Here is a 57,671-nt window from a genome sequence, read left to right as displayed (position 1 = left end):
GCAGCAGATACAGCAGGCCCAGGCCGATCAACGCCCAGATCCTGCCGCGGGCCAGCGACCACATCAAGGCGAATCCGGTCTTCTGGTTCACCGCCGCCCGGGCGGTCGGAATGGCGACGACGCCCTGCAGCAGCAGGACACCTACTCCGGAGAGCAGTCCCAAAACAGCCGAGGACACCAGCAGCGACGCGCCGAGCGAGACCAGCGACTCGTCCGGGAGTTCCTCGCTGGCCAGCACCTGCGCCCCACCCAGGACGGACAGCAGCAGGCCGCCGGCCAGCCACGACAGCAGGCTGACGGCCACCTGGAACAGCACAGCCGTGCCGAAGACCGCCGCCGCGTTCTTGCGGGCAGCCTGGAAGGCGCCGTCCAGGATTTCCCCCACGCCCAGCGGCCGCAGCGGAATGACCCCCGGCTTGGGCGGGGCCGTGTAGCCCGGGTAGCCCTGGTACCCGGGATACCCCGAGGGGGAGGGCCCGGCAGGCTGGGACCAGCCGGGGGCCTGGCCCCACTGCGGCTGCTGGCCCCATTGGGGCTGTTGTCCCCACTGCGGTTGCTGGCCGTCCGGAACTGGGCCGTGGCTCAAGAAAATCCCCCTGTTTTGGTCAAAGTGTTAGCCTTCGAACAGCCTATAGTTTCCGCCGGACAGTTCATAGAACGCGCGCCGGTGGACAATGCCGGGCACAATCGGAGGTATCCGGGAGAATATGGAGTTATGAAGGCACGAATTCTGGTCGTAGACGATGATGAGGCGCTGGCGGAGATGATCGGCATCGTCCTGCGCAATGACGGGTTCGACCCGGTCTTCTGCGCGGACGGCGCCAAGGCCCTCGACGTATACCGCAGTTCGAAGCCGGATCTTGTGCTCCTTGACCTGATGCTGCCGGGCATGGATGGAATCGAAGTCTGCCGCCAGATCCGCGGCGAATCGGATGTGCCGATCGTGATGCTGACCGCGAAGTCGGATACCTCCGACGTCGTGCGCGGCCTGGAATCCGGTGCGGACGACTACGTGCCCAAGCCGTTCAAGCCTGCCGAACTCGTTGCCCGGGTGCGGGCCCGCCTGCGGCCGGGGGATCAGCGTGCCCCCGAAACGCTGCGGATCGCCGACGTCGTCATCGACGTCGCCGGCCATGCTGTGCACCGCGGCGGGCAGAAGATTTCGCTCACCCCGCTGGAATTCGACCTGCTGGTGGCCCTGGCCCGCAAACCCTGGCAGGTGTTCTCGCGCGAACTGCTGTTGGAACAGGTGTGGGGTTACCGCCACGCTGCCGATACCCGGCTGGTCAATGTGCACGTCCAGCGTCTGCGGTCCAAGATCGAACGCGACCCGGAGGCGCCGGAGGTTGTGCTCACCGTCCGCGGCGTCGGCTATAAGGCTGGCCAAGGTTAGTTGGAAGCAGTCGTTTCATCACGGCCCGTCAGGCTGGCGGCTGCCGCCGCCAGCTTCCGGCATGCCATCCTGGAATTCCCGCGCCGGTTCGCGCTCAAGTGGCGCCGTTCCCTGCAATTCCGCACGGTGGCGGCCACGGTGCTCCTGACGGCGCTGGCTTTCACCGGTGTCGGGGCCTTCCTGTCCAGCCAGATCGCCACCGGTTTGTACGACGAACGGGTGAACCAGGCCGAGGCCGAGGCCCAGCGCGGCCTGTCCGGTGTCAAGAGCATTTTTGAGAACTCGTCGGCCAGCGACCGGGCCACGGTCACCAGTATGGTCACCGACACGCTCAAGCTGCTCGAAGGCACCGGGGCCGAGGCGCCGCGGCATTTTCTGCTGACTCCGCTGAAGAACGCCCAGAACCTCTATGTGGCCAGCCTGACCAATTCCACGATTACCGCCGCCACCATCCCGGAGGCGCTCAGCCGGGCGGTCGCCGAAGGCGATGGCCAGTACAGCCAGCCGCTGGCGCTGCCGGTGGGGGACCGGGACGTGCCCGGCGTGGCGTTCGGCACCAAGGTGGTGCTGCCACCTGGCAATGCCTACGCGCTCTACCTGATCTACGACCTTTCCTCGGTCCAGCAGACCCTGGACTACATCCACCGCGTGCTCTGGGCCGGCGGTGCGCTGCTGCTGGTCCTCATCGGCGGCGTCGCCTGGGTGGTGACCCGCGCCGTCGTGCATCCGGTCAGCGAGGCGGCGGCCGCCTCGGAGAAGATTGCCGCCGGACAGCTGCAGGAACGCCTCGAAGTCAAGGGCGAGGACGAACTGGCGCGGCTGGGCGCCTCCTTCAACCACATGGCCGAGACCCTGCAGGAGCAGATCACCCAGCTGGCGGCGATGTCGGAGATGCAGCAGCGCTTCGTCTCGGACGTTTCGCACGAACTGCGCACTCCGCTGACCACCGTCCGGATGGGCGCCGAGGTGCTGTACGACGCCCGCGGGGATTTCGACCCGGTCAGCGCGCGCTCGGCGGAACTGCTCTACAACCAGGTGGAACGTTTCCAGGCCCTGCTGGCCGACCTGCTGGAAATTTCCCGGTTCGACGCCGGCGCGGCGGTGCTGGATGCGGAGCCGACGGACATGCTCGACGTCGTCCGCCGGGCAATCGACGACGCCCGTCCGCTGGCGGAGAACTCAGGTTCGGCCCTCGAGCTGGTGACGGAGCAGACCCGCTGCATCACGGACATGGACGACCGCCGGATCGACAGGATCCTGCGCAACCTGATCGTCAATGCGCTCGAACACGGCGAAGGCAATCCGGTCCAGGTCACCGTGGCCGCTTCCGACGAGGCCGTCGCGGTGGCCGTACGGGACCACGGCATCGGCATGACCGAGGACGAGGCATCCAAGGTTTTCGACAGGTTCTGGCGTGCCGATCCGGCCCGGGCCCGGACCACCGGGGGCAGCGGGCTGGGGCTGTCCATCGCGGCCGGGGACGCCAGGCTGCACGGCGGCTGGCTGCAGGCCTGGGGCAAGCCGGGGGAGGGGTCCTGCTTCCGGCTAACCCTGCCGCGCCACCGGGACACCGTGCTGCAGCAGTCCCCGCTGCCGCAGCCGCAGTGGGATGGGGCAACGCAGCCGGAGGCAGCCGCGGACGCGGTACCGGATGCGGAACTGCACAAGGAGGACGAGCGTGCGGCGCCCTGACCGCCGGCGCAGCCGGTTCGCGACGACGGCGCTGCGCATCGCCGTCGTGCTGCTGGCCGTCCTGCTCACCGCCTGCTCGTCCATTCCCACCTCCGGCCCGGTCAGCACATACCTGGCCGACGACGGCGATCGGCAGCAGGGGCCGGAATTCACGTTCAACCCGCCGGGGCCGGCCGAGGGAGCCACGCCGCAGGAGATCGTGCAGGGATTCCTGCTGGCCGGCACGGCCACCCAGGACGACTACAAGATTGCGCGCGAGTTCCTCGCCCCGTCACTGGCCGGCGAGTGGCAGCCGGTACAGCGCACGCTGGTCTACCGGAACACGGCCAAAGTCGTCGGTTCGCCGTCCAAGTCCGAATTCGTGGTCCAGCTCGAGGTGGAAGCCGTGGTGGACGAACGCGGCATCCTCCAGGAAGCTGCGGAAGGTACCACCGAATCGGTGGAGGTGAATCTGGTCCAGGTGGACGGCCAGTGGCGGATCGCCCAGATCCCGGACGGCACCATGCTCTCCGCGACGGATTTCCGCACTCTCTTCGACCCGCACGATCTGTACTTCTACGACGCCACCTATACCTATGCGGTACCGGATGTCCGCTGGTTTGCCAGCCGGCAGGGTGTCTCGGCGGCCATCGTTGCCGCACTGCTGGAGGGCCCGGCGCCCTATCTGGCCGGTGCGGTGCTCAGCGCCTTCCCGGAGGGGACCACGCTGGTGCGCCGCTCGGTACCCGTGGAATCCGGCGAGGCCACGGTGGACCTGTCCAGCGAGGTGCTGACCGGGACCACGTTCCTGCGGCGCCAGCAGATGCAGCAGCAGCTCGAACTGACCTTGGCCGGGCTGCATACCATCAGCACGATCAAGCTCACCGTGGACCAGCGCGATGTGGACCTGGGCGGCAACCCGGACCCAGCCTTCAAGGCAGCGGTGCGGAACCCGGCCGTGGGCAGCACCCAGATCGCCCTGCTGAACGATGAACTGGTCTACTACGAGGGATCCCGCCCGCAGCGTCCGGACGGTCTACCCTCGGTGGCGGCCTACTCGCCCCGGGATCCGGCCATGTCCCTGGACCAGCGGCATATTGCCCTCCTGAACGGGCAGCGGACGCGCATGCTGGTGATCGGCGCGGACCGCACGCTGCGCGAAGCGGCATCGGGCAGCGCCCTGACTGCTCCGAGCGTGGATCCCTTCGGCTGGGCCTGGACCGCCGCCGGGGACGGCAGCGGCGCGGTCTACGCGGTGGACCCGGACCGGGACTCCGGAGCCCGGGTTGAGGTCGGCGCCCAGTGGCTGACCGAGCGCACAGTCAAGTCACTGAAGATTTCGCGGGAGGGATCGCGCGCCCTGATCATTGCCGACGACGGCGGCGAAACGATGGTCTACGTCGCCGGTGTGGTGCGCGACCGGCAAGGCCGGCCCAAGAGCATCAACACTCCGATAGTCCTCAAGCCGGCGGTGCCCGTGGACCGGGGCGTCTGGGCTGCTGAAGGGACCGTGGTGGTGATGGCCGCCGCCGACAAGGCTGACACGGAAGTGACGGCCCAGGCCCTCGGGCTCGATTCCAGCTCGCTGCGCATGGCGCCGCTGGCGGGAATGCTGGGAATCAGCGTCGGCAACGGCGCTGAGGATGTCTACGCCCAGACCCGCGACAGCCTGTATGTGCGGGTGGGCAACAGCTGGGCTCCGCAGTCTCCGCCGGTAGTGCAGGACCGGGCCTTCCCCGGCTAGCACGCCGGCCGGCCCGGTCCGGCGACTCGTCCTGCACAGCGGCAGCACGGAGCCGGTTTTCCCGCCGGCGCCGTCCGGTGCCCCGCCGCAGTGCCGCAGCCGGCAGCATGGGTTCCATGTTCTGTCCTGCGTCGCTGGCCGCCGTCCTGGACGCGGCGTACTACCATCCGGTCGTCCAGCTGTTGCTGCGCTGGTGGTCCGATTTCGGCAGGCTGGTGCTGCCCACCCAGTGCGCGGGCTGTGCCGCCCCGGATGAAAGCCTGTGTGCTGCCTGCCGCGGCAGGATCTGCCGCGCCACGGTGCGGCCCTACCGGGCGGAAGCCGGGGCCGGTTCGCTGCCCTTCCTGTCGGACCGGCCGGATGCTGCGGTCCTGCCGGTCGTTGCGGCCGGCCGCTACCGGCACGAGCTGGCCAGGGTCATCCTGGCCTTCAAGAACCACGGCCGGACGGACCTGGCCCCGGTCCTCGCCGCCACCTTGGCCCGGGCCGTGCAGTACGCCGCGGCACAGCTGGCCCCCGGGCCGTGCTTGCTGGTTCCGGTGCCGCCCAGGCCAGGCTCGCGGCGCCGCCGCGGGTACGACCCGCTGGAACTGATGCTGCGCCGGCTTCAACGGCGCCGGCTGCTGCCGGGCGGAGCCATGCCGCTGCGGGCAGCGGCCGTTCGGACCCGACCGGGTGCCAGGCTGCGCGGACTGCTGGCCGGCCCGTCCCAGAAGGGCCTGGGCCGGTCCGCGCGGCGGCGCAATGTCTCCGGCTCCCTGCGGGTGCGTCCCCGCTTCCGCCGGGCCCTGGCCGGGCGCAGCTGCATCCTGGTGGATGACGTGCTGACTACCGGTGCCACCCTCGCCGAGCTGGCCCGGGTCATCGGCGAGGCGGGCGGCCGGGTGGCCGGCGGGGTGGTGCTGGCTGCGGCCTCTGCGCCCTCCGGGAACGTGGCCGCGGAGGATCAGCCAGTAGCGAAATCCGGCCCGTGACCGGCGGCAATCGGCGCTTCCGCCGGTGCGGAAGACCCAAGGTGGTGAATTTAATGTGGCGAAAGGATGAATAAATCCGGGCCTTGTTCTAACGTGAAGTATGGGCTCCTGGACAAGGACGAGAACCCATCTTCAGCGACTGAGAGGAGTTATTCCTGCAGTCGCTGTTGTGTCATCTACGCAAGTACGGAGGGCACCATGGAATTCAACATCAGCGGTAGGAACCTGGCCGTTTCCGATCGTTTCCGTGAATACGCCGAAGAGAAAGTCTCCAAGATCGAGCAGTTGGGGGACAAGGTCCAGCGACTGGATGCCAAAGTCACCAAGGAGGCCAAAGCCCGCAACGCCGAGAGTTCCATGACCGTTGAGCTGACCGTCCTCGGCCGCGGACCCGTGGTCCGTGCCGAAGCTTCCGCAGCGGACAAGTTCGCCGCCTTCGACCTCGCCTACGGCAAGCTGATGGAACGGCTGCGCCGGGCCCGCGACCGCCGCAAGGTCCACCACGGGCGCCACGTTCCCAAGGGGGTCCACGAGGCAACCGCACCGCTCGAACCGGCGAGCACATCCATGCCACTGCATGAAGAGACATCAGCGCGCGCAGCGAAGACCGCGGAACCGGTGGAGGAACGCACCGGCTATGAGATCGAGAACGACGTTCCTGCCGGAGACTCACCGGTGTTGATCCGCCGCAAGGTCTTCCCGACCCTGCCCATGACGCTCGACGACGCTGTCGACAATATGGAGCTGGTCGGCCATGATTTCTACCTGTTCATCGACACCGCCACGGGGTCGCCCAGCGTCGTCTACCGCCGGCGCGGCTGGACCTACGGTGTCATTTCCCTCGATGCCAACTGCGAGAAGGCATCCGATGCGCAGTCCGAGCTGCTGGCCTACCGGTCGTAGCAGTCCGCGTCCCTAGTATGAGGGAATGACCGCAAAACTTACGTTGCCCCAGGCCCGGCGCATCGCGCTCGCGGCCCAAGGCCTGGCCAAGGAACGGCCCACCCGCCCGGTAACTGCCCGGCAGGTGGGCCGGACCTTTGCCCGGGTGCAGCTGCTGCAGATCGATTCGGTCAATGTGCTGGTCCGGTCCCATTACCTGCCCTTCTTCTCCCGGCTTGGACCTTACGACGCCGCGATCGTGGACCGGCTGGCCGGCCGGGCTCCGCGCCGCCTGATGGAGTACTGGGCACATGAAGCCTGCTACGTCCGGCCGGAGTCCTTTGCCGACCTGCGGGTGTGGCAGCGGCGCCAATGGGTCGGTGCCGCGGGCCTGGACCCGCTGCTGCGGCGGGATCTGGAGCAGCGGATCCTGCAGGTCCTGCAGTCGTCCCGCCCGCTGACCGCGCGCCAGGTGGCAGCACGCATAGGCCACGAAGAAGACGTGCCGAAGCTTGAGTGGGGCTGGAACTGGAACGCCGTCAAGCGCGTGCTGGAAGCTCTGTTCGAGCAAGGAGTGGTCAGTGCCGCCGGCCGCACCGCGCAGTTCGAGCGGCTCTACGCGCCGACCGCCAGGGTGCTTCCACCGGACCAGGATCCGCTGCGGCTGCCGGATCGGGAGGAAGCCATGCTGCGCCTGGTCGAGGCCGCGGCGGCAGCCCACGGCATCGGCAGCGTCAGATGCCTGGCCGACTATTTCCGCGTCCCGGTCCAGGCTGCCGCCCGCGCCGCGGCCAGCCTGGCCGCGCAGGGGAAGCTGGAGGAGGTCGAGGTGCAGGGCTGGCCCGGGCCGCGGTACCTGCATCCGGCCGCGGCCAGGCCGCGCCGGGCCAGCGGACGGGCGCTGCTGAGCCCCTTCGACTCCCTGGTCTTCGAACGCCGTCGGCTCCAGCAGCTCTTCGGCTTCCACTACCGGATCGAAATCTACACGCCGGCCGCCCGGCGCCGGTACGGCTACTACGTGCTGCCGTTCCTGCTCGGCGAGGCGGTCTGCGCGCGGGTGGACCTGAAAGCGGACCGTGCCGCCGGCCTGCTGCTGGTGCGCGGGGCCTATGCCGAGCCGGCCGCACCGGTGGAAACCGCCGTCGAGCTGGCCCGGGAACTGGATTTGCTGGCACAGTGGCTGGGCCTTGGCGGCATCGCGGTCGAGGACCGCGGCGGGCTGGCCCCGGCACTGGCCGCGGCGCTGGGGGAGCGGCTGCAGCGGCCGGCGGCCGCGGCGGAACTGGCGCTTCCGGAGGCATCTCTCCCGTAGACTGAACAAGCCAGCAATGTGCGCAAACGACTGGGAGCATAGTAGTGCCTTCGATTCTCGAGCGAGTCCTTAGAACCGGCGATAAGAAAACGCTGAAACGACTGAGGGCCTATGCCGACGCGATCAACGTGCTCGAGCAGGATTTCAGGGACCTCAGCGATGCCGAGCTGCGCGCCGAGACCGATACGCTCAAGCAGCGCTACCAGGACGGGGAACACCTGGACGACCTGCTGCCCGAGGCCTTCGCCGCCGTGCGCGAGGCCGCCGGGCGGACCTTGGGCCTGCGCCACTTCGACGTCCAGCTGATGGGCGGTGCCGCCCTGCACCTGGGCAATATCGCCGAGATGAAAACCGGTGAAGGCAAGACGCTGGTGGCCACCGCGCCGGCCTACCTCAATGCCCTCACCGGCAAGGGTGTGCACGTGGTCACCGTGAACGACTACCTGGCCGAATATCAGTCGGACCTGATGGGCCGCGTCTACCGCTTCCTGGGCCTGACCAGCGGCTGCATCCTGTCCAACCAGGACCCGGCCGTGCGCCGGCAGCAGTACAACGCCGACATCACCTACGGCACCAACAACGAATTCGGTTTCGACTACCTGCGCGACAACATGGCCTGGAGCAAGGACGAACTCGTCCAGCGCGGCCATCATTTCGCCATCGTCGACGAGGTCGACTCCATCCTGATCGACGAGGCCCGCACGCCGCTGATCATCTCCGGCCAGGCCTCCGGGGACGTGAACCGCTGGTACACCGAGTTTGCCCGGGTGGTTACCCGCCTGAAGGCGGACGAGGACTACGAGGTGGACGAGAAGAAGCGGACCATCGGCGTGCTTGAGTCCGGCATCGACAAGGTCGAGGACTACCTCGGGATCGACAACCTGTACGAATCCGCGAACACTCCGCTGATCGGCTTCCTCAACAACGCCATCAAGGCCAAGGAACTGTTCAAGCGGGACAAGGACTATGTGATCCTCAACGGCGAGGTGCTCATCGTCGACGAGCATACCGGCCGCATCCTCGCGGGCCGCCGCTACAACGAGGGCATGCACCAGGCGATCGAGGCCAAGGAAAGCGTGGAGATCAAGGCCGAGAACCAGACACTGGCCACGGTCACGCTGCAGAACTACTTCCGCCTCTATGGCAAGCTCTCCGGCATGACCGGCACCGCCGAGACCGAGGCGGCCGAGTTCATGAGCACCTACAAGCTGGGCGTGGTGCCGATTCCCACGAACAAGCCGATGCAGCGCGTGGACAAGCCGGACCTGATCTACAAGAACGAAATTGCCAAGTTCGAGGCGGTGGTCAAGGACATCGCCGAACGCCATGAGCAGGGCCAGCCGGTGCTTGTGGGCACCACCAGCGTGGAAAAGAGCGAGTACCTCTCCAAGCAGCTGGCCAAGCAGGGTATCCGGCACGAGGTGCTCAACGCGAAGAACCACGCGCGTGAAGCGTCGATCGTGGCCCAGGCCGGGCGCAAGGGCGCCGTCACTGTGGCCACGAACATGGCCGGCCGCGGTACCGACATCATGCTCGGCGGCAACGCGGAATTCAACGCGGTGGCCGAACTGGAAAAGCGCGGCCTGGATCCGGCCGGGAACGCCGAGGAGTACGAGACCGCCTGGCCTGCGGCACTGGCGGCTGCCCAGGACGCGGTCAAGACCGAGCATGAGGAGGTGCTCGCCCTGGGCGGCCTGTATGTGCTGGGCACCGAGCGGCACGAATCCCGCCGCATCGACAACCAGCTGCGCGGCCGGTCCGGACGCCAGGGCGATCCGGGCGAATCCCGTTTCTACCTTTCGCTCACCGATGACCTGATGCGGCTGTTCAATGCCGGTGCCGCCGAACGGATCATGAACTCCTCGCGCATGCCCGACGACGTGGCGCTGGAGTCCAAGATGGTTTCCAAGGCCATTGAGAACGCCCAGGGCCAGGTCGAGGGCCGCAATGCCGAGCAGCGCAAGAACGTGCTCAAGTACGACGATGTGCTCAACCGGCAGCGCGAAGCCATCTACGGCGACCGCCGCCGCATCCTCGAAGGTGACGACCTGCACGAAAAGGTCGGCTTCTTCCTCGAGGACGTGGTCACCGCGATGGTCAACGAGGCCACGATGGAAGGCCACGGGGACGACTGGGACTTCGAGCAGCTGTGGACCAACCTCAAGCAGCTGTACCCGATCCAGCTGACAATCGACGAGGTCGTCGAGGAGGCCGGCGGCAGGTCGGCGGTGACCGCGGACTTCCTGCGCGAGGAGATCGTCTCCGATGCCAAGGTCGCCTACGCGGCGCGCGAGGCCGCCATCGGGTCCGAGAACATGCGCGAACTCGAGCGCCGGGTGGTGCTTTCGGTCATCGGCCGCAAGTGGCAGGAACACCTCTACGAGATGGACTACCTCAAGGAAGGTATCGGGCTGCGGGCCATGGCCCAGCGCGATCCGCTGGTCGAATACCAGCGCGAGGGGTTCACCATGTTCCAGACCATGATGGAGTCCATCCGCGAGGAATCGATCGGCTACCTGTTCAACCTCGAGGTCAAGGTCGAGGAGCCGGCGCCGGTCGCCTGGCCGGGGGTGGCCGATGCCCGGAGCCTGGTCAAGCATCCGCAGATCACCGCCGCCGGCCTCGAGGCCCCGCAGCGTCCGGCGGCCCTGCAGTTCACCGCCCCGACCGAACGCGGCGAGGCAGAAACGCACATCGAGCGCCAGCGCAATGCTGCTGCGGCCAAAGATCCGGAGCAGAACGGCGGGGGGAACGGGCAGACCCGGAACCAGCCCAGCCGCAAGGCCCGCCGGCGCAAGTAGCCACCCAGCTGGAACCTAAGAGTGGGGCGCGAGGGGCCCGCCTAAGAGAACGGCCAGGGGCCCCCTGTGCGCGAAGCGTGCGGGGTGGCCGTGAACGGGCGCAGCCGACACTGCGGGAGCGCCCCACTCGCTAGCCGATCTCCAGTGCCGTGACCTTCCAGAGCCCGCGCCGCCGCTCCAGCCGGAGCGCGACGGCGCGGGCTCTGTGCGGTTCCACGACCACCAGGGCCGCCTCGTAGACGTCGGTGCCGATGCGGCACACCCTGGCCGACCGGACGACGGCGCTGGGCAGCGCCTGCAGCGCCGACCTGCCGGACGCCCGCCGTGCCCCGCGTTCCTGCGCCAGGGCTGCCCGGTGGACGAGCTTGTCGTAGCAGTCCGGGTCCAGCCAGCGCGCCAACTGCTGGACCGGCCGGCTGCCGCCGATCACTTCCATGCAGGCCTGGGCAACGGATCTGGCCGTGCCGGCGGCCCGGCGGAGCTCGTCCGCCTCGTCCGCCTCCGAGGCCTCGATGGCACGGTGCGGGGCCGGTTCCGGGGCCGGTTCCTTATCCTGCGGCCGCAGCCGGATGACGGGCGCTACGTAGCTGTCCGGTCCGGCCGGCCGGACCGGACGTACGGTGAGGGGCCGGGGAGCCCCGCTGGCGGCCGCCAAATCCTGTGGCTGTTCGCTCATGCTCGTTCCTCTCATCCTGGCTGCCGGTCAGCCCTTCGAGGGCGGGGTGAGGATCTGGCCGGGAAGCAGCTGGGCCGGATCGGCGCCGATGGTGCCGCGGTTGCCGGCATACCAGCGTGGCCAGTGCCTGGCGATTTCGGCGTCCGTGGCGAGGCTGCCCAGATCCCTGGCTGCGATGCCCCAGAGGGTGTCTCCGGTCCTGACAGTCACGGTGCCGGGGCCGGATTGCCGCCCGGCGTCCGGGGCGTGGCCGGCCAGCAGGCCGGGGGAGGGGGCCGGAGACCGTGGCTGCCAGGAGGGGTCCACGACGCCGCCGGTGTGTCCGGCGCCCGAACGGTCCGGGACGGCGAAGTACGGGTCCGCCGGCCGGCCATCCGGTACGGACGGGTCCGCTGCCGGGACCGCGGCACCGCTGCCGGCTGCCGGGACGGACGCATGGGATGCGGGGGCGGCCAGCAGGTGCAGGCCCAGCACGGCCACCACCAGGCGCCGCAGGAAGGCCGGGCTGGCGGCGAAGGAGACCGCGGCCAACCGGGCATGGCCCAGGCGATGCAGCACGCTGGCGGCCACGGCCAGCAGCAGCCCCAGCCCGCACCAGGCGAGGACCGCCAGACCCGCGGCGGCTGCGGCCAGGCCCAGCAGCTCGGAATAGCTGTGCCACGGCAGTGCGGCACCGTTCCGGCCGCTGCGCGTGATGAGCCAGCCTGCCCAGGCCAGCGCCGCCCCGCAGGCCGGCAGCAGCACGGCTATGGCGGCATCGCCGCGGCGGAGCCGTGGCCGTACTGCTCCCGTCCGCCGTGTCCGTGCCGCCTGCCGGTCGGGGCCTGACTGCGCTGCCGTCATCCGGTCCTCCTCGGGATGTATAAGCCGGGATTCGTATTTTGATGTAATTTGATGTCGTTTGCTGTGGATTGAATTGAAATGCTGGCAGCTGTGTCTGGGTTTGTAAAGGGCCGGCCGCCGTTGACGCCATTTGCCGGCCGCTCCTAGGCTGGCGGCATGCGGTGGGATGGCTTGTTCTCGGACCTGGAAGCGCAACTCTATGCCGCCGGCCAGCTCGCGCTTGAGAGCGAGGCCAACGAGCGGGCGCGGATGGACCAGGCAGCGCTGTCACTGACGGACCGGCTGCGCGGGCAGCAGGGAGCGGCCCTGCGGGTCCGGCTCGGCGGCAGCCTGGTCTTCGACGGCAGGTTGTCGCACATCGGCTCCAGCTGGATCGTGCTGGACGAGCCGGCGCGCAGTGTGCTGGTTGTGCTGTCGGCGGTCCGGCTCATCGAAGGGCTCTCACGCGCAGCCGCTCCGGACGACGCCGGGCGTCCGCGGCGCCTGGGCTTGGGCTCGGCCCTGCGCGCGCTGGCACGGGACCGGGAAGAAGTCATGGCGTATCTGGCCTGCGGTCCCGACGGCGGCGTCCAAACCATTTCCGGCACAATCGACCGGGTGGGCAAGGACTACCTGGAGCTGGCCGCGGTGCCGTGGGGCGAGGCCCGGCGCGCCGTCAACGTACGCGGAGTGCACGCCGTGCCCTTCGGCGCGGTTGCCGCACTCGCTTCCGCCCGGCGTACCTGACCGGGGCTGCTCAGCCCCCGTGCTCCGCCTTGGCCTGCTCGATGAGCCGGCGCGTTTCGGCGTACTTGTCCTGGATGTACTTTTCCAGCATGGCCTGTTCCACCCGCCACTGGCCCCGGCCGCCGATCTGGATGGCGGGAAGTTCCCCGCTGCGCACGAGGGCATAGGTCTGCGAGGAGGAGATCTGTAGCTCCTCCGCAACGTCGGTCAGGGTGAGGAACCGTGGCATGGGAAGTCCTTCGGGTGGGCTGGAGCGGAATGCCGTGAGATGCCTTGCTGCGATTATGACATCATTTGGTCCCGTTTGGCCCCTTTGGGTTGTTGTTGTGAATAGAAGTTATGGACAGCCGGGAGACCTGTTGATTGATTTTCCAACCGCGTGCATAAGAATGGACTCAGCCACACCCGGCCGGCGGAACCGACGAGGACAACCATGGGGAGTATGTCCTTCCGCCGGACGGAGCCATCAAAGGGGACCCTTATGAGTTCTGCAGCTGATCTGTCCGTGCCCGCCGCCCGCCTGAAACGCCCGTCCTGGAAGGATCCGAGGCTGCTCACCGGCATTCTGCTGGTGCTGGCCTCGCTGGCCGGCGTCACCGCCTTGGTCTCCAGCGCGGATAAGACCGTGCCGATGCTGGCGGCCCGGGAACAGGTCGCCGTCGGAGCGGCGCTGACGTCCGCCGACTTCGTGGTCGTCGACGCCCGGCTGGGCGACCTTGAAGGGGCCTACCTGCGCGCCGCGGACCAGCTGCCGGCCAATGCGGTGGCCACCTCCCTGTTGCGTCCCGGTGAGCTGGTGCCGCGCTCGGCACTGGGACAGGCGGACCAGCTGGACCGTAAACCGGTGGCGCTGCCGCTGGACAGCCCGTTGCCCGAGGGCACCGGGCCGGGATTCCGCGTCGACGTCTGGGTGGCCCTGCCGGATGGCAGCAACGGCTTCGGCCAGCCACAGCTGCTGCTGGAGGCGGCCGAAATCTCGCAGCTCACCCGCTCCTCCTCGGCATTGGGCGGGCTCCAGGCCGAGCAGCTGCACGTGCTGGTTCCGGACCAGCAGATGCCGGTGCTGCTCCATGCACTCTCCAACGGAGCCCGGATCAACGTGGTGCTGAACCCGGGCGGCACACCGTGAGCATTCCCGTCGCCACGGTCGGAGACGGCCCGCAGGACTTCGTTGCCGGCCTCGAGCGGCTGCACGGGCCGGTGACGGTGGTCCGGCGCTGCACCGAGCTGGCCGAGCTGGTCGCCGCCTGCCAAAGCGGCCTGGCCCGGGCCGCGATCATCGCCTCGGGCAGCGACGCGCTGGGCCTGGCCCTGCTCGACCGCCTGCGCGGCGCAGGCGCCGCCGTCGTCGTGCTCACCGACGACGGCGGCGAACAGCGCCGCCTCGACGGGCTGGGGGTGCGCCACTGCAGCCACGGCACCGCGCCGGAGGCGCTGGCCGCACTCGTGGTGCAGGCAGTGGGCAGTGCAGACGAGGTGCCGGCCGCGCACCGGCCGGGCGCCGGCTATGCGGATCCTGCGCACTCGCTGCAGCCGCTGGCCGCCGCGCCGGGGTCGGACCGCACGGACGGGGAACCGGCCGACGCCGCCGGCGAGGTCATTGCGGTCTGGGGTCCGGCAGGCGCACCCGGCCGGACGCTGCTCGCAGTCAACCTGGCTGCCGAATACGCCGCGGCCGGCCGGCGGGTGCTGCTGGTGGACGCGGACACCTATGCCCCCGGGGTGGCCACCTACCTGGGGCTGCTGGATGAATCGGCGGCCCTGGCCCATGCCTGCCGGCTCGCGGACCAGGGGCTGCTGGACACCCCGGCGCTGGAACGGGCAGCGGTCAAGGTTGCTGTTTCCGGCGCACCCCTGCTGGTCCTGACCGGGATCACCCGCGCGGACCGGTGGCCGGAAATCCGCCCCGGTGCGCTGGGCGCCGTCCTGGCGCTGGCCCGTGCGCTCGCCGATGTCACCGTCATCGATTGCGGCTTCTGCCTGGAAAGCGACGAGGAACTGAGCTTCGACACGCTGGCCCCGCGGCGCAACGGTGCCACCCTGCGGGCCTTGGAGCTTGCCGACCAAGTGCTGGCCGTGGGCAGCGCCGACGCGCTGGGCGTGCCCCGGCTGGTCCGGGCGCTGGCAGAACTGGAGCAGGCCGTTCCATCCGCGTCGCCCCAGGCAGTGCTCAACCGGGTCCGCCCCGGCTCGGTGGGCCGCAGCCCGGAACGGCAGCTGCGCGAGGCCTGGACCCGGTTCGCACCGGACCGTGAAGTCCGGGCCTTCCTGCCTGCGGACTTCGCGGCCGCCGACGCGGCCCTGCTGGGCGGCTCCGTGCTGCTGGAAACGGCGCCTGATTCGGCCCTGCGGCAGGCTGTCGCCAGGCTGGCCGGGATCGCTGAGCCGGCCCGGCGGCGGGGCCCGGGGCGGCGGCCGCCGGCCAAAGTGAAGTTTTGATGCCGGGCGGCTAGGCTAGGCCTTACGGCCGCAATGGGGCGGCCGGAACCATTAAGCGGAGGCTAATGCCATGTCGTCTGGGTCCAGTGTGGCGGATCTGTTGAGTTCGGAAAAGTTCGCCGACGAGTTCATCGCGGACTACTACGAGCACCTCGCCCAGGAAGATGCGGAGAACTACACCCTCGAGGTGCTCCAGCAGCGCGCGTACGCGCATCGGGACCTGGCCGCGCGTCGGGCGGACGGCCAGGCGGTGGTGCGGATCTTCCAGGAAGAGCACGCCAGCGTGGTGATGATCGTCACCGACGACATGCCGTTCCTGGTGGATTCGGTCACGGCCGAGATCGTCCGGCAGGGAGCGGCCATCCGGATGCTCAACCACCCCATCTTCCTGGCCACCCGCAACCGCGAGACCCACGAACTGGTGGACCTGAGGCGGGTTCCGGCCCATGCCGGGCTCTCCAGCGGTGATACTGCCGCGCTGCCGAGCCTGTCCGCGGAATCGGCCAGCCCCGGGAACGCCACGTTCGTCGAGTCCTGGATTGCCGTGGAAACGGCGAAGATCGGCACCGAGAAGCAGGAAGCGGAGCTGGTTGCCGGGCTGCTGCGGGTCCTCGCCGATGTCCGCATCTCGGTGCAGGACTGGCCCGCCATGCGCCGCAAGGTGCGCGAAATCGCCGATTCGCTTGATTCGATTACCGGAGCCGGGCAGATCCCGGACCTGCAGGAAGCCAAGGCACTGCTGGACTGGCTCGACGCCGGCAATTTCACCTTCCTGGGCTTCCGCGAGTATGACCTGGTCGTCCAGGACGGCGAGGACGTGCTGGTGGCGCACGAAGGCAGCGGTCTGGGCATCCTGCGCCAGCAGCCGGAGGGACACCGCATCCAGCACCTGACCGAGGCCGGCCGGGCCAAGGCCCGGGAGAAGCGTGCTCTGGTGCTGACCAAGGCCAACTCACGCTCAACCGTGCACCGGGCCGCCTACCTGGACTACATCGGCGTCAAACGTTTCGACGCGCAGGGCAATGTCGACGGCGAGCGGCGCTTCGTCGGCCTGTACGCCACCAGCGCCTACAACAGTTCCGTGCATTCGGTGCCGATTGTCCGCACGAAGGTCGAGGCCGTGCTGCGCCACTGCGGCTTCCCTCCGGATTCGCATTCGGGCAAGGACCTTTTGGCGATCCTGGAGACGTACCCGCGGGATGAGATCTTCCAGATGGACGAGGCCGAGCTGGCCGATACGGCCCTGGGCATCCTGCGGCTGCAGGAGCGCCGCCGCACCCGGCTGTTCCTGCGCCAGGACATCTACGGCCGGTTCGTCTCGGCACTGGTTTTCCTGCCCCGCGACCGGTACACCACCGCGGTCAGGCTGCGGATCGAGGACGAACTGAGGCGGACCTTCCAGCCCCAGGCCATCGACTACGAGGCGCGGCTGACCGAATCTGCACTGGCCCGGCTGTTCTTCCGGATCCGGCTGCCGCGCGGGGCCCAGGTGGCGCAGGTGGACACCGCCAGCCTGGAACGCCGGCTGGCGGACGCTACGCGGTCGTGGGGCGAGGGCATCACCAAGGTGATCCACGGCAAGTACGACGGCGAGCGCGCCCAGCGGCTGGCCGAGCGCTGGTCGGAGGCCTTCCCGGCAACCTACCGGGTGGGTTTCGACGTCGAGGACGCCCTGGAGGACCTCGAACGGTTCGAAAGCTTTGCCGCCGAAGGCGCGGCCGCCCCGATCATGCACGTCTATGTGCCGGCCGGGGTCGGGGACCTGGACGAGGACGCCCGGCTCAAGCTCTACCTGACCGAACCGAAGTCCTTGAGCCAGATCCTGCCGGTGCTGCAGAACCTCGGGCTGGAGGTGCTCGATGAGCGCCCCTTCGAGATCCAAACCGCAGACGGGGCCCAGTTCTTCCTGTATGACCTGGGCCTGAAGTACCCCGAATCGGTGGCGCCGGAGGGGACCGGGGAGCTGCTCGAGGCCGCCTTCTCGGCCGTGGATACCGGCCAGAGCGAATCGGACGGCTTTGACCGGCTGATCCTGCGCGAGCGCATCGACTGGCGGCAGGTGGCGGTGCTGCGCAGCTATACCAAGTACATGGTCCAGCTGGGCCACGCCAGTTCGTACGGCTTCGTTGCCGATACCCTGCTGGCCAACCCTGCCGTGGCCCATGCCCTGCTGAAGGTGTTCAACGTCAGCTTCCATCCGGAACTGAGCGCCGATACCCGGCCTGCGCAGCTGGCCCGGGCCCGCGAGGCGCTGAACGCCGAACTGCAGGCCATTCCGACACTGGACGCGGACCGTGCGCTGCGGACCTTGGCCAACATCATCGAGGCGACGCTGCGGACGAATTATTTCCAGCACAAGCCGTACATGAGCTTCAAGTTCAGCCCGGAGCAGATCGACAGTGCTCCCTTCCCGCGGCCGAAGTACGAGATCTGGGTCTACTCGCCGCAGGTGGAGGGGGTGCACCTGCGCTTCGGCGAGGTGGCGCGCGGCGGCCTGCGCTGGTCGGACCGCCGCGAGGACTTCCGCACCGAGGTCCTGGGCCTGGTCAAGGCCCAGATCGTGAAGAACGCGGTCATCATCCCGACCGGGGCCAAGGGCGGCTTCTTCGCCAAGCGGCTGCCGGATCCGTCGGCGGACCGTGCGGCCTGGTTCGCGGAAGGGCAGGCCAGCTACCGGACCTTCATCCGCGGGCTGCTGGACATCACCGACAACCTGGTCCGCACCGCTGAGGGCAGCCATGTGGTGCCGCCGCCGCGGGTGGTGCGCTATGACGGGGACGATTCCTACCTGGTGGTGGCCGCGGACAAGGGTACGGCCAGCTTCTCGGATATCGCCAACGAAATTTCGCTTGAGTACGGGCACTGGCTCGGTGACGCCTTCGCGTCCGGCGGGTCGGTGGGTTACGACCACAAGGCCATGGGCATCACCGCCCGGGGGGCCTGGGAATCGGTCAAGCGCCACTTCAGCGAGCTCGGCGTGGATACCCAGAACGAGGACTTTACCGTTGCCGGCATCGGGGACATGAGCGGCGACGTGTTCGGCAACGGCATGCTGCTCTCGGAGCACATCCTGTTGGTGGCGGCGTTCGACCACCGACACATTTTCCTGGATCCTGATCCCGATCCGGCCGCCTCGTTCGCCGAACGCCGGCGCCTGTTCGAACTGCCCCGCTCCTCCTGGGCCGACTACGATTCCGCACTGATCAGCCCCGGCGGGGGGGTCTACCCGCGTACGGTCAAGTCCATTCCGCTTTCGGCCCGGATGCGCCAGGTGCTCGGCGTGGAGGCCTCGGTGGAAGCCATGAGCCCGCCGGAGCTGCTGCGCGCGATCCTGCAGGCACCGGTGGACCTGCTCTACAACGGCGGCATCGGCACCTATGTCAAGGCCGCGGCGGAGACCAACGCCGAGGTGGGGGACAAGGCCAACGACCCGATCCGGGTGGACGGCAGGATGCTGCGCGCCAAGGTGGTCGGCGAGGGCGGGAACCTGGGCATGACCCAGCGCGGACGCATCGAAGCGGCGCTGAACGGGGTGATCCTCAATACGGACGCGATCGACAACTCCGCCGGCGTCGACTGCTCGGACCATGAGGTGAACATCAAGATCCTGCTCGACCAGCTGATCGCTGCCGGCAAGTTCCCGGCCGCGGAGCGAAGCCAGCTGCTGGAATCGATGACGGACGAGGTGGGCCGGCTGGTGCTCGCTGACAACGTGGACCAGAATGTGCTGCTGCTCAACGACCGGCAGGGCGTGATCGAGTGGAGCCCCAGCTATGAACGCCTGATGGATTCGCTCGAGAGCCGCGGGGAGCTGGACCGCGGGCTGGAGGCGCTGCCCACGACGCAGCAGCTGCGCGAGCGGATCGCCGCCGGCCAAGGGCTCACCTCCCCGGAGCTGTCCGTGCTGGCCGCCTACGCGAAGATCGAACTGTCCCGGGCCCTGACCCAGTCCAGCCTGGCCGATGATCCGTACTTCGACAAGGTCCTGCAGGGGTACTTTCCGCGGCAGCTGGCGGACCGCTTTGGCCGCGAGATGAACCTGCACCCGCTGCGCCGTGAAATCATCGCCACCGTGGTGGCCAACGACATGATCAACATGGGCGGCATCACCTTCGTCTACCGGGCGATCGAGGAAACGGCGGTGACCCAGGAGCACATCGCCCGGGCCTTCGTCGCGCTGCGGGAAATCTATGAACTGGACAGGTTCATGGACGACGTGAACGAACTGCCGGCCAGCATTCCGACCAAGGTATGGACCACGGTGCACCTGGACATGCGCCGGCTGCTGGACCGGGCCGTGCGCTGGTTCGCCAACCACGTCGGCCACGGCACGCCGGTCGCCGAGAGCATTGCCACGTTCAAGCCGCTGATCGATCCGCTGCGGACCAGGCTGGTGAATTATCTGCGCGGCAATGACCTGGCCCGGGTCCGCGAATGGCTGGCCACGGCCGAAGGCTGGGGCCTGCCGGACTCGCTCGCGCACCACTGGGCCGAGCAGTTCGAAAGCTTCGGACTGCTCGACGTCGCCCGGATTGCCGCCCGGATCGAGGAGCCCGTGGACCATGTGGCGCACGTGTACTACACGGTCTACGACAGGTTCGACGTCGATTCGCTGCTGGTACGCATCACCAACCTGCCGCGGACGGACCGCTGGCAGGCCCTGGCCCGCGCCGCCATGCGCGACGACCTGTATCAGACGGTGACCGACATGACCACGTCGATCATGCATTCGACCCTGCCCAGCCTGCCGGCGGAGGACCGGCTGCACCAGTGGGAAAGCGCCAATGCCGAAAGCATCGAGCGTGCCAGCAATATGCTGGAAGAAGTCAACAAACTGGATCAGGACGACATGGCCTCGCTGTCGGTGGCCCTCCGCCTGATGCGCTCGATCGTTCGGAGGTAATTTGGCCATCTTTACGGACCCCATCAAGGACTATGCGGAGTTCGGGCCCGGAGATGCCGAATGGCTTCATCTGCTCGTCGGGGACTGGCAGCTGATCGCGGATCTTGCGTTCGCCGACCTGGCCCTGTGGTTTCCCACACCCGACGGCAGCTATGTCGCCCTGGCCCATGTGCGCCCCTCGACCACGCATACCGTGTTCCACAGCGACTTCGTGGGGGAACGGATCCGCGCGGACCTGATGCCATTGGTGGACTTGGCCCGGCAGACCCAGACCATCGAACGCTCCCGCGAATCCGACTGGACCACCGAAATGGCCATGCGGGTGGAAGCGGTGCCGATGGTGCGCAACGGGCGCACCCTGGCGGTCATCACCTCGCACATGGACCTGTCCAGCTCGCGGATGCCCTCGCGCCTGGAACTGACCTACCGCCAGTGCGCCTACGACCTGCTGCGCATGTGCACTCTGGGCCTGTGGCCGGACTTTGCCTCGCCCACCGGATCCCGGCGCGGCGCGCCGCGGGTTGGCGACGGCTTGATCCGGCTCGATGCCGACGGCATCGTGCAGTACGCCAGCCCCAACGGAGTGTCGGCCTTCCGGCGCCTGGGCGACGTCGAGTCCCTGGAGGGACGGTCGCTGGCCGAGGTCACCACGGGGCTGCTCAGGGACCGGCGGATGGTGGACGAAACCTTGCCGCTGGTGGTGACCGGTCGGATGCCGTGGCGCACCGAGATTGAATCCCGGGGCGTCAGCCTGTCCCTGCGCGCCATCCCGCTGCGCAACGAGACCGAGCGTTTCGGGGCGCTGGTGCTGTGCCGGGACGTGTCCGAACTGCGCCGGCGCGAGATGGAGTTGGTCTCCAAGGACGCCACGATCCGCGAAATCCACCACCGGGTGAAGAACAACCTGCAGACCGTGGCGGCGCTGCTGCGGATGCAGTCGCGCCGGATGGTCAGCGACGAGGCCAAACAGGGCTTGGAGCAGGCCATGCGCCGGGTGGCCACGATTGCCCTCGTGCACGAGACCCTGTCCCAGGGACTGGCCCAGAACGTGGATTTCGACGAACTGATCGGCCGCCAGTTCCGGCTCTCGGCCGAGGTGGCCTCACCGTCCCAGGCCGTGCGTACCGAACGCAGCGGGGACTTCGGCGAGCTGCCCAGCGAATTCGCCACGCCGTTGGCGCTGGTGATCAACGAACTGGTGACCAACGCCGTCGAACATGGTCTGCATGACCGTAAGGGCACCGTCTGGCTGACCGCCAGCCGTCAGCAGCGCGACGACGACGCGGAGGTGCTCAAGGTGAGTGTGGCGGACGACGGCATCGGGCTGCCGGCGGAGAACCGCAGCGAGGGCCTGGGCCTGCAGATTGTCAGGACCTTGGTGACCAGTGAGCTGGGCGGGACCATCGACTGGAAGCCGCGGGAGGGCGGCGGCACCTGCGTCGACATCAGCCTGGTCCTGGACCATGCGCCGGCCCGCTGAGCGCTCAGCGGCTGCCCCGGCCTCGCAGGCTCGGCCGGGGACCCCTGCCGCTTCCCTTTCGGGCACTCTGCTCCAGGGTGCCCGAAACGCCGAAGGCCGCTGCCGGATCCGGCAGCGGCCTTCGGCGGGCCTGTGCCCGCTCCTGGCGTGTGGGGGTCGCCAGAGTCAGGAAGCGCGGCGGGCGCGGGCTGCGCGCCGCTTCAGGGCACGGCGCTCGTCTTCGCTCATGCCGCCCCAGACACCTGCGTCCTGGCCTGATTCCAATGCCCACTGCAGGCACGTGTCAATCACCGGGCACCGGCGGCAAACGCTCTTCGCCTCTTCGATCTGCAGCAGGGCCGGGCCGGTATTTCCTACCGGGAAGAACAGTTCCGGGTCCTTGTCGAGGCACGCCGCACGGCTACGCCAATCCATCTGATCACTTACTCCTTTTTGAGGACATGGCCCGGGGAACGGTTTGGGGAAACACTCGCTGCGGGCCCATAGCAAAGGGGGGCTGCTCAGGCCCCCCGAATTCATTCAAAAACAAGCGTTTCATGTTAAATCTGTGTAAACAAGGGCCGCTGCGGACTTAATGCCCTTCAAGCGTGAGTCTTTCATCACATGGCACATCGGCGGCGCCGGCGGAGCGGCTGACCAAATGTGCGGCCTCTGCCTCCAGCCGCGGGGGACGGCTGCAAATCGACTATCTAGGGTAGGGTGCCAGTGTGTCAATACCCTCGTCCGCTTCCGGCGCTGTGAAGCGTCCGGTTTCCATCATCATCATTTCCCTGGCCGTGGTCTTCGAGGCGCTGCTGCTGCTGGCCACGGCCGCCTGGTTCGTGGCCGGCCTGCTGACCCAGACGCCGCTGTCCCTGGGCGGCACCATTTTCCAGCTCGTGCTGATCCTGCTCTTTGCGGTGTGGCTGCTGGCCGTTGGGCATTTTATGTTCCGCGGCTACCGCTGGACGCGCGCGGCAGCAATTGTCTGGCAGGTATTCATGATTGTCGTGGCCGTTCCGACCCTGAATGCCGGCCAGGTGCTGCTGGGGCTGGTCCTGCTGGTGCCCGCGCTGGTGGTGGCGGTATTGATCTTCGGCCGGCCGGTGACGGAATTCCTGGTTAAGGGCTCGGGTCCGCAGGCGCTTTAGCCTTTCCGGCGGCATTCCCGGACCGGCTGCACAGCGCAACCTGCATGGTCACAGTCCGGCCGTGCCCGATCCGGTACCCGCGTCCCGGCGGCGCCCAGTCCGCGTCCAGCCGTACCCCGAAGAAGGCGCCGTCCTCCGGCGACCGTGGCGCGAGCACCATGCCCCATCCGGCGGATCGTGCCTGTGCTGCCAGCGGCCCCAGCTGCGGCAAGGGGGCGGCCGGGACCGCCGTCAGCACGATGCTGGCGCCGCCGGCGGCCAGGGTGGCCAAGGTTCGGTGCGTCCCGGCGCCGAGCAGGTGCGCATCGTCCACGAGCAGTAGGGTGCCCGGACCGCAGCCCGGCAGCAGTTCCCAGTAACGGTCCGGTGGGCAGTCCGGACCGGGCCGGCACAGCTGCCAGCTGCCCTGCAGCTGTTCGGCCAGCAGGTCCAGCAGGTTGCTCTTGCCGCTGCCCGGTCCGCCCAGCACCAGATGGACGCAGCCGGCGCGCAGCGGTAGTGCGGACGGCTGCAGTTCGTCGCCCTCCACGCCAACCACTGGTGCCGTCTGCACCCCGCCCGGCCCCGGTTTCCTGGCCGGGGCAGCGGCAGGCAGGGCTGCTGCTGGCAGCAGCATCGGCAGGTCCTCCACCCGGAAGGGACGTTGTGCCGGCGCCACCGGGGCCGGGACCTGGGCCGGTGTGGTTGCCAGTTGCGCTGCGGCATCGCGGCCACCGCTGATCGGTCCCTGCACCAGCGCGCGGCCCGGGACCGGGTCCAGTGGCGGCAGCCGCGGCCAGGCCAGCAGGGCCTCGGGCGGCGACCCCGCCGGCAGGAAGCATCTGTTCGGTACCAGGGCGAAGAACCGGCTGGAATGCAGTTCCCGGTCCCCGGACACCGCCAGACTGATTCCGGTGCTGCCACCGTCGCGGGCGATGTCCTGCAGGCAGTCCTCGGCCCAGTCGAGCCGCCCGTTGCGGAAGGCGGACAGCCAGCGGCCCCAGCCGTTGACCAGCAGTACCAGCGGTACACGGCTGCCGGGGGCGGCGGTGCCCAGCCGGTCGGCCGCCTCGCGGGCCAGCCGGCGCAGCAGCCGGGCGCCGCGCGCCGTTTCCCTCGGTCCCACGTAGGCCCCGGTCCGGCCGCAGCCGCCCAGCCCGGCCAGCGAGCCGTCACCGTCCAGCAGGTAGCAGTGCCGTTCCGTTTCCTCGGCCAGCAGAGCCAGTCCCAGACACTGGAGCACATCCCGGGCACCGCTGGCTTCGGCGCCGACCAGGCCCAGATGGCCGTCCCGTTCGGGCAGCCAGCGCAGCTGGACCTGGCGCTGCTCCTCGGGCAGGTCCAGCAGGCCGAGGCCGACTCCGGGCGATGCCGCCCCGGGGACCGCCGGTCCAGGCTGCAGCACCGGTGGCAGCGGCGGCGGCAGGACCGGTCCGGTGCCGGCCAGCCCCAGCGCCGCCGCGGCCCGTCCGATTTGCGCTACCAGCTCAGCGGTCTGGTCCGGCGCCGGTACGGGCTCGACGGAGTCCGCTGGCCTTCCGCTGCCGGTGGCGGGGCCGCCCAGCCATTGGGACAGGGTCTGCACGGCGGGCCCGGACGGTGCCGGGCCGTCCACCATGGCCGCCTGGAACAGGACCGGTGGGCCGCCGGCCAGCCGCAGGTAGGCCCGCCCCGGTGTGCCGGCACTGATCGAGGCTGCCGCATCGGTGCCCACGACGTCCGCGGACTCGGGCCGGCTGAGGACCCGCAGTGCGATGGACGCATTGATGTTGGCGCGGATGTCGGGGGAAACGGCCCCCTGCGGCCGCTGCGTGGCCAGGACAAGATGGATGCCCAGGGACCGGCCCAGGGTGGCAATGCGCATGAGGTCGCCGAGCGCGTCGGGCACCTCGTCCACGAGGATCCGGAATTCGTCGACGACCACGACCAGGCGCGGCAGCGTTCCGGCGGCGCAGCCGGCGATGTCCCTGGCCGCCAGGCCCGCCAGCAGGGCTTCCCGGCGCCGTACCTCGGCCCTCAGCCAGCGCAGCGCCCGGCCGACGTTTTCCACTGAGAGGTCGGTGAGCAGCCCCGCGGTGTGCGGCAGTTGTGCGAGCGCGCCCAGACCCGCACCACCCTTGAAATCCACCAGCAGGAAGGCTGCCTGCTGCGGCCGGTAGGCGGCGGCCAGCCCGAGCACCAGGCTCCGCAGCAGTTCCGACTTTCCGGAACCGGTGGTGCCGGCGACCAGCAGGTGCGGGCCGTCCCGGGCCAGGTCCAGCGTCAGCGGCCCATCGCTGGTGGAGCCGATGGCTACGGCCAGGCCGCGGCTGTCCCGGTTCTGCTGCCAGCTGCCGGTGACATTCCCGCCGGCCAGGCGCGGCCCCGGCGGATACCGGGCCGGAAAGTGCGGGCGGCGGCGCCCGCCGGCCGCGGCCAGCCGGGCGAACCGGTCCATCGTATCGGCCCCCACCAGGTCCGCCGCGAAGGTGAGCCGCTGCGGTCCGCGGACCAGCGTGGCGGATTCCGGATCCATCGTTAGCAGCACCGGTGCCCCGGTACCGGCCGGCCCGGAAGCCGCTTCCGCCGGGACCGGCCGCGGGACCGCGTGCCGGGGCGGTGGGGCCGGCGCCGGGCGGTCCGGGGCCGCGAACCGGATGACGGCCGTCGCAACGCCGGCGTCCACGGGCAGCGGGATGCCCGCCGTGCGGCCCGTCAGCAGCAGCACCGTGGCCACGCCGGCGTCCGGCTCCGGGACCGTGCCGGCGAGCTCGACGCCCGGGATGAACCGGGCGGAAGCCGGTACATGTCCGGCATCCCCGCAGCAAACTACCCGCAGCGCGGAATCCATGGCCCGGCGTCCCAGTTGCAGCAGGCAGCAGCGCAGCATGCCGTCCAATTCGTGCAGATTTCCGTGCACCACCAGTTCGCGGATCGCCAGCAGGTCGACCAGGACAGGTGCCTGCGGGATGACCGGCGGCTCCGGACCGCCCGCGGGCAGACCGATGTTGGCAGCCTGGTCCGCGGTCCCCAGCCTCAGCCAGAGATGCTGCGGTGGCCGGCCCGGGTCCGAAGCCGGCGGCGCAGCCGGTTCCAGCAGCCCGGACAGGATCGTGGCAGGATCCGGCCCGGCACCGCGCCGCCGTTCCCCGTCCGCAGCCGCCGCCTCGGCGACGGCCCTGCGGTAGGCCCGGCGCTGCTTCCGGCCGGCGGCATAGGGGATGACCGCGGCCGCCAGGGATCCGGCGCCGAAGGCCAGGAAGAGCCACATCCCGGTGGCCGCTGCCAGCGCCAGGCCCGCCAGCAGGGGCAGCCCGGCCAGCAGCAGTGCCAGCCGGGCGCGGGCGTCCGGCGGCCGGCTGCGCAGGTCCACGGGCCGGGCCAGGTCCGCCTCGGGAAGCCATGCAGGCAGCGGCTCGTTGCCGGCCAGCAGCCGGAACCGGGAGCTGCCGGCCAGCACCGTGGTCCCGGTATCCAGCACGGCCTGCCGGACCCGGCGGCCATCCACCCGGATACCGTTTGCGGAGCCGTTGTCCCGGAGCACGACGGCGTGACCGGTGACCTCGAGTACCGCATGGCGACGGGACAGCCGCGGATCGGCCACGCCGGACCCGTCCGGGCCGCGGCCCAGCACCTGCCGGCCGCGGCGCAGCTCGAGAATCCGGCCCGCATCCGGGCCGCCGTTCGCGGCGAGCGCGAGCAGCGGGCGCAGCGGCGTGCCCCTGGCCGCCGGGGTGCCGGGGCTGGCCGTCCCGCAGACAATGACCGCGCCGTCGAGCAGCGGAGCGGTGCCCGGCTCCAGCGCCTCCAGCGGCACCCCGTGCACGGCCAGCGGCACAGGCCGGCCCGGAAGCCGGTGCGTGTCCGGCTCGCCGCGGACCGCGCCCGCCAGACGCGCCCGGAGCCAGTCGGCCAGATCGACGGTACCGCACCGGCCGGCGTCGACCACCAGCTCGGAGTGCTTCCCAACCCACGCCGCGGCAGCCGCCGGCAGGCCCGGGGCGGCGGCCAGGGACAGATGAAGCAGCACGGCGGCTCCTCCCGGTGCAGGACCTGGATCCGTGGGTGTTACCGGCACTCTAGGCGCGCTCGAGTCCGGGCGCAGGCCCCCTTCGTCCGGCTGTGGATAAACCCGGTGCCGGCCCCGGCCGGGCCCGCCGGCGGTGCGGCGGCCCTGCGATCGGGCGGTAACCTTGGTGGTGGCCGACGCGCCCCGCAAGGACCGGGAAGGCCCTACCATCCAGCAACAACGTCGAGGAAAAGGCCCACACCAGGTGAAGATCGCTGTCATTGCCCTTGGCAAGATCGGGCTGCCGCTGGCGGTCCAATTCGCGTCCCAGGGACACGAGGTAACCGGCGTCGACGTCAATCCCGCCGTCGTCGAGCAGGTCAACGCAGGGATCGAGCCGTTTCCGGGGGAGGCGGGCCTGCAGCAGAAGCTGGACGAACTGGTGCCGGCCGGCCGGCTGCGGGCCACCACCGACTATGCCCAGGCAGTTCCCGGCGCCGACGCCGTCGTGCTGGTGGTGCCCCTGTTCGTGGACGACGAGGCCCGCCCGGACTTCGGCTGGATGGATGCGGCGACCACCGAGCTGGCCCGGCACCTGACCCCCGGAACGCTGGTCTCCTACGAGACCACGCTGCCGGTGGGCACCACCCGCACCCGCTTCAAGCCCATGCTGGAAGCCGGCTCGGGCCTGGCCGAAGGCACGGACTTCCACGTGGTGTTTTCCCCCGAGCGGGTGCTGACCGGGCGCGTGTTCGCGGACCTGCGCAAGTACCCCAAGCTCATCGGTGGCCTCTCGCCGGCCGGTGCGGCCGCGGCGAAGGCGTTCTACGAGGCGGTGCTGGACTTCGACGAGCGGAGCGATCTGGCCCGGCCCAACGGCGTCTGGGACCTGGGCTCGGCCGAGGCCTCGGAACTGGCCAAACTGGCCGAAACCACCTACCGCGACGTCAACATCGGCCTGGCCAACCAGTTCGCCCGCTACGCGGCGACCGCCGGGATCGACATCTACCAGGTCATCGAGGCCGCCAACTCGCAGCCCTATAGCCACATCCACCAGCCGGGCATCGCCGTCGGCGGGCACTGCATCCCGGTCTATCCCCGGCTCTATCTCTGGAATGACCCGGCGGCGTCGGTGGTGCGCGCCGCGCGCGAGGCCAACGCCGGTATGCCGGACTACACCATCGGCCTGCTCGAAGGAGCCTACGGCGACCTTGCCGGGGCCCGCGTAGTGGTGCTTGGGGCCGCCTACCGCGGCGGGGTCAAGGAGACGGCCTTTTCCGGGGTGTTCGGCGCCGTCGCTGCGCTGGAAGCCCGGGGCGCCGTGGCGCTGGTGCACGACCCGCTGTTTTCCGACGACGAACTGAAGGTGCTCGGGTTCACCCCGTACCAGCTGGGCGGGCCGGCGGACGCCGCCGTGGTCCAGGCCGACCACGCCGACTACCAGGACCTCGGGCCGGCGGACCTGCCGGGGATCAAGGTCTTCATCGACGGCCGGCGGGTGAGTTCGGCCGAGCGCTGGCCGCAGGTGGCCTACCGTGTGATCGGCAAGCCCTGAACCACCTCAGAGGGAACTTCGGAAAGGAAACCACCGCATTGAGTTTCATCGCTGATTCCGCCGATGTATCGGAGCGGGCACAGCTGGGCGAAGGCACCAAGGTCTGGCATCTGGCGCAGATCCGAGAGGACGCCGTCCTCGGGACCAACTGCATCGTCGGCCGCGGCGCGTACGTCGGCACCGGGGTGCGGATCGGGGAAAATACCAAGATCCAGAACTACGCCCTGGTCTACGAGCCGGCACAGCTGGGCCGCGGGGTGTTCATCGGACCGGCCGTGGTGCTGACCAATGACACCTACCCCCGGTCGATCTCCCCGGACGGCACGCTCAAGAGCGCCCACGACTGGACCCCGGTGGGCGTCACGGTCGGGGACGGCGCGTCCATCGGGGCCCGCGCCGTCTGTGTTGCCCCGGTGCGGATCGGCCGCTGGGCCACCGTCGCGGCCGGCGCCGTGGTGACCCGCGACGTACCGGACTTCGCCCTGGTGGCCGGCGTCCCGGCGCGGCGGATCGGCTGGGTGGGCGAGGCGGGCCAGCCGCTGTCCGACGACGGCGGGGGTCGGTTCAGCTGCCCGGCCACCGGCCGTACCTATGTCGAAGAGAACGGCGTCCTGCGCGCCGTCGGCGCCGGAACCGGCGATACCACAGCGGGACAGACGAGCCACACGGAAGGCGGCCGAGAGGCATGAGCAAGGATTTCATCCCGGCGGCCAAGCCCATTATCGGCGATGAGGAACGGGCCGCCGTCGACGCCGTGCTGGTCTCGGGCATGCTGGCGCAGGGCAGCGAGGTGGCGGCCTTCGAGCAGGAGTTCTCCGCCGAACTGCTCGACGGCCGCCCGACGGTCGCGGTCAACTCCGGCACCTCCGGGCTGCACCTGGGCCTGCTGGCGGCCGGCATCGGCCCCGGCGACGAGGTGATCGTCCCGTCCTTTACGTTCGCGGCGACGGCGAATTCCGTGGCGCTCACCGGCGCCACGCCGGTGTTCGCCGACATCGACCCGGACTACTTTTGCCTCGACGCCGCCTCCGTGGCGGCAGCCGTCACGGACCGGACCCGGGCCATCATGCCGGTGCACCTGTACGGCCACCCGGCGGACATGGACGCGCTCGGCGCGCTCGCCGCCGGGCGCGGGCTGAAGTTGTTCGAGGACGCTGCGCAGGCGCACGGCGCCGCGCTGCACGGCCGCCGGGTCGGCACCTTCGGCGAGTTCGCCATGTTCAGCCTGTATCCGACCAAGAACATGACCTCCGGCGAGGGCGGCATGGTTTCCACCCCGGACGACGACGTCGCCCGCCGGCTGCGCCTGCTGCGGAACCAGGGCATGGAACGCCAGTACGAGAACGAGCTGGTCGGCTTCAACGCGCGCATGACCAACCTGCATGCGGCGATCGGCCGGGTGCAGCTGCGCAATGTCGGCGGCTGGACCGCCATCCGCCAGGCCAACGCGGCGTTCCTGACCGCCAACCTCGAAGGTGTCACCACGCCGGCGGTCGCGGCCGGGGCGGTGCACGTCTACCACCAGTACACCATCCGGGTGGCGGCGGGGGAGCGGGACCGCTTCGCCGCGGCGCTGCGGGAGGAGTACAACATCGGCTCCGGGGTGTACTACCCGGTACCCAACCACCGGCTGCCCTCCTTCAACCGCGACGTACAGCTGCCCCATACCGAAGCCGCAGCGCAGGAAGTCCTCTCGCTGCCGGTGCACCCGTCACTGGATGCCGAGGACCTGGACCGGATCGTGGCGGCCGTGAACGCCCTGGCCAAGGCGGGTGCCTGAGCCATGGCGGCAGGAAGCGGACAGCAGGGCAAAGCAGCCGGCCAGGCCCCGGTGCTGCGGGCCGGCCTGATCGGGCTGGGCATGATGGGCCGGCACCACGCACGGGTGCTGCGCGAAACCTCCGGGGTGGAACTGGTGGCGGTCGCCGATGCCTACGGCGATCCGCACGGGACCGCCGGCGCGCTGCCGCTGCTGGGCTCCGTCGAGGAGCTGATCCGGGAAGGCATCGACGTCGCCGTCTGCGCCGTGCCCACCGGGCTGCACGAAGAGGTCGGGCTGGCCCTGGCCGAGGCCGGGGTGCACACCCTGGTCGAAAAGCCCATCGCGGCAAACGCGGCCGCCGGCGCACGCCTGGTCGAGGCCTACGAGTCCCGCGGACTGGTCGGAGCGGTGGGACACATCGAGCGGTACAACCCGGCGCTGCAGTCCCTGCGCGCTCGGCTCGCGGCCGGGGACCTGGGCCGGGTCTACCAGATCGCCACCCGGCGGCAGGGCCCGTTCCCGGCGCGCATCGCCGACGTCGGGGTGATCAAGGACCTGGGCACGCACGACATCGATCTGAGCGCCTGGCTGGCGCAGAGTCCGTTCGCATCCGTCGGCGCGCGCACCACCTTCCAGTCCGGCCGCGAGCACGAGGACATGGTCGCCGCCACCGGCCAACTGGCCAACGGCATCATCACCAGCCACCTGGTGAACTGGCTCTCGCCGATGAAGGAACGCGTCACGGTGGTCACCGGCGAGCGCGGGGCGTTCGTGGCGGACACCCTCACCGCCGACCTGACCCTGTACGAGAACGGCACGGTGAGCACGGAGTGGGACTCCGTGGCCAATTTCCGCGGCGTGTCCGAGGGCAACGTCACCCGGCTGGCCATCGCCAAGCCCGAACCGCTGCGGACCGAGCACGAAGCCTTCCGCGATGCCGTGCTCGCCGCCGGCGGACACGGCCCGGCCGCAACGGCCGGCGTGGTGAGCATGCGCGAGGGCCTGCAGACGCTGCGCGTGGCCGAGGCGATGATCCTCTCGGCCCGCGAAGGCCGTACCGTGCAGCTTGACGACGTCGGCGACGGCAGCTGAGCCGGCCACCCGTGCGCATCCTCGTCGCCACCCGCATCTATACGCCGGAGGCCGGTGCCGCCGCGTACCGGCTTGCCGCCATGGTCAGGGCGCTGCGCCGGGCCGGCCACGACGTCGTCGTGCTGACGACCAAGGCGCCGGGTGCCCGGCAGTCGGCGGCGGGCATCCGGCGCTGGCCGGTGCTGCGTGACCGCACCGGGGCCGTCCGCGGCTATGTGCAGTACGCCAGCTTCGACCTCCCGCTCATCTTCCGGCTGCTCGCCGGGCGCCGGTTCGACGCCGTGGTGGCCGAGCCGCCGCCGACCACCGGCGCGGCGGTGGCGCTGGCGGCAGCGCTGCGCCGCCGGCCCTATGTCTATTTCGCTGCCGATGTCTCGTCGAACGCGGCGGCCGGCATCGGTGTGAACCCGCTGGTGGTGGCCCTGCTGCGCGCCGCGGAAAAGCGGATCCTGGCCGGGGCGGCGTCGGTGCTGAGCATCTCGGCCGGGGTCAGTGCCGCGGTCCGCGAACTGACCGGCGGCCGGGCCAAGGTCGCCGAGGTGGGCACCGGGATCGACACGGCGACGTTCTCGCTGCAGGGCCCGGCCGCGCCGGCGGGCCCGGTCTTTGTCTACGCGGGCACGATGTCCGAGATCCAGGGCGCCGGGGTGTTCGTCGATGCCTTCCTGCGGATCATGGACCGCGTCCCGCAGGCACGCCTGCTGATGTACGGGCAGGGGGTGGAGCTGGCCGAGCTGCAGCGCCGGGCCGCCCCGGCCGGGGACCGGATCCGGTTCATGGGCGTGGCCGGCGGCGATGAAATCGCGCGTAGGCTGCGCGGTGCCGCGGCCGGACTGGCCTCCGTCCGCCCGGCCCGCGGCTACGATTTCGCCTTCGCTACCAAGGCGTTCGTGAGCCTGAGCTGCGGCGCCCCGGTCATCTATGCCGGAGTGGGGCCGCTGCGGTCACTGGTAGCGGAGAACGCGCTGGGCCACAGCGTGGACTGGGACGCCGGGCAGGTGGCCGAGGCAATGCTGGCGGTGCTTGCCGAACCGGTTCCGGAGCCGGAACGCCGCCGGTACTCCGCCTGGGTGGCGGAAAACTTTTCGCTGGACGCAGTGGGGGAGCGCGCCGCCGCCGCGGTGACGGCAGCGGCAGCCAGGAGCTGAGGGTCCAAGGTTTCACCAAGGCCGCGGGTGCAAAGTTGCCTTGCACAACCGCCATTTGGCCAGAATGGCGGACCGCACCCTTATAAGGATCCGCAAATGTCTGCCAAACATTTACTGTGCACGGCTGCCACCGCAGTGCTGCTCGCCGGAGCCCTGACCCCGCTAGGCCTGGCGCCCGCCCGCGCCGAACTTGCCGGCCGGGGGCCGGTGGACCCGCAGAACGGCTTCCCGTCCTGGTACTCCGACGGCACCGTCAAGCTCCAGCTCTGCTACACGGCGGAACCAGGCTGCCTCTCGACACCGCCGAATTCCGGCCCGGCCTCCTACCCGGACAACTTTCCGGAGGAGGCCTTCTGGTATGCGGCCGAAGCCAGCGGCGGCAGCCTCCGGCTCTACCAGGCAGCGCTTGAGGGAGCCCACCTGAACGGACCCGTGGTCCCGGGCGAGCAGATCGGCTTTGCCCGGCTGCGCTTCCGCCTGAAGGACCTCGTGCCCGGCGCCGACTACACCATCACCCATCCCTACGGGGTCCAAGTGGTCACCGCCGAAGACGACGGCACGGTGTACGAGACCTTCGACGCCGGCGTCTGCGCCCCGACCCGCACCACCCCCTGCGACTGGGACGGTGTGGGCGAAGCCTTCCTGGGCGACTACGAACTGGGCAGCACGGCCACGTTCCTGCGCCAGATCGGCGCGCCGGCCGGAAAGCTGGGCGACCCCAACGTGCCTGCCCCGGTGACCGGGGCGCCGTCGGGCAACAACTTCGTCACCGTCGCCGGGCCGAACGCCGGCGGCCGGGGCATCGACACCCTGACGGTCGACACCTTCGCCGTCCAGGGTGTGCTCTTCGAGGGCGACGACGGCGCGCCCGGCACGCCCGACCTGACCGACGCCAGCGACAGCGGCCGCTCCGCCGCGGACAACATCACCAACGTGGCGACACCGGAATTCACCGGCAGCCTGCCCGGCCCGGACGGCGGCACCGTGGAACTGCTGCTCGACGGTGCCGCCGAGGCGGTTGCCTCGGGCACCTCCGCCGGGGGCACCTACACGGTGCAGCTGGCCGCCCCGCTGGCTTCCGGCGTCCACAAGGTCCAGGCCCGGACCGCCAATCCCGCGTATTCGGCGGATCCCGAGGCGCCTTCCGAACCATCGGTACCGCAGTACCTGACCTCACCGGCGCTGACCTTCACCGTGGACACCACCGCCCCGGACGCCGCCGTGACGGCCCCCTTCCCGTCGAATCCCTCGCTGGACAACACGCCCACGTTCCACTTCAGCGCCAACGAGGCCGGCGCACGGTTCGAGTGCCAGCTGCTGCCCAGCAACAGTGAGTGGGACCCGACCTGCACCTCGCCGACCACCTACGACGCGCAGGCCAACGGCAGCTACACCTTCAATGTCCGGGCCACGGACGTGGCCGGCAATGTCGGGGCCATGGCCAGCCGGAACCTGAGGATCGGCCCGGCGGACACCATCGCGCCCACCGTGTCCTCCCGCGAACCGGCCTCCGCCGCGACCGAGGTCGGCCTGGACAGCAGCATCAGCGTCAACTTCAGCGAGGATGTCCTCGGTGTCTCGGCGGAGACCTTCACGCTGAAGGACCCGGCCGGGACCGCGGTTGATGCCTCGGTGGACTACGACCCGCTGACCGGGCGGGCCGTGCTGGACCCTTCGGCCACCCTGGCTGCAGGCACGGTCTACACCGCGACCCTGTCCGGCGGCACCGGCGCGATCCGCGACGCCGCCGGCCTGCCGCTGGCCACCGTGAGCTGGTCCTTCACCACGGCCGCGGCCCCCACCGTCACCGCCCGGACGCCCGGCGCCGGCGCCACGGGGGTGCCGGTGGGCAGCAGCATCACGGCGACGTTCAGCAAAGCGGTGACCGGCCTGGGCGCAGCCACCTTCACCCTGAAGAATGCTGCAGGCACCGCCGTCCCGGCCACGGTCAGCTATGACGGCGCCAGCCGGGTGGCCACGCTCAAGCCCACGGCACCGTTGGCCGCGGCCGCCACCTACACGGCGACCCTGTCCGGCGGCGCTGCCGCCATCCGCGCCACCGCGGACCTGCCGCTGGCCACGGCGGGCTGGTCCTTCACCACGGCCGCGGCCCCCACCGTCACCGGCAGGACACCTGCCTCCGGGGCCATGGCCGTGGCGGCGGACGGTAATATCACCGCAACCTTCGGCAAGGACGTCACCGGCCTGGACAGCACCTCCTTCACCCTGAAGACGGCCACCGGTACCAGCGTCCCGGCGGCGGTCAGCTATAACGCGGCGACCAGGACCGCCACCCTGAACCCCACGGCGAACCTCGCCGCGGACACCAGGTACACCGCCACCCTGACCGGAGCCATCCGGGACACCATCGGCACCCCGCTGGCAGCCACCGGTTGGTCCTTCACCACCGGTGCGGCGCCGGCCGTCACCGCCAAAGCGCCCGGTACCAATGCGCTGGCGGTGCCGCAGACCGGCAACGTCACCGTGACCTTCAGCGAACCGGTGCAAGGCATCACCGCCTCGACCTTCAGGATCACGAAGGCTTCCACCGGCGCGGCGATCGCCGCCACCGTGACCCGCAACGGAACCACCAACCAGTGGATCCTCAACCCGGGAACGACGCTGGCGGCAGACACCAGGTACACGGTCAGCCTCACCGGCGGCAGCACCGCCGTCCGGGACCGGGCCGGAAACCCGCTGGCCGGGACCAGCTGGCCCTTCACCACCGGTCCGGCACCCACCGTGACGGCCCGGACGCCCGGCACCAACGCCACAGCGGTCCCGCGCACCGGCAACATCACGGTGACTTTCAGCGAACCGGTGACCGGGCTGACGTCGTCGACCTTCAAGATCAAGCGGGCCTCCACCGGCGCGGCCGTGGCCGCCACCGTGACCCGCAGGGGTTCCACGAACCAGTGGATCCTGAATCCGAACGCAACACTGGCGGCGAACACCAAGTACACGGTGACGCTCTCCGGCGGCGGCACGGCCATCCGGGACGGGGCAGGCAATCCGTTCCGCACCGGCAGCTGGAGCTTCACCACCGGAACCCGCTAGCGGTCATCCCCAATCCCCGCCGCCCGTGCGCAACTCCCAGTGCGCGCGGGCGGCGGCACGTGCTAGGCGCCCAGGAGGCGGGCGAGCACCGCGCGGCTGACCGCCTCGTCCTGGTCCGAGCTGAGCGCCCTGGCCGCACGGTGGACATTCGCCTTGTAGTGTTCCACCCGCTCCGGGGTCAGCGCCGACAAGGCCCGGACCAGTGCCTCGGTGCTGAAGTCCTCGGTGACCACGCCCAGGTCATGTTCGCGCATCAGCCGCGCTGTCTCCGGGGACGGGCTGAAAACAAGGGCCAGCCGCGCCTGGACGAAGTCGAAGAACTTGTTCGGCAGCATCAGGCGGTGGTTCGTCGTCTGCGGCGGCAGGCTGAACACCCCGACGTCGTACTGGTTCAGCGTCCGCGGCAGCGCCTCCGGAGCCACCGCGTCGTGGAAGGCGATCCGCTCGTCCCCGGCGGCCAGGTCCCGCAGCCGCTGCCAGTAGCGGCCGCCGTCGCGCGCCTTGACCAGGTACAAATCGAGGCTGAAGCGGTCATCCAGCGCCTTGACCGCGTCGATGGTCCCCTCGAGGTTGCGCCCGGGCACCGCGGCGCCGCTGTGGGCCAGCCGGATCCGGCCCGGTGCCGGCGGCGAGGGCGCCAGCTCGCGGTACGGCCCGGCATTGCGCACCACCTGGACCGGGCAGCCGAACCGCTCGGTGTACAGGGCCGCGATGGACGCGTTCACCGCCGTCACCGCGGCGGTGCGCGGCAGGTACTTGGCGCAGACGGCATACATGTACGGCTTGACCAGCAGCCGCCACGGCAGCACATGGGCCCGCTCCTCGGGGGCCCACTCGTGCATATCTCCCCACACCGGGGCGCCGTCCGCGACGGCGTGGGCCAGCGGCAGGGCACGGGCCTCGTTGGCGACGACCAGGTCGAAGCGGCGCCCGCGCACCAGCTCCAGCGCGCGGCGGACGGCCGGGGCCGTCAACTCGACCGACCCATGCAACCGCAGCCCCAGCCTGGCCACTCCGCCAAGGGTCTGGGGCAGCGAGGGCAGGGCGGCGTCGATCTCCAGATGGGTGCTCGAGCCCGGCGGCCGGCGGCCGTAGGAGAGCGTGGTCACCTCACCGGCCTCGGCCAGCAGGGCCAGCTGGCGCAGCACCCGTGAATCAGCCTCGATGTCGGAAAACGAGATGCACAGGATCCGTGCCGCCAAACCTGCTCCTTGGTGATTAGTTGGTGTTTCGCCGTTATTCCCCGGGTCCCCGGCAGCCGGAAATCCCGGCGGCTGGCCGCATCCAGCCTACCTGCCGCACCGCCGCGGGCCGGCGTGGTTAGGATGGCAGGCAGGCCCGCCTACCGTCCAGGATGAGAAGTGAAGATCGCGATCACCAAGAGCACGCTGCGCATTCCGCCGACGTATTTCGCCACGGCCCATGCCCAGAAGCTGGGCAGCCGGCACGATTTCCGCATCTTTACGCTCGCTGCCGACATCGAGGACCCCTCGGTCTCCGTCCCGATCACCGACTTCGTGCCCCGGATCGGGCTCGGCTTCCGCCAGCGCGAGCTGATGATCCCCGCCTTTATGCCGCTGATGACCTTGGCGGTGCGCCGGTTCCGGCCGGATGTGATCCACCAGCACTTCGGCACCTGGTCCCTGCCCGCGGTCAATGCCTCGCGGCAGGCCCCGGCACCGCTGCTGACCACGCTGCACGGATCGGATGTGGTGTCGCTGGCCAACCCGGCGGACACGATGATGGCCAAATGGCACCACCGCAATGTGCTGGCCGCCGCCGCGCAGAGCCGGCGGCTCCTCGCGGTGAGCCGGTACCTCGCCGGCCGGGCCGTGGATCTGGGCCTGGACGCGGCCAAGATCCAGGTCCACTACCAGGGCGTGGACACCGACTACTTCGTGCCCGGCGACGGTACTGAGGCGGCGGAGGCACCGATTGTGCTGTTCGTGGGCGCGCTGAATACGCAAAAGGGCATCCGGGACCTGATCGACGCCTCGCTGGCCGTCTGGCGCCGCGCGCACCACCGCCTGGTGGTCATCGGCGACGGTCCGCTGCGCGAGGCGGTCCGGGAGCAGGCATCCAGCCATCCCCACATCGAGTTCCTGGGCCGGCTGGACCGGGAGCAGATCCGCCGCTGGCTGCAGCAGGCCTACCTGCTGGTGGCACCGAGCCAGGAGGCCGGGGGAGCGCGGGAGGCCGCCGGGCTGGTCCTGCTCGAGGCGCAGGCCTGCGGCACACCGGTGCTGGCCTACCGCAGCGGCGGGATACCGGAGATGGTCGACGACGGCGTCTCCGGCCTGCTGGCCGCCGAGGCGGACTACCCGGGGCTGCAGGCGGCGCTCTCGGAGCTGCTCCAGCTCTCCGGCGCCGAATACCACACGATGCGCCGGGCGGCGCGGCAGTATGTGGAACGCCACCGCAGCCTGGCCGGCAGCTGCGCCGAACTCGAGCAGCATTACGTTGACACCGCAGCCGGCTGACCACCGGGCGCCGTGAGGGCGTTCAGGCCGGTATGGAATACTGGCTGGGTGAGTCGTTGCTGGGTAGTCGTGCCGGTGTACAACGAGGCTACCGTCGTCGGCACCGTGATCGCAGGACTGCTGGAGGAATTTCCCCACGTGGTCTGCGTTGACGACGGCAGCTCGGACGGCTCGGCCCGCATTGCCCGGGAAGCCGGCGCCGTCGTCGTCCAGCACCCGGTCAACCTCGGGCAGGGCGCGGCCCTGCAGACGGGCATCGAATACGCGCTGCAGGACCCGGAAGCCGATGTCCTGATCACTTTTGACGCGGACGGCCAGCACCAGGTCAGCGATGCGAAGGCGATGCTGGCCAGGATCCGGTCCGGGGAGGCGGACGTGGTGCTGGGCTCGCGGTTCCTGAACGGCAGCGCGGACGTGTCCTGGCTGAAGAAGCTGGTGCTGCGCAGCGCCGCGCTGCAGTCGCGGCTGGCCACCGGACTGCAGCTGACCGACGCGCACAACGGGCTGCGGGCGATCTCGGCACCCGTGGCCGCACGGATCGAACTGCGCCAGGACCGCATGGCCCATGCCTCCGAGCTCATCTCGCAGCTGGCCGAGCTCAAGCCGCGGCTGGTGGAACACCCGGTCCAGATCATCTACACCGAATACTCCAAGGCGAAAGGTCAATCCCTGCTGAACGGCGTCAACATCCTCGCGGATCTTTTCTACAGGTAGGCCCATGATCATCATCGTCCAGCTTCTGCTCTTCTTCGCCGTGGTGGTCGGCACCCTCACGCTGATGCGCGGAGCCGGCAACGCCCGGCACCAGGCCGTGCGCCGCATCCTGCTGACGGTCTTCGCCCTGGCTGCGGCGCTGTCGGTGTTCTTCCCCTCGGTGCTGACCTGGGTGGCCAACCTGCTGGGCATCGGCCGCGGCACGGACCTGGTCCTGTATGCGCTGATCGTCTTCTTCATGATCTACATGGCCACGTCCTCCCAGCGCACCCGCCAGCTCGAGGCGCGCATCACCAAGCTGGCACGCCGGATCGCGCTGGACGAGGCGCCCAAGCCGCAGGAGACGGCCGCCGGGAGCGCAACCACGGCGGACCGCGGTGCCGAACCCACCACCGACGACGGCGGGTATCCGGCGGCGCCGCTCAACGGCGGTCCGCGGCCGGGCCGCGAGGGCGCTCCGGCGGTGCCTGTGGACGATCACCGGCTGCCCGGCCACGACGACGGCCCCGCCGCGGGCACTGCCGCCGGCACCGTGCCGCCCGCCGGCACCGTGCCGCCCGCCGGTGCGGCCGATCGCGAGCGCGGGTCCCGCCGCCCGGAGCCGGCCGGTGGCTGAGGCCGGCGCCGCCCTGGCGGAACCGGTGGAAGTGGTCATAGCCGTGCACTCGCCGGAACGCCCGGTCCGCCGTGCCGTGGCCTCCGTGCTGGCAGCGGGAACGCCCGGCACCGTGCGCGCGACGGTGGTCTGCCACAACATGGATTCGCAGCCCGTCCGCGCGGCGCTGGCCGGCCTGCCGGGGGACCTGCCCGAAGACACCGTCCGGGTGCTGGAACTGCGCGACGGGATTCCTTCCCCGGCCGGCCCGTTCAACCACGGTCTGCAGCACGCGCAGGCACCCTGGGTGGCCATCATGGGCTCGGATGACGAGCTGGAACCCGGAGCCTTGGATGCCTGGCGCTCTGCCGCCGTCGCCCGCGGTGCCGCCGCCGCCATCGCCCCGGTGCGCGTGCGCGGCGGTGGCCGGATCCTCACGCCGCGCGCCCGGGTGCTGCGCGGGCTGCAGGTGGACCCGGTCCTGGACCGGCTCGCCTACCGGACCGCGCCGCTGGGACTGATCCGGCGCGAGGCGGTGGAGCGCCTCGGGCTGCGGCTGGCCCCCGGGCTGCGTACCGGCGAGGACCTCGAATTCGGGCTGCGGCTGTGGTTCAGCGGCGAACCGATTGTCTATCCGGCCACCGCGCCCTGCTACCTGGTCGGCCAGGACGGCGGCGAACGGGTCACCGGCGCGGTGCTGCCGTTGGCCGAACAGTTTAAGGATGTCTCCCGGCTGCTGGCCGGCCGCTGGCTCGACGGCCTGCCGGCCCGCTCCCGCCAGGCTGTGGCGGTGAAGCTGCTGCGCGGGCACGTGGTCGGGGCGGCGCTGCGCCGCGGCCCGGACTTCGACTGGACCGGGGCTGAGCGCGAGGAACTGTCCCGCATCATCACGGACATCGTGCGGCTGGCGCCCGGAGCGCCGCGGCTGCTCTCCGCCCCGGACGAGGCACTGCTGCTCAGCCTGCGCGGCAGCGGCGGGCCGCCGTCGGCCGCTGCCGTCGCCGCGGCGCTGCGGCGCCGGCAGGCGGCCGGCCTGCTCCGGCGCAGCCTCACCCGCCGCTGGCCGGACAATGTCCGCCGCGAGTCCCCGCTGCGGGCCAACCTGAATTCACTGCTGGCGGCCGCCTCCGGACCGCTCCGCCGGCTGCCGGAACGACTCCGACGAAAGGACGCCGCGTGAATGACGCGCAGCCCAGCCTGCTGATCCTGTCCCTGTCCCCGCTGCGGCGGGATCCGCGGGTGCTCAAGCAGATCAACCTGTTCCGGGACAAGTACCGGGTAACCACCTGCGGCTACGGTCCGGCCCCGGACGGTGTGGCCGAGCATATTGAACTCGACGCCGCCTGCATCGGCTGGCCACGTGATCCGAAACGCCTGGCCCTGCGCCGCTACCGGGACGTCTACTGGAGCGTGGCCGGGGTGGCCGAAGCCTACCGGCTGCTGCGCTGGCGGCAGTTCGACGCGGTGCTGGCCAACGACCTGAACACCGTGCCGCTGGCGCTGTCCCTGGACAGCCGCTGCGGCGTCCATGCGGACCTGCACGAGTTCGGGCCCAAGGAACACTTCGACAAGCCGGCCTGGCGGGTGCTGGTCGCACCGTACATGCGCTGGCTGTGCCGGACCTACCTGCCCCGGGCGGCGTCGGTGACCACCGTCTCCGACGGGATCGCCCGCCAGTATGGCCTGGACTACGGGGTCCGGGCCGCGGTGGTGACCAATGCCGCGCCGTATGTGGAGAAGTCGCCGCGGCCCACCGGCAGCACCATCCGGTTGATCCACAGCGCCGCCGGCCAGCGCTACCGCAAGATCGAGGACATCATCGAGGCCTTCCGCGGCATCCGCGCCGGGATCGAGCTGGACCTGATCGTCATGCCCAACGAACCAGGCTACGTCGCCGAACTGCGGCAGCTGGCCGAGGAGGTTCCGGCCGTGCGGTTCCGGGACCCGGTGCCCTACGAGCAGCTGCTGGACACCGTGGCGGAATACGACGTGGCGATCGCCTACCTGCCGCCGACGAACTTCAACCTCGCCCAGGCGCTGCCGAACAAGTTCTTTGAGGCGGTCCAGGCCCGCACCGGCCTGATCATCGGCCCCTCGCCGGCCATGGTGGAGCTGGTCGAGCGCCACGGACTGGGCGCCGTCGCCGGCGATTTCTCCTCCGCCAGCCTGCGCGAGGTGCTGGATTCGCTGACGCCGGAACTGGTGGACGGCTGGAAGCAGCATGCGGACCAGGCCGCCGAGGAGCTTTCCGCCGAACACCAAAGCCGCGGTTGGGAAACGGCCATCGGCGCGCTGCTCGGTCCGGCGCTGGACCGTCAGTGAACGGCACGGGACCGTCCGTGGGTGACGCCGCCCCGCCCGGCCGGCCGCCGCGCGTCCTGCACCTCTACGACGCCGCGGACGTCGGCGCCACCTTGGTCAAGTATGGCCGCCGGGCATCGCTCCCATGGCGGCAGTTCGACGCCGTCCCCCCGGAACCCGGTCCCGGCCTGCCGCCGGCGCGCCGCGCCCTGCGGCAGCTGGCCTCGGCCGGCTGGCAGGCCCGGCGCGCGGCCGGGATCCTGGCCGCGGACCTGCTGCATGTGCACTCGGGCTCCCGGACCGGAATCGTCCGGTCCCGGCCGCACCGGCCGTTCGTGCTGCACCTGCACGGCACGGACATCCGCACCCAGTACTACGATCCGGCACGACGGGCCGGCATCGCCTGGGGCCTCGAGCATGCCGCGGCCGTGCTGTTCTCGACCCCGGACCTGGCCGTGCACGCCCAAGCGGCCCGTGCGGACGCCGAGTATCTGCCGAATCCGGTGGATCCGGAGGAACTGCCGGCCTTCAGGCCCGCGGACCGGCCCAGGATCGTCTTCGCCTCCCGCTGGGAAGCCGCCAAGGGCGGCCGCGCCCAACTGGAGCTCGCCCGGGCCATCGCCGCCGCCGTCGGTCCCGGCGTCCGGCTGGAGGGCCTGGACTGGGGCGCGGATGCTGCCGAAGCCGCCGCAACGGGCATCACGTTGCTGCCGCGGATGCCGAAGCGCCGCTACCTGGACTGGCTGGCTGGCGCCCACGCCGTCGTCGGCCAAAGCGCCGGCATCCTGGCCATGAGCGACCTCCAGGCGGTCGGGATTGGCGTCCCGGTGGCCATGTCCGCGCTCGGCGAGGGCTACTATCCCGGGCCGGTGCCGGTCCTGCAGGGCAGCCCGGCGGAGCTGGCCGAGCAGCTGCGCGAGGTGCTCGACGACCCGCCGGCTGCCTCGGCCCGGCTCGGCGGACCGCAGTGGGTGCGCCGGCACCACGGCCCGGAACCGTCGGTGCAGCAGCTGGCCGGGATCTACCGCAGGCTGCACTCGGGGCGGTAGCGCGTGCCCCGGACGCTGCCGCCTACCCGCCTTCGCGCGCAGCGTGCGGGGGAGGCAGCGAAAGATAGGCTAATACCCATGCGAATCCTCAGCGTCGTCGGCGCGCGCCCTCAGTTCGTCAAGCTGGCCCCCATCGCCCGGGCGATGTCCGGCCGCGCGGAGCACTTGATCGTCCATACCGGCCAGCACTACGACGCGCTGCTCTCGGATGTCTTCTTCCGGGACCTGGGCATCCCCACCCCGGATTACAACCTGGCGGTGGGCTCGGGCAGCCACGGCCACCAGACCGCCGCCATGCTCAGCGGACTGGAGGACGTGCTCGATTCGGTGCGGCCGGACTGGGTGCTGGTCTACGGCGACACCAACTCCACCCTGGCCGCGGGGCTGGCGGCCGTGAAGCTGCATCTGCCGCTGGCCCACCTGGAGGCCGGGCTGCGCTCGTTCAACCGGCGGATGCCCGAAGAGCACAACCGCGTCCTGACCGACCATGCCGCCGACCTGCTGCTGGCCCCCACGGAGGTGGCGATGAAGCACCTGGCTGACGAGGGGCTGGCCGAACGCAGCCTGCTGGTCGGCGACGTGATGACCGATGTGCTCTACACGGTCCGTGACGAACTGCTGGCCCGCCCCCGGCCGCTGCCTGCCGGCGCCGTTCCGGGCGAATTCTATGTGTGCACCATCCACCGGCCGGACAACACGGACGACCCGCAGCGCCTGGCCTCGATCGTGGCGTCGCTGGCATCCCTGCCGAAGCCGGTGCTGCTGCTGGCCCATCCGCGGCTGCGCGAACTTGCCGCCCGGCACGGCGTGGCCCTGGACCAGGGCGCCATCAGGGTCCTGGAACCGCTGGCCTATCCGGAACTGGTCAACGCGGTCCTGCACAGCGCCGGCGTCGTCACGGATTCCGGCGGCCTGCAGAAGGAGGCGTTCCTGCTGCGCACCCTGTGCACCACCATCCGACCGGAAACCGAATGGACCGAAACGGTCGACCTGGGCTGGAACCAACTGGTCGGCCAGGACCTGGGCACGCTGGCCGCAGCGGTCCGCCGGCCCCGGCCCGCGGACGACGGAGCCGCCCCGTACGGGGACGGTCAGGCGGCCGGGCGCGTGGTGGCGGCGCTGCTGGAGCGGGGTTAGCGGGCGGAATCCGTGCCGGACCGGTTGCCCGGCGGACCAGCACGGCAGGCCGGCCCGCTCGCCGCCTAGTCCGCGGCGCCGGCGTCCGTGGCCAGGCCGGCCAGCGCTGCCTGCTGGGCGAAATCAGGCACCCGTGCCACGACCTCGTCGAAGGTCCCGTAGGCGGCCACCGTCCCCTCACGCATGAAGAAGACGACATCGGCGTTGCGGATGGTGGCCAGCCGGTGCGCCACGGTAATCACCGTGACCGCTCCGTGCAGTTCGTTGATCGCCGTGGTCACGGCCGCCTCCGTCGCGGTGTCCAGCGCCGAGGTGGCCTCGTCCATCACCAGCACTAACGGGCTGTCATAGAGTGCCCGGGCGATGCCCAGCCGCTGCCGCTGTCCGCCGGAGAGGGCCATGCCGCGTTCGCCCACCAGCGCGTCGATACCGCCCTCGCGCCCGAGCACGGTGTCCAGCAGTTGCGCCCGGCGCAGCGCTGTCTGAACCCGCGGCCGGTCCACCTTTTCCGGATCCCAGGCCAGCGCCACGTTCTGCGCCACGGAGGCATCGAAGAGCGAAACCTCCTGCGGCACATAGCCGATCCGCCGCCGCCAGGACTTCAGCACGAACTCCAACGGCTCGCCGCCGACCAGGATCCGCCCGTGCTCCGGCTCGAGCAGCCCGAGCAGCAGGTCCACCATGGTGGACTTGCCAGCCCCGGAAGACCCGACGAAGGCCACATGGCTGCCGGCCGGAATCCGGATGCTGACGTCGTGCAGTGCGGGGGAGGCGGCGCCGGGGTAACGGAAAGACACGTCCTCCAGCACGATGTCCGCGGCCGCTGCGGGCAGGTCCCGCTGCGGCCGCTCGGCCGTGTGCCGGGCCATCTGCGCCTCGCCCTCCCGGATATCCTGGACGATTTGCCGGGCAAAGGACGCGCTGGTATTCACCGAGGACTGGACCGCCTGCATCCGCGTCAGCGACGGGATGAGCCGGAAGCCGGCGATGGCGAACAGCCCGATGGCGCTGACCGCGCCGGCCGGGCCGCCGGTGGCCAGCCCGACCCCGCCGACCAGCGCGAAGCCCACCACCAGGGCGGTTTCCAGGACGTAGCGCGGAACCTGGGAAATCTGGATCGCGGCGGCACGCGCCCGTGCGGATCTCGTCCGGGTGCCGTGCACCTGTTCCTGGACCTCGGCTCCACGGTCCGCCAGGGTGATCTCCTTCAGCGCGCCGAGCGCCTCGTAGAGCACCTTGGCGGTGCGGTTGGACCACTCGCGGTTTTCCCGCCCGATCGCCACCGCCCGCGGAGAGATCACCCGGGCCAGCAGCACCGCCACCAGGCCCAGATACACCATGGTCACCACGGCGATCAGCGGTTGGGCCACGAACAGCACGACGACGACGGCCACCAGCGTGCCCAGTTCGCCGAACAGCGTCATTGCCGGCATCAGCACCCCGGAGACCGTGATGCCCACACCTATGTCCACCGAGCGGACGATCTCGGCCGAGTTCCGGCCCAGCCGCTGCTCCCAGGGGGAGGCCAGGTAGGCGGCGAACAGCCGGTCCCCGATGGCCACCTCATGCCGGGCGAAGCGCTTGGTGGCATAGCGCAGCAGCAGTACCGCGAGTACGCTCTTGAGCACGATCAGCAGGCAGATGAACGCCAGCATCGGCAGCACCAGGCCCTGCTGGGTGAGGTTGCCGATCACCGGGAGCACCACGTCGGAGCCGCTGACCAGACCCGGCAGCAGCGCGGCCACCAGGCCCAGCGCTACCACGTCCAGCAGTGCCAGCGCGGCCGAAGCCGCGCCGTAACCGGTGAGGAACCGGCGGCTGCCTTCCGGAAGAGTGTGAAGCAGCGGGCCGAGGATCTTGATGATGCCGTTCATATCGCTTCAACAGTAGTGGATGGGGCCGCCTGGCCTGACCTAGGCGGTCGTCCGCGGTACCGGCTCCGAAGCCGCTTGTCAGGGCGCGGATGGCGTCGACCGGGTCCTGCTCCTTGGAGTTCATCCCGTGGGTGGCGGCGGCCCCGCCGCAGCCAGGCAACCCGACGGCGGCCGGTCGGCGTCGTTATCCGGGTGGAATTTGCCTGCCTGTTACCCAGCTGCAGCTCAGGGGTGCCGGGTGTTCACCAGCCGTGCCTACATTCGGTGGTGCCATCCTTTCACTCACACCGGGAGTTTCCCATGTACAAGAAGATTGCCGCCGGCGCGCTCTCCGCAGCCGCCCTGCTCGGCCTCGCCCCCGCCGCCGTCGCCGCGCAGGGCCCGATCGATTTCAAGCCGATCGCCGGCTCCGCCTACGGTCAGGCCAGCAGCGACTGGACCGTGCCCTACGTCGTACCCGAGGGCTACACCCAGACGATGGTCAAGGACGAGTCCGTCCTGGACGTCTACGCGGGCGAGGACGACCTGCATGACATGAACACCCAGAACGAGACGGGTCCGCAGGCCGGCCGCTACATGTACAACACCTACGAGGTCGGAGCCAACGGCGCCGTCGCCGTGACCGACCTGAAGACCGGCGAGGCCAAGGTCATTGCCCAACGGCCGGACTGGAACCGGCTGGACGGCATCCGCTGGACCCAGTGGGGCACTCTCCTGGTCACCGAGGAAACCGCCGGCGGCCACGTCTTCGAGCTCTTCCTGGATCCGCACGACCGCACCAAGGTCACCCGGATCGAGGACCGCACCCAGCTGGGCGTGCTGCGGCACGAGGGCATCGATGTGGCCTCCGATGGCTCGGTCTTCGTCATCGACGAGCTCAACGGCGGATCCATCTACAAGTTTGTTCCGGCCAAGCGCGGGGACCTATCCAAGGGCCAGCTGTACGTGCTGAAGCTGACCGGCCTGTCCGACGCGGCGCAGAAGTGGAACCAGGCCACCTTCACCGAGAAGGTCGGCGCCTTCGAGTGGGTCGCGCTGGACATGGACCAGGCCACTGTCGACGCCGACGTCGCCTCCAACGCGGTGAACGCCACCGAGTTCGGCCGTCCCGAGGACGTCGAGGTGATCGGCCGGACGCTGTACGTGGCCAACACCTCCGAGGACCGTGTGGTCGCCATCGACCTGAACAAGAACGTGCTGACCTCCTACGTCGAGGCGGGCGTCAACGTACCGGTGGAGAGCGCTTCCAAGGGCGTGACCGGGCTGAACAACCCGGACAACCTGGCCGAGGGCCCCGACGGGGCGCTGTGGATCGTCGAGGACAACGACTACAGCGACATCTACCGGGCCGGCGCCGACAACAACCACGACGGCCGTGCCGACTCGGTGGAGCTGTTCGCCTCGCTGAAGGACAAGGGCGCCGAGACCACCGGCATCTACTTCGGCCAGAACCCGAAGGAAATGTTCGTCAGCGTCCAGCACCCGGACAAGGACCTGGCCGACGGCATCTGGAAGATCAGCCGCTGACTCCAGCAGGCCGGGAGCCGCTGACGGGTGGCTGAGACAGGCAGAGGGCGGCGGGCCGGTGGACCCGCCGCCCTTCCGTTTGCCGGCACGCCCCGCCGGAACGCGCCAATCCTGTGGAAAAGCTGGCCGAATCCTTATCCACAATCCTTTCCCTGACGCTGGCCCGTCATCGCATCCGTCACCTAGCCTCTGATCAGGGAAACATTCAACAGACGGCCGTGCAGCGTCAAACTAGGGCGGCCGCCCGGCTGGTGCTGTGCGCCAGGGGGGTGGGGATGGAAGCGATCCGCATTGTCGAGGACGAAGTCCGTGAGCTGATCCGACGGCACGGGCTGGACCCTGCCCGGCAAAGCAGCGAGGTCCGCCGGCTGGTCGACGCCGCGGTGGCCGATTACGACGAAAGGTCCCTGCTGGGCACCCTGCCCTCGATTGGCGCCCTCGAACAGGCCCGCAAATTCGTGTACGACGCCGTCGCGGGATTCGGTCCGCTGCAGCCACTGCTGGAGGATCCGGACATCGAGGAAATTTGGATCAACTCACCTGTCAAATCTGCATAAGCGTTGCGGCGAAACGTAGCATGAGTGCATGAGCCCAGCCGTGCAGTCCTGCGCCGTCTACGTCCGCATCAGCCGAGACGACGAAGGCACAGCTCTAGGCGTAGCCCGCCAGCTTGCAGACTGCACGGCCGAAGCCGAGCGCCGCGGCTGGCCCGTGGCCCAGGTATTCGAGGACAACGACGTGAGCGCCACGAAAACGAAGGTGCGCCCCGAATACGCCCGGATGCTGCAGGCGATCGAAGTCGGCGTCATTGACGCCGTGATCGTGTGGGACGTGGACCGGCTCACCCGCACCCCGGCCGAGCTCGAACGGTTCATTGACCTTGCAGACCGGCACCGGCTGGCCCTCGCGTCCATTGGCGGGGAAGTGGACCTAGCAACCCCTCAGGGCCGCCTCACAGCGCGTATTAAAGGCTCAGTGGCCACGGCATGAGGTCGAGCAAATGTCGCGTCGTCTGAAGCGAAAATTTCAGGAGAACGTCAAGGCCGGGAAGGCGCACGGCATCGCCCCGTTTGGTTACCGGCGGGAACGCGCCATGGACAACCAGGGCCGGGACGCCGGGCCCCGCGACGTGATCGAACCGGCCGAGGCTGCGGCAATCCGCAAGGTCTATGCAATGGCGGTTGCTGGCCGCGAGGTCGGGGGCAGCGACCTGGGCAAGCTGCTCGGTACCTTGGCGGACTTTCTCCGCGATGACGCCCGGACCCGGGACGAGCTCGAAGCCCGGCAGTCCTGGACGGTCAATGCGGCCAGACTGGTCGTCGCCGCACCGTGGATCATCCTGATCCTGATGTCCGCCAGGCCCGAAGCGGTGGCCGCCTACAACACCGCGGCCGGGGCGGCTGTCCTGCTGGCCGGCCTGGTCGTCTCGGTGCTGTCTTACCGGGTCATGCTGCGGATCGGTGCGCTGCCTTCGGACGAACGGGTACTGCGATGAGCCAGACCACAGCCTTGGCGGTGCTGGCCGGAACCGCGCTGGGAGTAGGGCTGTGGCTGACGTTCACGGGGCTGCCGGTGATGCGCCGCCGCAGCTTCGCGGACCGGATCTACCCGCAGTTGAAGACCATTGAGCTGCAGTCCCGTGTAAGCGGCAACTTTAAACTGACCGCAGGCGGCAGGTTGGACTGACCGTGGACGGCAGTGGTTTTGACCACGGGCGGCAGGCCGGATTGACCGCTGGCTGCGGGCCGCGGCGGCCTTGCCGGAGTGTGTGCCGGATTCCCTGTCCGTTCCCCGTGTCGATACGGGGCGGCCCCTTCCTCCCCGGGTGAAATGGCGATGCCAGTCGTCGTATTTCACCCTGTCAAGGGGAGGAAGAGGCCTGTTTTGAAGTCTCCTGGAGAGTTCATGGAAATCTTAGCTGCCTATGATCTGACCCGCTCCTACCGGGCCGCGGCTGCCGTGTGCGGGGTCTCGCATAACACCGTGCGCGCCTACGTGCAGGCCCGCGAGGAGGGCCGGCCGGCTCCGGCCGCTGCCCGGCGCGGGCGCAAGACCGACCCGTATCTGGACCATATGGTCCGGTGGGTGAAGGACTCCCGCGGCCGGATCCGCGGCGACGTCGTGCATGAAAAACTCGTCGCCCTCGGCTACGACGGCTCGATCCGCACCACCCGCGGCGTGCTGGCCGGCCTGAAGGAGAAATACCGGCTCGAAAACACCCGCGTCCACCGGCCCTGGACCCCGGAGCCAGGCCGGTGGCTTCAGTATGACTATGGGGACGGCCCCGTGGTGGACGGGGCGAAGACCGTACTGTTCTGCGCGTGGCTGGCGTTTTCCCGGTTCCGCATCGTGATTCCGCTGCTGGATAAGACGCTGCCGAGCGTGTTCACGGCCCTGGACCGGTGCTTTAGGATCCTCGGCGGGGTCCCCACGTACGTGCTGACCGACAACGAGAAGACCGTCACCATCGAGCACGTGGCCGGGATCCCGGTGCGCAACCCGCAGATGGTCGCTTTCGCCCGGCACTACTCGACCTCGGTGGCCACCTGCCTGCCGGCAGACCCGGTGTCCAAGGGCGGGGTGGAGAACGCCGTGAGGATCGCCAAGGCGGACCTGGTGCCCACCGACGCGAACCTGCTGCCCGGGTACGCCTCCTTCAGTGAGCTCGAGGACGCCTGCACCGCGTTCATGGACGAGGTGAACTCACGGGTCCACCGTGCGACGCTGGAAATCCCGGCCGAGATGCTCAAGGTCATCGAGCGTGCCCGCCTGCACCCGGTGCCCGGCACACCGATGACCGCGGCGTTCGGCCAGGTGCGCCAGGTCCCCTCGAACACCCCGATGGTCACCTTCGACCACGCCCGCTACTCGGTGCCGCACACGCTGATGGGTTCGGCGGTCTGGGTCCGCCGCCAGGGCGAGGAGGTGGTCATCGTCCATACGTCGGATACCGGCCCGGTCGAGGTCGCCCGGCACCGGGTGGCCCGCCCGGGCGTGCCCGCGGTCATCGACGCGCACTTCCCGCCGGCCCCGTCCGGGCCGCTGGAGCGGAAGGTGCGGGCGGTGAATCCGGCCGAGGCCGAGTTCCTGGCCATCGGTTCCGGCGCAGCCCTCTGGCTCAAGGAAGCCGCGACCGCCGGCACGAACAAGATCCGGCACAAGATGGAACGGGCCGTGGCCCTGGCCAAGATGCTCGGCACCGCCGAGGTTGACAAGGGCCTGGGCATCGCCGCGGTGCACCAGCGCTTCACCCACGAGGACCTGGTCTCCATCGTCACCAACGGCACCGGGCACGGCCATCCGTCCCCGGCCGTGCCCGAGGACCGGTGGCTGAGCCAGGGCACCGGCGCCTGGGCCGCCTTCGGCACCACCCCCGATGCCGACGCCCAGCCCCTGGAAGGAGCCGGCGATGAGCACTGACCATGCCGCCGCCCAGGCCCCGGGCATCGAGGCCGTGATCGCCCTGATGCGCACCAACCGGATGCCCCACGCCCGCGCGATCGCCGTCGAGGTCCTGGCCACGGCCCGGACCCAGCGCTGGGACCCCGCCGAGGCCGTGCGCGTGCTGCTGGAGGCTGAAGCGGCCGGACGCAACCGGTCCATGCTGGCCACCCGCCGCAAGCGCGCCGGGTTCCCAACCGGCAAGACCTTCGAGGTCTGGGACGAGGCCCTGTCCACCATCCCGGCCGCCACGACCCGGTTCCTGCGCAGCCTCGAGTGGATCCGCCGGAAGGAGAACCTCATCGCCTGCGGGCCTTCGGGCACCGGCAAGACCCTGCTGCTCGAAGCCCTGGGCCAGCAGGCCATCGACGAGGGCATGACCGTGGCCTGGCTGACCCTGGAGGACCTCGGCGCACTCGTGCGCAGGCACCGGATCGATGACAGCGTGAACAAGGCCATCGGGCGGGCGATCAGCGCCGATCTGGTCTGTGTTGACGATATCGGGCTGCTGCCGGTCACCGCGGACGCCGCCGAGGGCTTCTACCGGGTCGTGGACGCCTCCTATGAAAAGCGCTCCCTGGCCATCAGCTCCAACATCCACCCCTCCGGGTTCGACGAGCTGATGCCCAAGGCCATCGCCACGGCCACCGTGGACCGGCTGCTCCACCACGCCCACCTCTGCCAGACCCGCGGCGAGTCCGTCCGCCTCATGCAGGCCCAAACCGGGAAAGGAACCCAACCGATGAACTGACCAAACAGGCCGGCGCCCGGACCCACCGGCACACCCTCCGGGCGCCGGCCACCGGTCAAAACCGCTGCCGCCGGCGGTCAAACGACCTGCCGCCTACGGTCAATGCCAACTGCCGCCCATGTCAGAAACAACCTGCAGTTGACAGTCCCGCCTGCTGCATCCCGCGGCCGGAGATGTTACCCCGTTCGGCCCGCTTGGACGGATCGTTCGGCCGATCCTGCTGGATGTGGTGCACTGGCTGGGCCGGTTCAATCCGGCTCCCACCATATTGTCCCGGCGGCTGGCGCAGGCCGGACTCAGCCAATCGCCGGTGGAGTTCCGTGCCGGGCAGTTGCTCTGGTCGGTGGCCGGCCTCCGGGCGGGGATTGCCTGGGCCGTCCTGTCCGTAACCGCGGGTTTCGGAGACCCGCTGGTATCCGTGGCCGTTACCCTGGCGCTCGCCGTTGGGGGATTCCTGCTCCGGGACTACTTGCTCGGCGTTCGGATCCGCCGCCGGGAAGCGAAGATGCTGACCGAATTTCCCGGATTGGCCGAACTCATGGCCCTGGCCGTTGGTGCCGGGGAAAACGCCACCGGGGCCTTGGAACGTATTTGCCGCAGTACCCAGGGCGAGCTTGCCGGGGAATTCGCCCAAGTGCTGGCCGCCACCCGGTCCGGAACCCCGCTGCTGGCGGCATTGCGTGAACTCTCCAACCGGACCCAGCTTCCGGCCCTCGTGCGGTTCGTGGACGGGATCTCCGTGGCCATGGAACCGGTTCAATGGTCACAGACTTACGTCGGGCCAACCTCGACCGTTAGGAGTCATCGTGGTGAGCTGGGATTGACTAAGCGGCTGCGGGCTGTACGACGGCAGCGCAAGTACGTGGCGGCGAGGGGATCCAGTATTGCCCAAGAACTATCGGCGAACAGGGCCACGTCGCGACCGGAGCCGTGCGGGACGGCCGATGGGGGCTGGTCGTCGTGGGCTAATGCAGCAGAGCGGAGGTGGGGGGCAGCGGGTTTCTTTGGAGGAAGGGGACAGATCGGGAAACATCTCTCGCAGGGAGTCCGCTTCATCCTTAGCTCGCCCTCCCTACTCCTGGCTTCGAGTGCGGCGAACAGGAGTTATGCGGTCACGGGGGAAGTATCACCAGAACCAACCTGGCCGGGGACGTCTGGCGACACCTCCCGCAGTTCGCCTAGCTCTTGTCTTTGCCACCTATGGCCAGCACCGTCGTTAAACTGAACTTCTCGGCGGCTAGGCGCGGCTGGATCGATGGTAGCTGCCGTCGTTCGCCGCCCATCCGGCTCAATCACGTTCCAGGTCTCGATGGTCCTGGCTTCGTAGTCGCCGGCGAGGTTGCCATCCATAGGGAAGTTGTCTACCACGGTAGCCATGAATATAGGCTCCTCGCCGCCGTTGTGGACTGTGTAATTGCGCTGAACGAAGGTCTCGAAATTGGGCTTGAGGACGTCGGCCATTCCGATGGCCATCAGTGCAGTTTCCTCAGTTATCAAAGTGACCTGCGCAGCGAGGCGCCGCTTTCGTTGGGCGGCCTGCTCCTGCTGCTCCTGACGGAACACCTCCCGGTCACGGGCCGCCTGGTACTGCTCGACCTCGAGGCGCTTAGCGTCCCTCGTGGCAACGGCCAAGGCAAACACGACGGCGGCGAGGGTGCCGATGGCGGCGAGCCAATCGGGCACCGAGCCCCAATCCCACGATTGAATATCCACTGAGTCAGCCTATGTCAGCGACGGGCGCCGGAGACGCAAAAAGCCCCGCTCCGGCGTGAACCGGGACGGGGCTTTTGGGGTGTAGAGGCGGCCGTCAGACTGTGGCGGGAGTCTAATACGCCTAGGAGTCGTCGGTTAACAGGGCCAAGTCGCAAGGGAACTATTCGGATCGGGGCCGGGCTGCTAGTCGTAATGACCGGCAGGGGTTCACTTCCTCACTTGGTTTCTGATTTGTTTTGCAGCTCCACAATCGCGACGGCTAGTTTTCCTATTGCTTGATGGCATTCGTCATGCGTGGTGTCTATTTTAAGGGCCTTGAGGGCAGCATCTCGGCGCTGGCTCTCCTGAAGTGACTCATCAATTGCTCTCGCGATTGATCCGAATATTGACTTCATCTTGTCGCGCGGATCGATCATTCGTTCTCTTCTTTCGCTTGGACGCGGCTTTTGGCTTGCAGGTGGGGCACTGGCAAGGGTGGCCTCATTGAATCATTGCGCTTGTCACCCGGACGGAATTGACACGAAGCCGAGGGCGGTCGTCGCGATCGTGAGCAGGCGCGCAGAACCCCGGTCATCGGTTACGACGACGGGCGGGTGGTCTTTTCTGCGAGTCTGCCTGTGGGTTTAGTCAACGATGTCGTAGGGATCCCGCCAGATAGATTCATCCCGACTGATCCGCTTCACCCAAGACGCCGGCACCCAGCGTATTTCGACGCTCAGGTCATGGTCTTGCCACTTCACCTGCACATAGTTCCGGGTCCAGGCGATGGCTTTGCCGTTGACCGCCTCCATCTCCATCCGGACTCGTACGTAGGGTTCGCGGTTGTAGCTGGGCCGGGTCACCGGCTCGACGTCGAAGTCCGGATGCCAGCGCGGGTACTTCGACGCGAAGATGCCCGCGGCCCGTGAAGCGTCAACCTTGTTCACACGCTTACTCCGGTGAGCCCTGTAGTTCGCCCATGTCGAAGGCCGACTTTACGGAGTGGTGTGCTTCCCTCACGAAGTGGTCGAGCCGGCGGTAGGTCTCCATGAGCGACATCCTGACCTCGAAGCCTGCCCGCTTCTGGAGCAGGTTCCAGCGGTTCCAGTCGGCGTGCATGAGGCGGCCATAGAGGGCATTGTAAAAGTAGTCCATATGCACCGTGGGCGGCATCCCCACAATGGAGAAGCCTATTTCCCCTTGGAGCGTCCTTTCGATATCGTCGGCGTAGGACTCCAGATTCTCCTTGAGCATGTTCGCGGGACCGGAATAGCAACTGCCGAACGCCTTGGCTACCTTCTCAAGATCCACGTTGCTACCGTCAATGAACTTGCGCAAGAGCATGAGCCGCATCTCGAAGGCGACGCTCAGCGGTTCGTCCCTAAGAGAGATTTTGACTTTCCCCGCTTCGCCGAGGGGCAACTGCTCGCAGACGGCGATGTAGTGCTCGGCCAGGTCCAGGAACAGCTTGAGCCGGTCAAGCTCAGTGGGGACGGTACGGTCTCGATTGGACATCTAGCTACTCGCTGTCTTTTTGGTCCGGACGCCTGCCCTACGAAAAGTAGCAGGTTGCGGAACAGGTACGGAACCTGTCCCAGGCTCAGGACCGTGGACAGGTTCCGTACGGGAGTCAGCGGATTCTGGACAGATAGTTCTGGTCGAAGTCCGCTTTGGCCCCGATGACTCCGATGGCCAGAGCGGCCTCCTTATTGGTGCGGCGATATTCCCGCGGGTCCACAGCAGCATTACCCAGCAGGTCGCTGTCGCGGAGGTCTCGGCCGGTGGGCTTGAAGACACCGACCCGGGCCTCGTCGGGCTTGAGAATGTAGACGGCGTAGAACAGGTCGCCGTCGAGCCGCAGGTCTTTGCCGTCGACGCCCAGGTCGTCGAAGTCCAGGCTGTCGATGTTCAGCGGCCGCAAGTGGAAGGACATGGTGCTCCGTTTCGTAGAAAGCTGGAAGCAGAGGTGTGTCCCGGGTTGGCCCGGCCCCGACTTCCGGAACCTCTATGCGCGACCGGTGGCCACGGCCGTCATGCCGAGCGGCAGGCACGGCGGGGCAACAAAAAAGCCCGCCCCAAGGTGGCCTCCTTGGGGCGGGCGCTTCGCTGTTCGATGGACTAGTGGGGTTGTTCTACGCCGCTTCGTCGAGCCTCGCTGAAGGACTCGCACATGCGAGCTGTGTTGCACCGGATGCAGCGCCGGCAGGTCCCTAGATGACGGGTGTGGCCTCGTGGCGGTTCCGCCGGGTGATGGCTCGACGGCATGTCCGGCACGTCCCGCGATGGCCGCCGGGGCGGGGAGCCTGAAACGCCCGGTTTGGCGGGGTCTGGAGGCGGGATTGGACCGGGCTTAATCGGGCTGTTTCCGGCCCTTAAATCGGCTCCTGAGGGGGCCAGTCTGACATTGGAGAAAGAGTGAGCGTTACTGATAAACCCCGTGGCTTGGGGGCTGCGGGTAAGCGGTTGTGGGATGCCGCAACGGATGAGTATGAGTGGGCCGACCACGAGTTGGCGATCCTGGAGGAAGCGTGCCGGATCCGGGACCGGATCACAGAGCTTGATGCTGCGGTAAAGAAGGATGGGCTGATGCTGCCCAGCTCGCAGGGTTCGCGGGTGCATCCGGGGGGTGGCTGAGGCACGGCAGCAGCGGTTGACTCTGGCCCGGTTGCTAGCAACGTTGCAGATTCCCGGCGTGGAGGACGATTTGCCGGCGGCCCGTGGTGTCCGGGGTGTCTACGGGGGCAAGCGTGGTGAGGCGGAAGCGTCAGCCAGTGCCTGAGTATCCGATGCCGGCCGATTTGCGGCTGGATTCGGAGCTGTTGGGTTCGGATCCGATGGCGTGGCGGGTGGACCGGTGGGCGTGGTATAGGGCCAGGGTGAGGGGATCCGGGCTGTGATTACCCCTCTGGACTGGATGTTGGAAACCCGTGCTGCGGTCAGGGGGAAGCTTGGCTAAGACGTGGCGGAATGATCACTTCTACGTGAAGCAGCGGGAAACCCTCAAGCGTCGGTATAAGCGGGATAACCTGCCGTGCGCGGCGTGCGGCATGCCGTTCCTGTGGGAGTTTGAGGACCGGACGATGTATCCGGAGTTCTGGAAGGATGCCCGGAGTTTCACCGCGGATCATATTGACCCTGTGAACAATGGCGGGCGCATGGCACCTGGGGTGAACGGGTTGCAGGGCATGCATCGGAGCTGCAACAGCAGTAAGGGTGACGGCACCAGGGGCAGGCGGGCAATGATGGATCCCGCGCCGCCGCCCCGTGCCGATAGGAAGCCGCTGGTGTGGACTCAGGAGCAGATAGACGGGTTGGAAGCTAGAGGCGGCTACTGGGCGCGTCAGAGGCCCGTTGCCGGGGTGGACTACTCGCACCTGCCCTTGCACCAAGTACCTATGCCGCAGAGCCGGAGATGGTAGTTTTTCAGACAAAAATTCAGGTATCAGAAACCAATTTTAAGTCACGATTTCCTGTGAGAATTTTCATCATTGCCTTCTACGTTATTTTTGGGCTTCGAGGTTTCCCCGGGCCTCGGGCCTGAGCCAATTATGCCTGAAGGACTCCCATTGAAATCATATTTTCCTCCAATAATGAATCCGGTGTCATCAGTAATGATACTTGTAGGCTTGACATTGAATAGATTGCTAGAACTGGTCATGTAGTTATAAGATCGATTCCCTGTAATGGGGGAATTTCTCTGGAGCTTCGAAAGCTGTTGCTCCAGATCCTTGATCGTCTCCGCAGCTTTGCCATCCCCTTCCTTGGCTCGTTTCCCTTGCTCTTCTATCTTCCCTTGCAGAGACTCAATCTGCTGTACGTATTCTCTAATCTGCGCCTCTTTCTCAGCAACTTCTGCAGATCGCTCGCGAAGGGCGTCTTCATACTCTTTCGGGAGCAGCTCGCGCCAATCGGAGTTTGCGTCACCAATTTGATGAAGGAGCATCTGCAGATTACTTCTCAATCCCTCCAGCCAGGTCAATTCGGAGGTTGGGCCGTCGGCAGTTGACTTAACATCGTCGGCTCTTTCAGCAACTCGTTGCTCAATCATTAGCGTCGCAGACTGCAAGGATGTAACCCTGCGGAGAGAAGGTCGAGCTAGCTGTTCATACTCCTTGCGGGCTTGGTCTTGGTTGAAGTAGGCGCTAATTATCACAGAACCGACCGTGGAGAATATGAAGATAATGATGGTGAACATCAAGTTTTCTAAAGGCGTCAAGTTCTGCTGCTTGATAGTCAGAATGACCACAATGGACAAGGATAATGCAGCAAGAATAAGCATGATGATGCCAATGAAATTGACAGAAGGTGAAAATTTCATGCGCCGCTTTTTTGGCTTCTGTGCCGTGGAGGTCATTCTGGCCTTCTATGTGTGGAAAACGCTTGGTTCGATCTTATAGAGCATACCGGCACGAGAGTGCGGCTGCGGCGGACTTTTCAGATGTAGAGTTCGCCGTTGAAGAAACGCATCAGGATTATAACTGAGCCGAAGGTGTAGATGAGCCCTATAGCGACGCCGATGATCCCGAGGACTAGATACTTCTTTCCCATTTCAGGG

46 protein-coding genes and 2 pseudogenes (2 of these 48 cut by a window edge) are annotated in these 57,671 nt (G+C 68.9%); 33 read left to right on the top strand and 15 right to left on the bottom strand.

Annotation, left to right across the window (positions count from 1 at the left end; translation table 11 throughout):
- On the bottom strand, positions 1-586 hold the start of the coding sequence (locus LVY72_RS12580; RefSeq protein WP_237821329.1) for a glycerophosphoryl diester phosphodiesterase membrane domain-containing protein. The gene continues 611 nt to the left of window position 1, outside the view; the window shows 586 of its 1,197 coding nt (coding positions 1-586); the start codon lies at positions 584-586; its stop codon lies off the left edge, out of view.
- A 129-nt stretch (positions 587-715) separates the two neighbouring features.
- Here LVY72_RS12580 and mtrA point away from each other — a divergent pair, with 129 nt between their 5' ends.
- The 7 genes from mtrA (at position 716) to secA (ending at position 10,777) form a co-directional block, all read left to right on the top strand.
- The gene (gene mtrA / locus LVY72_RS12575; RefSeq protein WP_237821328.1) at positions 716-1,393 is read left to right on the top strand and encodes an MtrAB system response regulator MtrA; all 678 of its coding nucleotides are present in this window, start codon (positions 716-718) and stop codon (positions 1,391-1,393) included.
- Complete coding sequence (gene mtrB, locus LVY72_RS12570) at positions 1,394-3,085, top strand: MtrAB system histidine kinase MtrB (RefSeq protein WP_372463704.1); 1,692 nt, start codon at positions 1,394-1,396, stop codon at positions 3,083-3,085.
- Positions 3,072-4,808 carry an LpqB family beta-propeller domain-containing protein gene (locus LVY72_RS12565; protein WP_237821326.1) on the top strand — a complete coding sequence of 579 codons (1,737 nt, stop codon included), beginning with the start codon at positions 3,072-3,074 and terminating at the stop codon, positions 4,806-4,808. The genes mtrB and LVY72_RS12565 overlap by 14 nt, the downstream gene beginning before the upstream one ends.
- A gap of 116 nt (positions 4,809-4,924) precedes the next feature.
- Complete coding sequence (locus LVY72_RS12560) at positions 4,925-5,782, top strand: ComF family protein (RefSeq protein ID WP_237821324.1); 858 nt, start codon at positions 4,925-4,927, stop codon at positions 5,780-5,782.
- Between the two features lie 198 nt (positions 5,783-5,980).
- Complete coding sequence (gene hpf / locus LVY72_RS12555; RefSeq protein ID WP_237821322.1) at positions 5,981-6,685, top strand: ribosome hibernation-promoting factor, HPF/YfiA family; 705 nt, start codon at positions 5,981-5,983, stop codon at positions 6,683-6,685.
- A gap of 25 nt (positions 6,686-6,710) precedes the next feature.
- Complete coding sequence (locus LVY72_RS12550; protein ID WP_237821320.1) at positions 6,711-7,976, top strand: winged helix-turn-helix domain-containing protein; 1,266 nt, start codon at positions 6,711-6,713, stop codon at positions 7,974-7,976.
- A gap of 44 nt (positions 7,977-8,020) precedes the next feature.
- Positions 8,021-10,777 (top strand): preprotein translocase subunit SecA, encoded by a 2,757-nt coding sequence (gene secA / locus LVY72_RS12545; RefSeq protein WP_237821318.1) that lies wholly within the window; start codon positions 8,021-8,023, stop codon positions 10,775-10,777.
- 130 nt (positions 10,778-10,907) lie between these two features.
- Here the strand turns inward: secA and LVY72_RS12540 are convergent, their stop codons facing one another.
- Complete coding sequence (locus LVY72_RS12540) at positions 10,908-11,453, bottom strand: Rv3235 family protein (protein ID WP_237821316.1); 546 nt, start codon at positions 11,451-11,453, stop codon at positions 10,908-10,910.
- A 27-nt stretch (positions 11,454-11,480) separates the two neighbouring features.
- Positions 11,481-12,296 carry a LysM peptidoglycan-binding domain-containing protein gene (locus LVY72_RS12535; RefSeq protein ID WP_237821315.1) on the bottom strand — a complete coding sequence of 272 codons (816 nt, stop codon included), beginning with the start codon at positions 12,294-12,296 and terminating at the stop codon, positions 11,481-11,483.
- 156 nt (positions 12,297-12,452) lie between these two features.
- Between LVY72_RS12535 and LVY72_RS12530 the strand changes: the two genes are divergently transcribed.
- Entirely contained in the window at positions 12,453-13,022 is a 570-nt protein-coding gene (locus LVY72_RS12530) for a hypothetical protein (protein WP_237821313.1), read from the top strand.
- Between the two features lie 10 nt (positions 13,023-13,032).
- Here the strand turns inward: LVY72_RS12530 and LVY72_RS12525 are convergent, their stop codons facing one another.
- A complete protein-coding gene (locus tag LVY72_RS12525) occupies positions 13,033-13,251 on the bottom strand; it encodes a helix-turn-helix domain-containing protein (RefSeq protein ID WP_237821311.1) in 219 nt (72 codons plus the stop codon).
- A gap of 252 nt (positions 13,252-13,503) precedes the next feature.
- On the opposite strand from LVY72_RS12525, the gene LVY72_RS12520 reads away from it, so the two are divergent.
- From LVY72_RS12520 to LVY72_RS12505, 4 genes are all read left to right on the top strand, one after another.
- Positions 13,504-14,151, top strand: a complete 648-nt coding sequence (locus tag LVY72_RS12520) for a hypothetical protein (RefSeq protein WP_237821309.1) — start codon at positions 13,504-13,506, stop codon at positions 14,149-14,151.
- On the top strand, positions 14,148-15,461 hold the full coding sequence (locus LVY72_RS12515; protein ID WP_237821307.1) for a CpaE/TadZ family protein: 1,314 nt from the start codon (positions 14,148-14,150) through the stop codon (positions 15,459-15,461). The genes LVY72_RS12520 and LVY72_RS12515 overlap by 4 nt, the downstream gene beginning before the upstream one ends.
- Before the next feature lie 70 nt (positions 15,462-15,531).
- Positions 15,532-20,364, top strand: a complete 4,833-nt coding sequence (locus tag LVY72_RS12510; protein ID WP_237821305.1) for an NAD-glutamate dehydrogenase — start codon at positions 15,532-15,534, stop codon at positions 20,362-20,364.
- Between the two features lies 1 nt (position 20,365).
- Entirely contained in the window at positions 20,366-21,844 is a 1,479-nt protein-coding gene (locus LVY72_RS12505; RefSeq protein WP_237821303.1) for a sensor histidine kinase, read from the top strand.
- A 165-nt stretch (positions 21,845-22,009) separates the two neighbouring features.
- On the opposite strand, the gene LVY72_RS12500 is transcribed toward LVY72_RS12505, so the two are convergent.
- Positions 22,010-22,258 carry a WhiB family transcriptional regulator gene (locus LVY72_RS12500; RefSeq protein WP_026818945.1) on the bottom strand — a complete coding sequence of 83 codons (249 nt, stop codon included), beginning with the start codon at positions 22,256-22,258 and terminating at the stop codon, positions 22,010-22,012.
- Between the two features lie 293 nt (positions 22,259-22,551).
- On the opposite strand from LVY72_RS12500, the gene LVY72_RS12495 reads away from it, so the two are divergent.
- Positions 22,552-22,974 carry a hypothetical protein gene (locus LVY72_RS12495; RefSeq protein WP_237821301.1) on the top strand — a complete coding sequence of 141 codons (423 nt, stop codon included), beginning with the start codon at positions 22,552-22,554 and terminating at the stop codon, positions 22,972-22,974.
- Here the strand turns inward: LVY72_RS12495 and LVY72_RS12490 are convergent.
- Entirely contained in the window at positions 22,946-26,962 is a 4,017-nt protein-coding gene (locus LVY72_RS12490) for a type VII secretion EssC family protein (RefSeq protein WP_237821300.1), read from the bottom strand. The genes LVY72_RS12495 and LVY72_RS12490 overlap by 29 nt on opposite strands.
- Before the next feature lie 244 nt (positions 26,963-27,206).
- Between LVY72_RS12490 and LVY72_RS12485 the strand changes: the two genes are divergently transcribed.
- The 6 genes from LVY72_RS12485 to LVY72_RS12460 all read left to right on the top strand — a co-directional run bounded on the left by LVY72_RS12485 (position 27,207) and on the right by LVY72_RS12460 (position 35,555).
- Positions 27,207-28,496, top strand: coding sequence for a nucleotide sugar dehydrogenase (locus tag LVY72_RS12485; RefSeq protein WP_237821298.1), 1,290 nt, complete (start codon positions 27,207-27,209; stop codon positions 28,494-28,496).
- Positions 28,497-28,534: 38 nt separating this feature from the next.
- A complete protein-coding gene (locus LVY72_RS12480; RefSeq protein ID WP_237821296.1) occupies positions 28,535-29,185 on the top strand; it encodes an acyltransferase in 651 nt (216 codons plus the stop codon).
- A complete protein-coding gene (locus LVY72_RS12475) occupies positions 29,182-30,276 on the top strand; it encodes a DegT/DnrJ/EryC1/StrS family aminotransferase (protein ID WP_237821294.1) in 1,095 nt (364 codons plus the stop codon). Before LVY72_RS12480 ends, LVY72_RS12475 begins: the two co-directional genes overlap by 4 nt.
- A 3-nt stretch (positions 30,277-30,279) precedes the next feature.
- Entirely contained in the window at positions 30,280-31,350 is a 1,071-nt protein-coding gene (locus tag LVY72_RS12470; RefSeq protein ID WP_237821292.1) for a Gfo/Idh/MocA family protein, read from the top strand.
- Between the two features lie 11 nt (positions 31,351-31,361).
- Positions 31,362-32,498 carry a glycosyltransferase gene (locus LVY72_RS12465; RefSeq protein ID WP_237821290.1) on the top strand — a complete coding sequence of 379 codons (1,137 nt, stop codon included), beginning with the start codon at positions 31,362-31,364 and terminating at the stop codon, positions 32,496-32,498.
- A 96-nt stretch (positions 32,499-32,594) separates the two neighbouring features.
- Positions 32,595-35,555, top strand: coding sequence for an Ig-like domain-containing protein (locus LVY72_RS12460; RefSeq protein ID WP_237821287.1), 2,961 nt, complete (start codon positions 32,595-32,597; stop codon positions 35,553-35,555).
- A gap of 62 nt (positions 35,556-35,617) precedes the next feature.
- Here the strand turns inward: LVY72_RS12460 and LVY72_RS12455 are convergent, their stop codons facing one another.
- A complete protein-coding gene (locus LVY72_RS12455; protein ID WP_237821285.1) occupies positions 35,618-36,757 on the bottom strand; it encodes a glycosyltransferase in 1,140 nt (379 codons plus the stop codon).
- Between the two features lie 159 nt (positions 36,758-36,916).
- Between LVY72_RS12455 and LVY72_RS12450 the strand changes: the two genes are divergently transcribed.
- The 7 genes from LVY72_RS12450 (at position 36,917) to wecB (ending at position 43,831) form a co-directional block, all read left to right on the top strand.
- Entirely contained in the window at positions 36,917-38,035 is a 1,119-nt protein-coding gene (locus LVY72_RS12450; RefSeq protein ID WP_237821283.1) for a glycosyltransferase, read from the top strand.
- Between the two features lie 48 nt (positions 38,036-38,083).
- A complete protein-coding gene (locus LVY72_RS12445) occupies positions 38,084-38,749 on the top strand; it encodes a glycosyltransferase family 2 protein (RefSeq protein WP_237821281.1) in 666 nt (221 codons plus the stop codon).
- 4 nt (positions 38,750-38,753) lie between these two features.
- Positions 38,754-39,365 carry a DUF2304 domain-containing protein gene (locus LVY72_RS12440; protein WP_237821279.1) on the top strand — a complete coding sequence of 204 codons (612 nt, stop codon included), beginning with the start codon at positions 38,754-38,756 and terminating at the stop codon, positions 39,363-39,365.
- Positions 39,358-40,524 (top strand): glycosyltransferase, encoded by a 1,167-nt coding sequence (locus tag LVY72_RS12435; protein ID WP_237821277.1) that lies wholly within the window; start codon positions 39,358-39,360, stop codon positions 40,522-40,524. The genes LVY72_RS12440 and LVY72_RS12435 overlap by 8 nt, the downstream gene beginning before the upstream one ends.
- Complete coding sequence (locus LVY72_RS12430; protein ID WP_237821275.1) at positions 40,521-41,666, top strand: glycosyltransferase; 1,146 nt, start codon at positions 40,521-40,523, stop codon at positions 41,664-41,666. Before LVY72_RS12435 ends, LVY72_RS12430 begins: the two co-directional genes overlap by 4 nt.
- On the top strand, positions 41,663-42,694 hold the full coding sequence (locus LVY72_RS12425) for a glycosyltransferase (protein WP_237821273.1): 1,032 nt from the start codon (positions 41,663-41,665) through the stop codon (positions 42,692-42,694). The genes LVY72_RS12430 and LVY72_RS12425 overlap by 4 nt, the downstream gene beginning before the upstream one ends.
- A gap of 78 nt (positions 42,695-42,772) precedes the next feature.
- The gene (gene wecB, locus LVY72_RS12420; protein WP_269092468.1) at positions 42,773-43,831 is read left to right on the top strand and encodes a non-hydrolyzing UDP-N-acetylglucosamine 2-epimerase; all 1,059 of its coding nucleotides are present in this window, start codon (positions 42,773-42,775) and stop codon (positions 43,829-43,831) included.
- Positions 43,832-43,896: 65 nt separating this feature from the next.
- On the opposite strand, the gene LVY72_RS12415 is transcribed toward wecB, so the two are convergent.
- On the bottom strand, positions 43,897-45,705 hold the full coding sequence (locus LVY72_RS12415; RefSeq protein ID WP_237821271.1) for an ABC transporter ATP-binding protein: 1,809 nt from the start codon (positions 45,703-45,705) through the stop codon (positions 43,897-43,899).
- Between the two features lie 300 nt (positions 45,706-46,005).
- On the opposite strand from LVY72_RS12415, the gene LVY72_RS12410 reads away from it, so the two are divergent.
- From LVY72_RS12410 to LVY72_RS12380, 7 genes and pseudogenes are all read left to right on the top strand, one after another.
- A complete protein-coding gene (locus tag LVY72_RS12410; protein WP_237821269.1) occupies positions 46,006-47,232 on the top strand; it encodes an alkaline phosphatase PhoX in 1,227 nt (408 codons plus the stop codon).
- 275 nt (positions 47,233-47,507) lie between these two features.
- Positions 47,508-47,774, top strand: a pseudogene (locus tag LVY72_RS12405) (CpaF family protein); the annotation flags it as partial.
- Positions 47,775-47,817: 43 nt separating this feature from the next.
- Positions 47,818-48,222 (top strand): recombinase family protein, encoded by a 405-nt coding sequence (locus tag LVY72_RS12400; RefSeq protein ID WP_237821267.1) that lies wholly within the window; start codon positions 47,818-47,820, stop codon positions 48,220-48,222.
- 199 nt (positions 48,223-48,421) lie between these two features.
- A pseudogene (locus LVY72_RS12395) lies at positions 48,422-48,727 on the top strand (type II secretion system F family protein); the annotation flags it as partial.
- On the top strand, positions 48,724-48,918 hold the full coding sequence (locus LVY72_RS12390) for a hypothetical protein (RefSeq protein WP_237821265.1): 195 nt from the start codon (positions 48,724-48,726) through the stop codon (positions 48,916-48,918). The pseudogene LVY72_RS12395 and the gene LVY72_RS12390, both read left to right, overlap by 4 nt.
- Positions 48,919-49,116: 198 nt before the next feature.
- On the top strand, positions 49,117-50,652 hold the full coding sequence (gene istA / locus LVY72_RS12385; protein WP_308190783.1) for an IS21 family transposase: 1,536 nt from the start codon (positions 49,117-49,119) through the stop codon (positions 50,650-50,652).
- Positions 50,642-51,424, top strand: a complete 783-nt coding sequence (locus LVY72_RS12380; protein ID WP_308190782.1) for an ATP-binding protein — start codon at positions 50,642-50,644, stop codon at positions 51,422-51,424. The genes istA and LVY72_RS12380 overlap by 11 nt, the downstream gene beginning before the upstream one ends.
- 1,104 nt (positions 51,425-52,528) lie before the next feature.
- On the opposite strand, the gene LVY72_RS12375 is transcribed toward LVY72_RS12380, so the two are convergent.
- From LVY72_RS12375 to LVY72_RS12345, 7 genes are all read right to left on the bottom strand, one after another.
- Complete coding sequence (locus tag LVY72_RS12375) at positions 52,529-53,137, bottom strand: hypothetical protein (RefSeq protein WP_237821261.1); 609 nt, start codon at positions 53,135-53,137, stop codon at positions 52,529-52,531.
- Between the two features lie 215 nt (positions 53,138-53,352).
- Positions 53,353-53,553: a hypothetical protein gene (locus LVY72_RS12370; protein WP_237821259.1), complete on the bottom strand. Its 201-nt coding sequence runs from the start codon at positions 53,551-53,553 to the stop codon at positions 53,353-53,355.
- Positions 53,554-53,760: 207 nt separating this feature from the next.
- Entirely contained in the window at positions 53,761-54,063 is a 303-nt protein-coding gene (locus LVY72_RS12365) for a hypothetical protein (RefSeq protein WP_237821257.1), read from the bottom strand.
- A gap of 4 nt (positions 54,064-54,067) precedes the next feature.
- Positions 54,068-54,631, bottom strand: a complete 564-nt coding sequence (locus LVY72_RS12360; protein WP_237821255.1) for a hypothetical protein — start codon at positions 54,629-54,631, stop codon at positions 54,068-54,070.
- Between the two features lie 115 nt (positions 54,632-54,746).
- Positions 54,747-55,049, bottom strand: coding sequence for a hypothetical protein (locus LVY72_RS12355; protein ID WP_237821253.1), 303 nt, complete (start codon positions 55,047-55,049; stop codon positions 54,747-54,749).
- A gap of 1,527 nt (positions 55,050-56,576) precedes the next feature.
- A complete protein-coding gene (locus LVY72_RS12350) occupies positions 56,577-57,470 on the bottom strand; it encodes an AAA family ATPase (protein ID WP_237821252.1) in 894 nt (297 codons plus the stop codon).
- 80 nt (positions 57,471-57,550) lie between these two features.
- Positions 57,551-57,671 carry the end of a DUF2510 domain-containing protein gene (locus LVY72_RS12345; protein WP_237821250.1) on the bottom strand. The gene runs 326 nt beyond the window's last position, so only the last 121 of its 447 coding nucleotides appear in the window; its start codon lies beyond the right edge, outside the window; the stop codon is at positions 57,551-57,553.

Source organism: Arthrobacter hankyongi (assembly GCF_022012395.1).
Classification (GTDB): domain Bacteria; phylum Actinomycetota; class Actinomycetes; order Actinomycetales; family Micrococcaceae; genus Crystallibacter; species Crystallibacter hankyongi.
The sequence above is the reverse complement of the archived record's forward strand: the minus strand, read 5'-3'. Positions and strand labels throughout refer to the sequence as shown.

What these genes read in the sequence shown, in the direction of transcription:
- LVY72_RS12400 (WP_237821267.1), top strand. Translation starts at nt 47,818, where the DNA reads ATGAGCCCAGCCGTGCAGTCCTGCGCCGTCTACGTCCGCATCAGCCGA.
- LVY72_RS12390 (WP_237821265.1), top strand. Translation starts at nt 48,724, where the DNA reads ATGAGCCAGACCACAGCCTTGGCGGTGCTGGCCGGAACCGCGCTGGGA.
- LVY72_RS12415 (WP_237821271.1), bottom strand. Translation starts at nt 45,705, where the DNA reads ATGAACGGCATCATCAAGATCCTCGGCCCGCTGCTTCACACTCTTCCG.
- LVY72_RS12460 (WP_237821287.1), top strand. Translation starts at nt 32,595, where the DNA reads ATGTCTGCCAAACATTTACTGTGCACGGCTGCCACCGCAGTGCTGCTC.
- LVY72_RS12540 (WP_237821316.1), bottom strand. Translation starts at nt 11,453, where the DNA reads ATGAGCGAACAGCCACAGGATTTGGCGGCCGCCAGCGGGGCTCCCCGG.
- LVY72_RS12410 (WP_237821269.1), top strand. Translation starts at nt 46,006, where the DNA reads ATGTACAAGAAGATTGCCGCCGGCGCGCTCTCCGCAGCCGCCCTGCTC.
- LVY72_RS12525 (WP_237821311.1), bottom strand. Translation starts at nt 13,251, where the DNA reads ATGCCACGGTTCCTCACCCTGACCGACGTTGCGGAGGAGCTACAGATC.
- LVY72_RS12550 (WP_237821320.1), top strand. Translation starts at nt 6,711, where the DNA reads ATGACCGCAAAACTTACGTTGCCCCAGGCCCGGCGCATCGCGCTCGCG.
- LVY72_RS12500 (WP_026818945.1), bottom strand. Translation starts at nt 22,258, where the DNA reads ATGGATTGGCGTAGCCGTGCGGCGTGCCTCGACAAGGACCCGGAACTG.
- LVY72_RS12350 (WP_237821252.1), bottom strand. Translation starts at nt 57,470, where the DNA reads ATGACCTCCACGGCACAGAAGCCAAAAAAGCGGCGCATGAAATTTTCA.
- LVY72_RS12520 (WP_237821309.1), top strand. Translation starts at nt 13,504, where the DNA reads ATGAGTTCTGCAGCTGATCTGTCCGTGCCCGCCGCCCGCCTGAAACGC.
- LVY72_RS12560 (WP_237821324.1), top strand. Translation starts at nt 4,925, where the DNA reads ATGTTCTGTCCTGCGTCGCTGGCCGCCGTCCTGGACGCGGCGTACTAC.
- LVY72_RS12360 (WP_237821255.1), bottom strand. Translation starts at nt 54,631, where the DNA reads ATGTCCAATCGAGACCGTACCGTCCCCACTGAGCTTGACCGGCTCAAG.
- mtrA (WP_237821328.1), top strand. Translation starts at nt 716, where the DNA reads ATGAAGGCACGAATTCTGGTCGTAGACGATGATGAGGCGCTGGCGGAG.
- LVY72_RS12370 (WP_237821259.1), bottom strand. Translation starts at nt 53,553, where the DNA reads ATGATCGATCCGCGCGACAAGATGAAGTCAATATTCGGATCAATCGCG.
- LVY72_RS12355 (WP_237821253.1), bottom strand. Translation starts at nt 55,049, where the DNA reads ATGTCCTTCCACTTGCGGCCGCTGAACATCGACAGCCTGGACTTCGAC.
- wecB (WP_269092468.1), top strand. Translation starts at nt 42,773, where the DNA reads ATGCGAATCCTCAGCGTCGTCGGCGCGCGCCCTCAGTTCGTCAAGCTG.
- LVY72_RS12510 (WP_237821305.1), top strand. Translation starts at nt 15,532, where the DNA reads ATGTCGTCTGGGTCCAGTGTGGCGGATCTGTTGAGTTCGGAAAAGTTC.
- LVY72_RS12475 (WP_237821294.1), top strand. Translation starts at nt 29,182, where the DNA reads ATGAGCAAGGATTTCATCCCGGCGGCCAAGCCCATTATCGGCGATGAG.
- LVY72_RS12470 (WP_237821292.1), top strand. Translation starts at nt 30,280, where the DNA reads ATGGCGGCAGGAAGCGGACAGCAGGGCAAAGCAGCCGGCCAGGCCCCG.
- LVY72_RS12530 (WP_237821313.1), top strand. Translation starts at nt 12,453, where the DNA reads ATGCGGTGGGATGGCTTGTTCTCGGACCTGGAAGCGCAACTCTATGCC.
- hpf (WP_237821322.1), top strand. Translation starts at nt 5,981, where the DNA reads ATGGAATTCAACATCAGCGGTAGGAACCTGGCCGTTTCCGATCGTTTC.
- LVY72_RS12440 (WP_237821279.1), top strand. Translation starts at nt 38,754, where the DNA reads ATGATCATCATCGTCCAGCTTCTGCTCTTCTTCGCCGTGGTGGTCGGC.
- LVY72_RS12535 (WP_237821315.1), bottom strand. Translation starts at nt 12,296, where the DNA reads ATGACGGCAGCGCAGTCAGGCCCCGACCGGCAGGCGGCACGGACACGG.
- LVY72_RS12380 (WP_308190782.1), top strand. Translation starts at nt 50,642, where the DNA reads ATGAGCACTGACCATGCCGCCGCCCAGGCCCCGGGCATCGAGGCCGTG.